Here is a 55,576-nt window from a genome sequence, read left to right on the forward strand (position 1 = left end):
ATGCGGTCGGTGCGGGCCTCGACCTCGGTCAAGGCATGGGACGACAGCAGGATCGCCGCGCCCTCGGCCGCCAGATCGTCCAGCAGCGCATAGAAATCGCGCCGCGACACCGGATCGAGCCCCGAGGTCGGCTCGTCCAGGATCAGAAGCTTCGGATGGCCCACCAGCGCCTGCGCCAGCCCGACGCGCTGGCGCATCCCCTTGGAATAGGTGCCGATGCGGCGCCGCGCCGCGCCATGCAGCCCGACCCGGTCGAGCAGGGCGCGCGCCTGTGCCGGGTCTTCGCCGCGCAGCGACAGGAACAGCCGGATCTGTTCCTCGCCGGTCAGCGCGGGGTGAAAGGCCACGTTTTCAGGCAGATAGGCGACCCCGGCGCGGGCCGTGGCCGAGCCCGGCGCCGCCCCCCCCACCGAGACCTGCCCGCCGTCAAAGGGGATCAGCCCCAGCACGATCTTCATCAGCGTGGATTTCCCCGCGCCGTTATGGCCCAAAAGCGCCACCCGCTCGCCGGGGGCAACCTCGAAGCTGACCGCGTTCAGCGCCGCCACCTCCTGATAATGCTTAGTGAGAGAGGTCAGTTTCAGCATCTTTCTCGGTCTCTGTTTGCCAGCGGTCCCCGACTTCGGCGGCGGCGGCGGCCAGCGCGGGCGGAAGGGCGATGTCGATCGGGCGCATCAGCGGGTGGCTGTCGAGGATGCCGCCGGGCAGGGTGGCGGGGAAGCTGGACTGGCTCCAGCGGATCAGCTGCACCGCGGGCGCGCCGATCAGCAGCCCGGCCGCGGGTTGCGACCACAGGATATGGTCCATCAGATCATTCGGCCGGAACGCCTGATCGGCGAAACCGTCGCCGTTCAGATCAAAGGCGGCCAGGTCCGACCAGTAATTGCCGCGCCCCTCCAGGCTCCATTCGATGGCGCGGGTGCCGACATATTTCACCTGGTTGCGGTTGCCGACGAAGGCGTTGCCGGTCACCGCATTGCGCGCCGATCCGGCCGAATAGTGGATGCCGATGTCGCAGCCCTGAAAGCGGTTGCCCGCGATCAGGTTCTTGTTGGCGTCATACATGAAGGTGCATTTCGCCGCCCCGATCACCAGATTGCCGATCACGTCGGCATCGTTGGTCGAATTCAGCATCACGCCATGGTCGCGGTCATGCAGCGAGATGTTCCCCGTCACCTGCACCCGGCGCGAATACATCATGGCAAAGCCAAGATGGTTGCCGATCGAGATATTCCCCTCGACCACGCTGTCGTTGGTATACATGTAGTGGATGGCAAAGCGCAGATCGCGAAAGGTGTTGCGCCGGTAGATGTCGCGTTTCGAGGTGTTGGAAAAGATCCCGTCACGGCCATAGCGGACGGTGTTGTCCTCGATCACCACGCCGGGCGCGTTCCAGACGTAAAAGCCGTTGCCGCGGGCGATCATATGGGCATCGCGCCGCCCGGTGATGTCGTTGTGGCGCGCCACCGCGTCGATGGCGCCGTGAAAGTCGATCCCGTGCATGTTGTCGATCAGCACGTTGCGCTCGATCCGCGTGCGGGCCACGCCCTTCACCACCTTGATCCCGGCGTCGATATCCTCGTTGCGGGGGCCCGAGCCCTGCACCCGCAGCCCGCGCAGGGTCACGTCATCGGCGCTGACGGTCAGCACGCTGCCCTTGCCGCCGCCGTCGATCACCGCCTGGCCCTGACCCTCGACGGTTACCGGCTTGTCGATGACGGCGGGGCCATAGGACCCCGCCGTCAGGCGCAACACGTCGCCCGGGCGTGCCGCCGCGATCGCGTTGCGCAGGGCCGCCTCGCCCGGAGAGACCATCACCGTTTCGGCCTGCAGGGGCGCCGCAGACAGGATCAGGACGAGAGAGAGACAAGGCAGCCGCATCGCTTACGCCTTCGGACGCACGAACATGCGGCCGCGCATTTCCATGTGCAGCGCGTGGCAGAACCACTGGCAGTAATACCAGTAGACCCCGGCCTTGGCGGCGACGAAGGTGACGGACGAGGTCGCCTGCGGTCCGATTTCCATCGCCACGCCATGCCCGCCCAGGGTGAAGCCATGCGTCAGGTCGTCGATGTCGTCGAGGTTGGTGACCACCAGCGTCACCTCGTCGCCCTCGTTCACCTCGAAGCTTTCCATCGCATAGTTCGGCGCCATCGCCGACATGTAGACGCGCACCTTGCCGGGGTCGGCCTTGTCGCGGATGACGAAGGTCTGTTCGTCGTCCAGATCGACCCCGTCGGCCTCGGCCTGTTTGCGCGTTTCGGCCCACATCGGGTCGTTGCGCTCCCAGATCGACTTGATGTTGGTCATCTTCGAGGCATGCACGGCAATCGCATCATGCGGTTCGGCAAAGTTCGGGCCGTCGTGGATGACCTTCATCTTGTCGCCCGAAATGTCGATCAGCTGGTCGTTTTCGGGCTTCAGGGGGCCGACGTTCAGGAACCGGTCCTTCGAGAATTTGCACAGGCAGACCAGCCACTTGCCATCGGCCTCCAATGTCTCGCCCATCGAGGTCTTGAGATGGCCCGGCTGATATTGCACGTCGCATTTGTCAAGGATCGGATCGACCTTTTCCCCGGCGTAAAGCCGCTTGGCCAGATCGATGTTCCATTTCACCACCTGGCTGTCGAGGAACAGCGAGGTATAGACATTGCCCTTGCCGTCAAAGGCATTGTGCAGCGGCCCAAGCCCCAGTTCCGGTTCGGCCACCACGACCGAGCGCGGGTCGATGTCGCTTTCGAACAGCGCATCCAGCTTCGTGACGTCGATCACCGTGACCGTGGGGCTCAGCTTGCCGCCGACGCACAGGTGCACCTTGTCGGGGGCCATGTTGCAGCCATGCGGGTTGTTCGGCACCGGGATGTAGCGGGTGTAGTTCTTGTTCTGGCCCTTGCGCCCGTCCAGAACCTTGACCCCGTTCAGCTCCTGATAATCGCCCGCGGCGATGCCCTTTTCGATTTCGGCGATGTTGAACACCACCACATGGTCCATGTCGGCCGCCGTCATGTCGGCGGTGTTCATGCCCATTTCGCTGTTGTAGCTGGTGGAAAACGCCCATTTGCCTTCGTAATCGGCGTCGCAATTGTCCAGGTTGCCCGAAACGATCACCTGCCAGGCCACATCCCATTTGTCGGCATCGACGGCGGTGAAGATGTTCACATAGCTCGACACGTCGTCCATCGTCGCGCCGTCGTTCACCAGCGGCGTCTCGTCCTCGCCGTTGCAGAAGACGTAATTCGAGCGCGGCCATTTCTGCGGCCGCAGCCCGTGGATGGCATGGGCGTTCGGAATCTCCAGGATCGCATCGCATTTCATCACGTCGCAGCGCACCCGGGCGACGCGGGTATTGGCCTTGTCGTTCATGAACAGGAAGCGGCCGTCATACTTGCCCTCGGTGAAGGACATGTGGACATGGTGCAAATCGCCGTTGTCGTGGATCTTCTTGCCATTCGCGGCCAGAAGCGTCTTTGTCTCCTCGGTCATCGAGCGCTGGTGGATGCGGATCGATTCATTCGTCTGCCCCCAGCCCGTGGCCGAGCAGCGGTTGAACACCGGCACCCGCATCAATTCGCGCATCGAGGGGATGCCCAGGATCCGCATCTCGCCGCACTGCCCCGAGGACCAGAAGCCGTAATATTCGTCGAGAAGCCCGGGGGCGACCTCGTAGCTGCCGCCGGTTTCGGCCCGGGCGTCCTCGCTGCCCGCAAGCGTCGCGCCCGCAAAGCCGCCGGTCAGCGCCAGACGGCCGCCCAGCGTGCCGGCAAGGGCGGCGCCCCCGGCGGTTGCGCCCAAGAGCATGCGCCGGCTGATCCCTTGCCTGGATTCCTCGGTCATGGTCGAACTCCTTCTTTCCGTTCAGTGAGGGGTATGAGGGTGGTTGCGCAGATCGCGCGGGGCCGAAGCGGGAGCCACGGCGGCGCGGCGTTTGTCCTGCCGGATCACGACGGGGCAGCGCGCGTGGCTTTGGTAAAGCACCTGGCAATGCAGGCAGGTGACGCATTCGTTCGGGTTGATCTCGCCGGTCGGGTGGATCGCCTGCACCGGGCAGTCATGGGCGCAGACCTGACAGGGGTTGCCGCAATCGTGGTAGCGCTTGAGCCAGTCGAACATCCGCAGCCGGGCCGGAATGGCGAGCGCCGCGCCGAGTGGGCAGAGATAGCGGCAATAGAACCGCTCCACAAAAAGCCCGGCCATCAGAAGCGCCGCGGCATAGGCGACAAAGGGCCAGACGCGCACGAATTTCAGGATGATCGCGGTCTTGAAGGGCTCGATTTCCGCCAGATGTTCCGCGTGTTCGATCGAGCCCAGCGAGACCCCGAAAAGCCCCAGGAAGATCATGTATTTGATCGGCCAGAGGCGTTCATTGAGGCCCCAGGGCAGGGTCCATTGCGGGACGCGAAGCGCCCGGGCGATGCGGTTGGTGATTTCCTGCAGCGCGCCAAAGGGGCAAAGCCAGCCGCAATAGGCGCCCCGGCCCCAGAAAAGCAGCGCGGCCGCGACGGCGAACCACAGGATGAAGGTCAGCGGATCCAGCAGGAAGGCCTGCCAGCTGAAGGATGTGGTCAGCGCACCGAAAAGCGCCATCAGATTGACCACCGACAGCTGCGCATTGGCGTAAAAGCCAAGGAAGACCAGCGTCACCGTCAGGAAGCTCATGCGGAACCAGAAGAACGCGCGGGCATTGCGCGTCACCGCGCTTTGGAAAAAGAAGACCAGCGTCAGCACGGTCAGCATCGCCCCGGTGACGGCGATCTCAAGGCGCTTGCCCGCCCAGATCGAACGCCACAGATCGGCCTGTGCGGCGGTTTCCTCGACCGGCGCGGCGGCGGGGGCGGGGGCAACCACGGGCTTGAGGTAGCCCGAGGGCAGCTGATAACCCAGATCGAAGGTGGTGAAGACCTTTTCCGTCGCGCCGACCGGGCGGTGCACCAGCAGTTGCAGCCGGAACGGTTTCGCAGGGTCGAAGCCCAGATCGGCGGGGATCTTGAACAGGTCGCTTTCGGCGAAGCCGGGGGCGCCCTTGGCGCCGATCGAGACCAGACGGCGATGCTCGCGGTCATGGAACCGCACCGTCACATCGTCTTGCACCAGCACGATGCGGTCGAAGATGCCGCCGCGCACATAGCCCGAGCCCTTGAAGGAATAAAGCCCGTTCGCCGCGATCGCCACCGCCGATTCGCCGGGCTTGAGCCAGGCTTGCAGGTTGGCCGCCTCGGCCTCGCCCAGCACCGCCCGGCCGATCGCGGGCACCGAGACCAGCGCCATGTGCAGATCGACGAAGGCGGTTTGCGGCGGCTCGGCCAGCGGTCTTTGTGCCGCCCGCGGATCGGAAAGCGCCGCAAAAGCCTCGTTGACCTGGCCGACATCCAGTGACAGCCGCCGCACCGTGCCATCGCCCAGCATCGAAAGCCAGCCCTCGGGGGCGGTTGCGGCGAGGTTGATTTCGGCTTTCGGGCCCTGCGCGACCTCGGCCGAGAGCCCGCCCAGACCCAGCGCCCGCGCCACCTTGATGCCGGAGCGCAGGATCGAATCGTCGATCACCATCACCGTGACGGTGGCGCCCGAAATGATCTGCAGATCATGCGCCGCATCCTTGTCGGCGGCGGCCTTCGGCAGGTCGACCCCGATATAAGAAGCCACGAGCGCCTGCACCTTGGCCTCGGGGATGCCAACCAGAACAATGGGTTCGGAATGTTTGAGCAGCCTGGCGCCGATCACCTTGCCCGCCGGGTCAAGCGCCACGATCACATGGATCGGCTTGCCCGAATAGCCCGTCGTGCCGACGAAATCCGTGGTGACGAAGGCCCAGCCAAGCGGCTTGTTCCCCGCCATCAGCGGGGCCACGGCCAGATCGTCGCGCAAAGGCCCGAAGCCGTCGGCGCCCGGCACCAGATCCGCCGCCGCGACCTGCGGCAGCAGCTTTTCCAGCACCGTTCCCTGCGCCAGGGCAGGGCCCGCAAGACCCAGCGCCAGGGCGACGACCAGTCCGCGCGACAACGAGAAGAGAGAGGAGAGAGAAAGCATCATGCGGTCATCCGGTCTTGGGCCGCGCCCGGGGGGCCGCGGGCAACGGGGGCGGGATCGGGCAGGGCGGGCAGGGTTGCGCGCGCGGTGATCCAGAGCGGGTCGGAAAGCCGTTCGGTGGCGGCAAAGGCGAAGACCGGGGCGGGCAGGGCCGCCCGTCCCGCCGCCGCCAGACAGACGGGGCAGCTCTCGCAATCGGTGGCGTCGGAGGTCGGCACCGCATGTCCCGCGCCGTCCAGCAGCACCACCTCGGTGCCGCCGGTGCTGGAACAGATCACCATCTCGGTCAGCCCGGTCCGCGCCGCGCAGCTTGCCGCGCTCCAGGCGCCGACCAGCACCAGCGCCAGAAACAGGCTCAGGTGCAGGGCCATCCGGGCCACGGGCGACAGGCGCCGAAGAAGGGGCGGGTTGCGGGTCATGATCCCTTCCTAGGCGGGCGTTCCGGATCGGACCTTGATTTAAGTCATGTGAAATATCCTTTTTTGAGGGACTTCGAACCGCCGCGGTTCTGCGTTAAGCAGGGATGACATATTCGGGGATCGCAATGCGTCTGACCACTTTCACCGACTACGCCTTGCGATTGTTGATCTATGCGGCGGGCAAACCCGGGACGCGGGTGACCATCGACGAGGTCTCGGACTGGTTCGGCATCTCGCGGGCGCATGTGAAAAAGGTGGTGCTGCAGCTGGCGCGGGCGGGATTTCTGGCCTCGAGCAAGGGGCGCCATGGCGGTTTCACCCTGGCGCGGCCACCCGAACAGATCAATCTGGCCAAGGTGATAAGTGCCACCGAACCCGATTTCGGCCTGTTCGAATGCTATCTGAGCGGCAATGAATGCCGGATTTCGCGGCCCTGTCGGCTGCCCAATGTCGCCAACGAGGCGCTGGCGGCCTTTTTTGACGTGCTGGGCAAATACACGCTGGCCGATGCGATGGTGCGGCCGAGCTATTTCCTGACCGCGGTCGCGGGGCCGCAACCCCTGCGCGGGCCAAGGCCCGGCCCGGCGCGGGATTGCGCCGGACCGGAGGCGGGGCCGGATGGGGCGGGGCCAGACGGGACGGGGACGGACGGGGCCAGCGCCCCGGGCTGAGCGCCGCCACCACCCGACCGCAGCGCTGCGCTGCGGCGGGAGAATCCCTTTGACATCGCGTCCATTCCATCTGACGATTTCCACATCCGGAAGGCGACTGAAGATCCTGCGACTCTCCCTTTCGGGGCGGCGCCCGGGTCGGCACGTCCTCCGTCCTGTCGCTCCGGGCAGGCAAGAGAGATCCGCGATCACCACGGCCAGACGGGGGAGGGGCCAGCGATGACAGCGCATCAGACCGCGACACAGGCCGGAGGGGCGTCGCCGCCGCGCCGCAGGGGCTCGCGATGAGGGGGGTCTTTCCAGAGCTTCTGGCCGATGTCGAGGCCGGGCTTGAGGGGCGCGCGCCGCTGCCGGGGCTGGACCGGCTGCTTGCCATGGCCGAGGAAGTGCTGGTCACCTGGTTGATTTTACAGGGGGAAGCGGTCGAAAGCGACGTGGTCGAGGGGCATTGGCTTTTGGGTCTGCACCGTCAGGGCGTCCGGGCAAACCCCGGCCTTGGGGCCTGCCGCGACACCTGCCGCGAGATCCTGTTCCGGCGCAATATCGCCCGGCTTTACCCCGAAGAGGCCGCCCAGGCGCATCGGCTGATGGCGCTGAGGGTGAAACATCTGGCGCAGTTCATCGGCGGCAAGCTTGACCCGTCGGGGCTGGGCGATTTCTGCCATGCGCCTCTGCGGCTGGACAGGCTGGACATGGTCTGAGCCGGGGCTGCCCGGCTCAGCGGATCAGCACCACCGGCACCTTGCAGGCGCGCATCGTCGCGGTGGTGGTCGAGCCGATGATCAGGCTGCGAATGCGCGAATGGCCATAGGCGCCCATCACCAGCAGGTCGAATTTCTCTTCCTCGGCCAGCTTGCGCAGCGCCGCCTCGGGCTGACCGGCCAGCACCACGGTTTCCGCCGCAATCCCCGCCGCGGCCAGCATCGCCTGCGCGGCATCGAGCCCCTTTTTCACCTCGGGCGTGGCCTGCCCCACCGCGGCGATCTGCACCGAGAGCCCCGGAAAAAGCGTGCTGCGCGACAGGTGATCGACCGCCTTCATCGCCGAAACGCCGCCGTCATAGGCGACCAGAACCCGCTCGATCGGCTTGAAGGCGCGCGAGGCGACAAAGACCGGCCGCGCACAGGAGCGCACGATCCGTTCCAGATTGGCGCCCAGATGATCCATCGCCTGATCGGCATCCTCGCCGCGCTTGCCAAGCAGGATCACCCGCGCCTCGGCCTCGAAAGCCTGCACCGTGGCCAGAAGATCGCCCTGCCGCAGCTCGGCCGAGATTTCGGCGACGCCCGCCTTTTCCAGCAGCACCCGCGCATCCTCGATCAGCGCGCGGCCATGCGCCGCCATCAGCCGCGCCCGCTGCGCATCGAGCGCCGCCAGTTCCTCCATCACGCCGCTGCGCGCGCCCAAAGGCGCCGGATCGGCCGGATCGACCAGCGCCGGGGCCCCGCCGGGGCGCAGCACATGGACCAGCTGCACCGGCGCGCCGGTGCGTTTCGAAATCCAGGCCGCATGGTCGCACACGCTTGTGGCGTAGATCGAGCCATCGACGAATGCGACGATCTTCCCGGTCATCTGTCCTCCTGAGGGCGGCGGGCGCGACTCTCGCGCGGGTGGGCCGCGCCGCCGGATACACGGCTTTCGGGCCAAATCCAAGCTGCGACGGGGTCCTGCGACAGGTTTTGCGCAATCATGCTTGGCCCGGCGCGGGGCTGCGCCTATAAAGCGCGCTGTTCTGGCGCAAGGAGCCCGCGATGACCGATACCGCCCCGAAGACCGAGCCGCGTCTGACTTCGCTCTCGCATGGCGGCGGCTGCGGCTGCAAGATCGCGCCCGGGGTGCTGGAACGTATCCTTTCCGACACCATCGTGCCGCTGGTGCCCAAGGAATTGATGGTCGGCATCGCCACCGCCGACGATGCCGCGGTCTGGCGGTTGAATGACAGCCAAGCCCTTGTGGCGACGACCGATTTCTTCATGCCCATTGTCGATGATGCGCGCGATTTCGGCCGCATCGCCGCGACGAATGCGCTCTCCGATGTCTACGCCATGGGCGGGCGGCCGATCCTTGCGCTGGCCATCGTGGGGATGCCGATCAAGGTTTTGTCGGAAGCCACCATCGGCGCGATCCTGAAGGGCGGGGCCGAGGTCTGCGCCGCGGCGGGGATTCCCGTGGCGGGCGGGCATACGATCGATTCCGTCGAGCCGATCTATGGGCTGGTGGCGCTGGGGCTGGTGCATCCCGACCGGGTCAAGACCAATGCCGGGGCGCGGCCGGGCGATGTGCTGGTGCTGGGCAAGCGGCTGGGCGTCGGCATCCTCTCGGGCGCGCTGAAAAAGGGCCAGCTGCCGCCCTCGGCCGAGGCCGAGCTGATCGCCTCGGTCACGCAGCTGAACACGCCCGGCGCCGATCTCGGCGAGATGGCGGCGGTGCATGCGATGACCGATGTGACGGGCTTCGGCCTTGGCGGCCATGGTCTTGAAATGGCGCGCGGATCGGGCTGCGACATCGAGATTTCCTGGGCCGCGGTGCCGCGCCTGCCCGGGGTGATGGAGGCCGCGGCCGAGGGCCATGTGACCGGCGCTTCGGGGCGCAACTGGGCCAGCTACGGCGCGGGGATCGACCTGCCCGCGGATCTGGGCGATCTCGACCGCGGGTTGCTCACCGACCCGCAGACCTCGGGCGGGTTGCTCGTCGCCTGCGCGCCGGACGCGGTCGAGGCGGTGCTTTCGACATTCCGCCGTCACGGCTTCGATCATGCCGCCCCGGTGGGCCGGGTGCTGGACGAAAGCGCCACGCCGCGGCTGCGCATCGTCTGAGATCACAGGCTGGGGGCGTTCTGTTCGACCACCGCCTCCATCGCGACATAGCTGGAGGTTGCCGCCACATGGGGGAGCGCCGACAGCTTCTCCCCCATGATCTTGCGATATTCCGCAATGTCATGGCTGCGCACCTTCAGCAGGTAATCGAAGCCCCCGGCGATCATGTAGCATTCCTCGACCTCGGGGATTTCGCGCACGGCGGCGTTGAACTGTTCCAGCGCCTTTTGGCGCGTGTCGTTCAGCTTCACCTCGACATAGGTGACATGGATCAGCCCCAGCCGGATCGGCGAGAGCATCGCCCGGTAACCGGTGATCAGGCCCATCTCCTCCATCGCGCGGATGCGCGCCGCGACCGGGGTTTTCGACAGCCCGACCTTGCGGGCAAGCTCGGTGACCGGAATCCGGGCATTCGCGCAAAGCTCATGCAGGATGCGCCGGTCGGTGGCGTCGATCAGGTCGGTCATGTTCTTGGCCATGTTTTTGGTCGGATCGCCTGTCATAATGGCCTTGAATGGTCACATCGTCCAGAGCCGAGGTGATAGGATCGGGGAAACGCCCAAGGAGTGCCCCCGATCATGACCGACCTTTCCGCCCTTGGCCCAGAGTCCAAATTCGCCCCCGAGGCCAAGGTTCTGGAGGCGCTCGTCGCGCAGGCGGCGTTCTCGCAGCCGCAACTCGACCGGATCGCGGCGCGCGGCGCCGATCTGGTCGCGCGGATCCGGGCCGAGGCGAAGCCGAGCCTGATGGAGCATTTCCTGGCGCAATACGGGCTGTCGACGCGCGAGGGCGTGGCGCTGATGTGTCTGGCCGAGGCGATGCTGCGCGTGCCCGACACGGCCACGATCGACGCGCTGATCGAGGACAAGATCGCCCCTTCCGACTGGGGCAAGCATCTGGGCACGGCGGCCTCCTCGCTGGTCAATGCCTCGACCTGGGCCTTGATGCTGACGGGCAAGGTGCTGGATGATGGCGCGGGCGGCCTTGCCGGAACCCTGCGGGGCGCGGTGCGGCGGCTGGGCGAACCCGTCATCCGCGCTGCCGTGGGGCAGGCGATGCGCGAGATGGGCCGACAGTTCGTTCTGGGCGAAACCATTGAAAAGGCTTTGGAACGGGCGCAAAAGCGCGAGGCCGAGGGCTATACCTTCAGCTATGACATGCTGGGCGAGGCGGCGCTGACGGCGGCCGATGCCGAACGCTACCGGCTGGCCTATGCGCAGGCGATCGCGGCAATCGGCACGGCGGCGACCCGGGGCTCGATCGCGGCCAATCCGGGGATTTCGATCAAGCTTTCCGCGCTGCATCCGCGCTACGAGGTGGCACAGGAGGCCCGGGTGATGGCGGAACTGGTGCCGGTCGTGCGCGATCTGGCGCGGGCGGCCGCCGCGGCGGGGATCGCGCTGCACATCGACGCCGAGGAACAGGACCGGCTGGCGCTGTCCTTGCGCGTGATGGCGGCGGTGATCGCCGATCCCGAGACCGCGGGCTGGCAAGGCTTTGGCGCCGTCGTGCAGGCCTATGGCAAACGCGCCGGGGCGGCGATTGACGCGCTGGCCGCGATGGCGCGGGCGGCCGGGCGGCGGATCAACATCCGGCTGGTGAAGGGCGCCTATTGGGACGCCGAGATGAAGCGCGCCCAGGTCGAGGGCCATCCGGGCTTTCCGCTTTTCACCTCGAAAACCGGGACCGATGTCGCCTATATCTGCCTTGCGGCGAAGCTTTTCGGGCTGAACGATTGCATCTATCCGCAATTTGCGACGCATAATGCGCATACCGTGGCGGCAGTGCTGGAGATGGCCGTGGGGCGTCCCTATGAATTCCAGCGCCTGCACGGGATGGGCGCGCGCCTGCATGATATCGTGCTGCGCGAAACCGGCGGACGCTGCCGGATCTACGCCCCGGTGGGGGCGCATCGCGACCTGCTCGCCTATCTGGTGCGGCGGCTGCTGGAGAACGGTGCGAATTCGTCTTTCGTCAATCAGATCGTCAATGAAAGCGTGCCGCCTGCCGAGGTCGCGGCCTGTCCCTTTGCGGCGCTGACCACGGCCCGGGCACCGCGCGGGCTTCTGGCGCCCGCGGCTTTGTTCGGGGCGGGACGGGTCAATTCGCGGGGCTTCGATCTGAGCGATCCCGCGGTTCTGGCGCGGATCGAGACGGCCCGGGATGTGACCCTGCCTGACGCCGCGCCGATCGTGGCGGGGCCGGTCTCGGGCCCGTCGCGCCCGGTGCGGAACCCGGCGACCGGGGCGGTGGTTGCGCAGGTGACCGAGGCCGATGCGGCCACTGTGGCGGTAGCGCTGGACGCGGCGCAGGTCTGGGCTGCGCCTGCCGCGGAGCGCGCGGCGGTGCTGATGCGCGCCGCCGATCTGTACGAGGAAAACTTCGGCCCGATCTTTGCGGCGCTTGCGCAGGAAGCGGGCAAGACGCTCGGCGATGCCGTATCGGAGCTGCGCGAGGCCGTTGATTTTCTGCGCTATTATGCGGCCGAAGGCGCAACGGACACGCGGGCCCCGCGCGGCCCCGTGGTGGCGATCAGCCCGTGGAACTTCCCGCTCGCGATCTTCACCGGGCAGATTGCGGCGGCTCTGATGGCGGGGAATGCGGTGCTGGCCAAGCCCGCCGAACAGACGCCGATCATCGCGGCGCTGGCGGTGCGGCTGCTGCATCAGGCCGGGGTTCCCACCGCGGCGCTGCAGCTTTTGCCCGGCGACGGCCCCACCGTCGGCGCCGCGCTGACCCGCGATCCGCGCATCAAATGCGTCGTTTTTACCGGCTCGACCGAGACCGCGCAGATCATCGCCCGCACGATGGCCGACCATCTGGCGCCCGGAACGCCGCTGATCGCGGAAACCGGCGGGCTGAATGCGATGGTCGTTGACAGCACCGCGCTGCCCGAACAGGCGGTGCGCGATGTGGTGGCCTCGGCCTTCCGCTCGGCCGGGCAACGCTGCTCGGCGCTGCGCTGTCTTTACGTGCAGGACGACATCGCCCCCCATCTGATCGAAATGCTGAAAGGCGCGATGGAGGAGCTGGTTCTGGGCGATCCGCGGCTGCTTTCGACCGATGTCGGGCCGGTGATCGACGCCGAGGCAAAGACCGGGATCGAGACCTATCTGGCGCAACATGCGGGCCGCATCCTGCATCGCACCGCCGCGCCTGAGGCGGGGCATTTCGTGGCCCCCGCGCTGCTGAAGGTCAGCGGCATTGCCGATCTTTCGCACGAAATCTTTGGCCCGGTGTTGCATCTTGCAACTTTCGCCGCCGAGGATCTGCCCGCGGTGATCGCGGCGATCAATGCGCGCGGCTATGGGCTGACCTTCGGGCTGCATTCGCGCATCGACGCCCGCGTGGAAACCGTGGCCGAGACGATCCGGGCGGGCAATATCTATGTGAACCGCAACCAGATCGGCGCGGTGGTGGGCAGTCAACCCTTTGGCGGCGAGGGGCTTTCGGGCACTGGGCCGAAGGCGGGCGGGCCGCTTTACCTCTCCCGGTTCTTCGCGCCGGACCCGGGGGTGGCGGCTGGGGACTGGACCCGGGCCGCGACGCCCGTCCTGCCCGAAGCGGTCGAAACGCTGCTGGGCGAGCTCTTCCTGCCCGGTCCGACGGGCGAGCTGAACCGGCTGACGCGGCATGTGCGGGGCCCGATCCTCTGCCTTGGGCCGGGGCGTGACGCCGCTGCGGCGCAGGCGGCGGCGGTCTCGGCTTTGGGCGGGCAGGCGGTTCAGGCGACCGGGGCTGTGCCTCCCAAAGCCTTGGAAACGCTGACACCTTTGGCGGGCGTGCTGTGGTGGGGCAAGGCCGAAACCGGCCGCGCCTATGCCCGCGCGCTGGCGGCCCGGACCGGGCCGCTGGTGCCGCTGATCACGGCAAGGCCCGATCTGGCCCATGTCGCGCACGAACGTCATCTGTGCGTCGATACCACCGCGGCAGGCGGCAATGCCGCGCTGCTGGCGGGGTAATCCATGCGCAAAAGACATATCCGCGGGTGAAAACGGCGGTCGATTTGGCCGCCGCCCCGGGCTAGGAAGATCGCAGCAGGGGAGGGTCCGATGTCCGATGCGCCGCTTACGGGGCTCAAGGTGGTGGAACTGGCGCGGATACTCGCCGGTCCGTGGATCGGTCAGGTTCTGGCCGATCTGGGCGCCGAAGTTGTAAAAGTGGAATCGCCCGAGGGCGATGACACCCGCCGCTGGGGCCCGCCCTTCATCGAACGGCAGCGGGAGGATGGCACTTTTGAAACCGTGGCGGCCTATTTTCAGGCCGCAAATCGAGGAAAAACCTCGGTCATATGTGACTTTTCGAACATCGACGATCTGGCGCGGCTGAAACGGTTGATCGCCGAGGCCGATGTGGTGATCGAGAATTTCAAACTGGGCGGGTTGAAAAAGTTCGGTTTGGACTATGAGAGCCTGGCCGCGGAAAACCCCGGTCTGGTCTATGTCTCGGTCACCGGCTTTGGGCAGACCGGGCCGCGGGCGGCGCAGCCGGGCTATGATTTTCTGGTGCAGGGCATGTGCGGGATCATGGACCTGACCGGGCCGAAGGGCGGCGAGCCGCAAAAGGTCGGCGTCGCCTGGATCGACATTTTCACCGGGCTTTATGGCGTCATCGGGGTGCAGGCGGCCTTGGCCGAGCGGGCGCGCTCGGGGCGCGGGCAGCAGGTGGACATGAGCCTGCTCGATTGCGGGGTGGGGGTGCTCGCCAATCAGGCGATGAACCATCTGCTGGGCGGGATGGTGCCGCATCGGCTGGGCAATGCGCATCCGAATATCGTTCCTTATCAGGTGTTTCCGGCGGCTGACGGGCATTTCATCATCGCTTGCGGCAATGACCGGCAGTTTCAGGCGCTCTGCGCGATGCTGGGTCTGAGCGCCGAGGCCGCGAACCCGGATTATGCGACGAATGCCGGGCGTGTCGCGCATCGGGACGCGCTGTGCGCGCGGATTGCCGAGGTGACCTCGGCGCGGCCGAAAGCCGATCTGATCGCGGCGATGGAGGCGGCGGGCGTGCCCGGCGGCCCGATCAATGACGTCTCCGAGGCGCTCGCCGAACCGCAGATCGCCGCGCGGGGGATGAAGATTGCCCCCGAGGGCGTGGCGGGGCTGCGCACGCCGATCGTCTTTTCACGCTCGGATCTGGCGCTGGACAAGGCCAGCCCGGCGCTGGGTGACGGTGCGTGGCGTTTTTCTGTCGGTTGAGGCATTGCCGCGCGGCAAAACCCCGCTTTATTGGGGCGAAGTGAGCGCGAGGGTAACGTGGCCAGCCTGAGTTTCGAATTCGACCGCGGTCCGGAGGGCCGGGCCGCGCGGTTTGCGCGGCCTTCCACGGTGATCCGGGCCGAGACCCCGGCCGAAATCGGCCCGGCCTTTGCCGCCATCGCCCGGGCGCGGGCGTCGGGGAAATGGCTGGCGGGGATGCTGAGCTACGAGCTGGGATATGCCTTTTCGGCGAAGCTCGTGCCCATTCTGCCCGAAAACCGCGCGGTGCCGCTGATGCTCTTCGGCGTCTATGACGCGCCCGAAGCACCGCTGCCGGAAGTGCCGCCCGCGGCTCTGGCGCCGCAGTTTGCCCCCGCCATCACGCAGGCTGATTACCTGAGCGCCTTTGCCCGGGTGCAGGACTATATCGCCGCAGGCGACGTCTATCAGATCAACCTGACCTTTCCGCTGCAGGCCCGCTGCGTCGCCGATCCGCGGGCGCTTTACGCCCGGCTGAAGGCGGTGCAGCCGGTGGGCCATGGCGTGCTGGTCGAGGCGGAGGAGTTTGCGGTGCTCTCGCGCTCGCCCGAGTTGTTTTTCGCCATCGACGCTGCGGGCCGGGCCACGGTGCGGCCGATGAAGGGGACGGTGGCGCGCGGCGCGACGCCCGCGGCGGATGCGCAGGCGGTGGACTGGCTGCGAGGCTCGGAAAAGAATCGCGCCGAAAACCTGATGATCGTCGATCTTCTGCGCAACGATCTGAGCCGGATTTCCGAGATCGGATCGGTCAAGGTGCCCGCGCTTTACGACATCGAGACCTATGCGACGGTGCATCAGATGACCTCGACCGTCACGGCGCAGATCCGGCAAGGCGTTGATTTCCATGAGATCTGTCAGGCACTTTTCCCCTGTGGCTCGATCACCGGGGCGCCAAAGATCCGCGCGATGCAGATCATTCGCGAGCTCGAACCCGGTCAACGCGGCGTTTATTGTGGTTCCATCGGCTGGCTTGCGCCGACGGGCGGTATGGAGTTCAACGTGGCCATCCGCAGCCTGACCTTGCGTCAGGGCGTGGCGGTGCTGAATGTCGGCGGCGGGGTGGTGCATGACAGCGAGGGGGCGGCGGAATGGGCGGAAGCACTGAGCAAGGCGGCCTTCGTGACGGCGCCCCCGCCGATGTGCGGCTGATCGAGACCATGCTTTGGGCCCCCCGCGAGGGGGTGGCGCTGATCCTGCATCACATGGCGCGGCTTGAGGCCGGGTGTCGCAAGCTGGGGATCGACTGCGACCTGTGGCGGGTCGAGCAAATGATCGAAACCGTCAGCGCCTCGGACCCGTTGCGGCTGCGGCTGACGGTGGGGCTGGATGGGGTGCCCGAGCTGACGACGGCGCCGCTGCCAAAGGCGAAATCGTTGTGGCGGGCGGGGCTGGCTGCGGGGCGGGTGGCCTCGGATGATCCGTGGCGGCAGGTGAAATCGACCGAGCGGCATTTGTATGACCGGGTCCGGGCAGAGCTGCCCGCGGCCTGGGACGAGGCGATTTTTCTGAATGAACGCAACGAGGTGGTCGAAGGCACGATCACCAATGTCTTCCTGTGGCGCGACAATCTTCTGTGGACGCCGCCGCTGGGGTGCGGCGCTTTGCCGGGCGTGTTGCGCGCGAAGCTGATTGCCACCGGCCGCGCGCGGGAAGCGGTTCTGCGCTGGTCCGATCTGACCGAGGGGCGGTTCTTTCTGGGCAATGCTTTGCGCGGGCTGGTTCCGGCGGAAGTGATCTGAGCGCGGGTCGAGAGGGATTCCAAATCGCCCCCCGCTGTGGCAGGGTCAGCGCTAACCGAAGGGGGCATCATGCGGAAAGTGGAACTGGGGCGCACCGGCGTCATGGTCAGTGAATTGTGTCTGGGCTCGATGACCTGGGGCACGCAGAACACCGAAGCCGAGGGTCATGCGCAGATTGATCTGGCGCTCGACCGCGGCGTGAATTTCATCGACACCGCAGAGGTTTACCCGGTCAACCCGATTTCCGCCGAAACCGTCGGCCGGACCGAGGAGATCATCGGGACCTGGTTTGCGAAGACCGGGCGGCGCAAGGATGTCGTGCTGGCGACGAAGGTTGCTGGCAACGCGATGAAGGCGGTGCGCGACGGCGGCCCGATCACCCCGGCGACGATCCGCACCGCGGTCGAGGGCTCGCTTCGGCGGCTGCAGACCGATCACATCGAGCTTTATCAGTTCCACTGGCCGAACCGGGGCGATTATCATTTCCGGCAGAACTGGAAGTTCAACGCGACGAAACAGCCGGGCAAGGCCGAGATCGAGGAGGATTTCTGCGCCTGTCTGGAGACGCTCGCCGTGCTGCGCGGCGAGGGCAAGATCGGGCACTTTGGCCTGTCGAATGACAGCGCCTGGGGCGTGATGACGGCGCTGCGGCTGGCCGAGGCGGGGCATGGGCCACGCGTTGCCAGCCTGCAGAACGAATATTCGCTGATGTGCCGGCTGTTCGACACCGATCTGGCCGAGGTGGCCGTGCACGAAGGCATCACGTTGCTGGCCTATTCGGCGCTGGCGACGGGGATGCTGAGCGGGAAATATTCGGGCGGCGCCGTGCCTGCGGGCTCGCGCCGGTCGATCAACCGCGAGTTGGGCGGGCGGTCCAATCCGCGCGCCTTTGAAATTGCCGATCTTTATGTGGGCCTTGCGCGCGAGGCGGGGCTGGATCCGGTGACGATGGCGATTGCCTGGGTGCTGCAGCGGCCCTTCCCGGTGGTGCCGATCATCGGCGCGACCTCGGTGGGGCAGCTGGAAAAGTCGCTCGATGCGGCGGGGATGGTGCTGGACAAGACCCTGCTTGGCGCGATCGAAAGGGTGCATCATGGCCATCCGATGCCGTTCTAGGGCGCTGGCGCTGGTGCTGGTGGCGGTTCTGGCCGCCTGCAAGCCCGGTGGCGGCGCGGCCGATTTGCAGGGCGGCGGGCCCGAGGCCGTGGCCGCCGCCCGGACCCTGTGCGAGGGCAAGGGCGGGCAATGGGCGCGCATGGGCAAGATGGAATATTGCATCACCCGCACCGGCGACGCGGGCCAGTCCTGCCGCGCGGGATCGGATTGCGCGGGGGAATGCCTGGCGCGGTCGCGGACCTGCGCCCCGGCAACGCCGCTTCTGGGCTGCAACGCGGTGCTGAATGATGCCGGGATCGAGGTGAACCAATGCGTCGAGTGATTTTGGCCGGGCTTCTGGCCCTGGCCGCCTGCGGGGGCAAGGCGCCCGCGCCCACGGCGCCGCTGCGCGATCCGAAGGGGATGATCACCTCGGCGGCGCTGTTCGATCCGGCGCGGTTCGGCGGCGACTGGCAGGTGGCGATGAGTGCGACGCCGCGCTGTGGCGGCGCGCAGCAAAGCTGGCGCTGGGACGGGCGTGGCGCCTATGCGCTGTCGGGGGTCGATTGCACGGGGGCGGTGCCCGCGGTGCTGCAAGGCCGGGCGGTGCTGACCGGCCCGGGCGGGCGGATGGCGCCCGACAAGGGCTATGGCCGCGAGCCGGTCTGGGTGCTGTGGGTCGATCAGGATTACCGCGTGGCGGCTTTGGGCACGCCTTCGGGCGCTTGGGCGGTCGTGTTGGTGCGTCCGGGCAAGGGGCGCGGCGATCTGCTGGCCGCCGCGCGCGAAGTGCTTGATTTCAATGGCTATGATCTGAGCCGCATCGGCGGCTGAGATCAGCCGAGCCGGGCAAAGGTCGCCCGCGGCCCGCGGTTGTCGAAAAACGGGATCGAGGCGGGCTCGGCCGTGTCGAAGGCAAGCCTTGCCTGCACCTCGGTCAGCACGACCTCTGTGATGAAGGGCAGCGCCAGCGCCCGCGCCTCGGTCAGGGGCACCCAATGCAGGTGGCTGAGTTCGTCGCAGGCGCGCGAGAAATCGTCAGGGTCCGAGGCGATTTCCGCCACATCGACCAGAAAGAACCGCGCATCGAAGCGGCGCGGGCGGCCGGGCGGGGTGATGGCGCGAAAGACGAAGCGCAGCCCCGCGGCCGAGGGGCGATGGCCGGTGGCGGCAAAGCCCTGCCAGTCTTCGGGCACCGGGTCGTTCCAGGCGCCCGGGGTGCCAAGGATCAGCCCGGTTTCCTCCCACAATTCCCGGATCGCGGCGACGGCGAGCGCCGGGCCGATCCCCGTGGGCGCATCCAGCGCCAGCCGTGCGGCATCGGACGCGGGCAGCGGCTGCGCAAGGGGCACGGCGGCATCGGCGGCATCCAGCGCGCCGCCCGGAAAGACATATTTCGACGGCATGAAAGCCGCCCCCGCGCCGCGCATCCCCATCAGCACGGCGGGGCCCGCGGGCAGGTCGCGGCGCAGCACGAGCACGGTGGCGGCGTCGCGCAGGGCTGTCTTGTCGGGGGCAGGTTTGGCGGGTTGGGCGTCGGGGGGGATCATCGGGCCTCGCAGGCGGTTTTGCCCAGTCTAGCCGCAGCCGCCGCGCCGGGGGAAGGGGTTTGCCGCCGCCGCGCCGGTTTCACGGCTTCGCGAGCCGCGACGGAAACCGCAGCGCGCGGCGTTTGGTGATCATCGGCGGCAGGGAACGGGGCCGCAACAAGGAGTGACGATGATGACGACGATCCTGAAAAAGACGATGATGGCGGTTCTGGCGACGAGCGTGGCGCTGGGCTCGGCGCTGCCGGTGGTGGCGCAGGAGGCTCCCGCCGAGCCGCCGGCGGGCATGGCGCCGATGATGGGGCCGGGCGCGATGGGCCCGGTTTGGCCGCAGTTCGATTTCAAGGCCTTCGACAAGGACGGCGACGGCAAGGTGACGATGGCCGAGGTGCAGGCCGGTCGGGCCGATCGGATCAAGGGGATCGACGCGAATGGCGACGGTCTTCTGAGCGCCGAAGAGCTGATCGCGGCGGACATGGCGCAGGAAAAGACCCGCGTCGAGGGGCGGGTTGCGGCGCGGATCGCGGCGCAGGATGCGGATGGCGACGGCAAGCTTTCGGCGGCCGAGATGATGGTTCCGCCCGGTGCGGCGCGGCTCTTCAACCGGGTCGATGCCGACAATGACGGCGCGGTGACCGAGGAAGAGCTGACCAAGGCGCGCGCCGCGATGCAGGCGAAGATGGCGCGGATGCAGGATCGCCGCGGCGGGCATGGCCCGAAGGATCACGGGCCGCGCGGTCAGGACGGTTGGGGCTGGGTCGCGCCGGGCCAGAACTGAGACGGCGAGGACGGCGGCCCCCCGAAGGCGGGGGCCGCGGTTGCCGCAGGGGCGGTTTGGCGCTAAGTCCTGGGACCGATGGAAATGGCATTCGACGAGACCCGCAGCCTGTCCGACGAAACCCTGCTGGTGCTTTACGGCAACGGCGACGGGGCGGCGGCGCGTGCGCTGGTGGAGCGGCTCGGGCCGCTCGCCTATCGGCTGGCGGTGCGGATGCTGGGCGACCGGACCGAGGCCGAGGATCTGGCGCAGGAAGCGCTGTTGCGGCTTTGGAAGATCGCCCCGGACTGGCGCACGGGCGAGGCCAAGGTCTCGACCTGGCTTTACCGGGTGGTGACCAATCTGGCGACGGACCGGCTGCGCCGCCGCCGCGGGGTCGGGCTGGACGAGGCGCCCGAACTGCCCGATGGCGCCGCCTCGGCGCTGGAAGGGATGATCGAGACCGACCGGGCGCAGGCGCTGGAGCTGGCGCTGGCGCAGCTGCCCGCGCGGCAGCGGCAAGCGGTGGTGCTGCGCCATCTCGAGGGGCTGACCAACCCCGAGATCGCGGCGGCGATGGAAATTGGCGTCGAGGCGGTGGAAAGCCTGACGGCGCGGGGAAAACGGACGCTGGCGCAGCTACTGGCGCCGCGGCGGGCGGAACTGGGGTATGGCCATGACTGACAGACATCACGACGAGGCTGCGGATCTGGAACGGTTCTTCCGCGCCGCCGCGCGCGCGGCGGTGCCCGAACCTTCGGCGGAATTTCTGACCCGGCTGACCGCGGCTGCCGCGGCCGCGCAGGCCCGGGCCGTCGCGGCGCCGCCACGGCCGCGCAGGCGGGGGGCTGGTCTCGGCGCTGGCGGCGGCTTTGGGCGGCTGGGCGGCGCTGGGCGGCTTTGCGGGCGGCATGGCGACGGCGACGGTGGCGGGGCTCTGGATCGGTCTGGCCGGGGCGCCGACGCTGGTGCAGGCGGTGGGGCTTGGCAGCACCTTTGGCACGGTCACGGCCGAGGCGGACAGCTATCTGCCCGATGCCGATGTGCTGGCGCTGGCGGTGACGGAATGACCGGGGGAGAGACGGCGATGACCAACGAGACGACGACACCGCCGCAAGATCCCGCGCCGCGGGCCGGGCTGCGGGGCTGGATGAAATGGGCGTTCATCGGCTCGGTGACGCTGAATTTTCTGGTGCTGGGGACGGTCGCGGGGGGGGTGATCGCGCATCGGCTGCAGCCGCCGCCGCCGCCCGCGCTGGAAAGGGGCGCGGATGCGCTGACCTTCGGGCCGCTTGGCGGCGCTTTCAACCGCGAGGACCGGCTGGCGATGCGGCAGGCGGCCGAGGGGCGGGGCGCGAATTTCCCGGCGATGCAGGCGCAGATGCGGTCGGATTTCACCCGGCTCGAAGCGGCGCTGACCGCCGAGCCCTTCGATGCGGCGGGGGTGCGGGCGGTGCTGGCCGACATGCGCGCCCGCACGCTCAAGCGCATGGACATCGGCGAGACGCTGATCCTGGAGCGGCTGGAAAAGATGACGCCGAAGCAGCGCCAGCGCTTTGTCGAGCGGCTGCGCAACGGGATCGAGCGCTTCGCGCATCGGCTGGAAGAACGCCGGTCCGAGCGCGACAAGCCGCCAAAAGACTGACCCCGATCAGGATGGACCCCGCCCCCGGCCGAAACGCCGGGGGTTTTGGTTTGCGCAGCTGGTGGCGTTCAGGCGGCGGGCAGCTTGAAGATCTTGACCTGATTGCGCCCCTCGGCCTTGGAGCCCATCAGCGCATGGTCGGCCTGGTTGATCACCTGATCCACCGTGCCGGTGGCCGCATGGCCGCCGCCGAGCGCCAGCCCGATCGAGACGGTGATGCGCAATTCATGCCCCTCGGCCAGTTCGAAGGGGGTTTCTTCCATCACCCGGCACAGCCGTTCCGCGGTGGCGCGCGCGGCATCAAGCGAGGTTTCGGGCATGGCGATCAGGAATTCCTCGCCGCCGACACGGGCGACCAGATCGACCTGGCGCAGGTTCGTCGTCAGCCGCCGCGCCACCTCGACCAGAACGCGGTCACCGGCGGCATGGCCATAGGTGTCGTTCACCGATTTGAAGCGGTCGATATCCAGCACCATCACCGCGAAATGCCGCCCGCTGTGGCGCGAGCGTTCGGCCAGCCGTGCCACATGCGGCATCGCATAGCGGCGGTTGTAAAGCCCGGTCAGCGGATCGACGAGGGCAAGGCGCAGCCCGTCGGCGACACGTTCGCGCTGCCGGTCATGGCGGCGCTTGCGGGTGATATGGGCGCGCAGACGCAGCGCCGCTTCCTCGGCAAAGGCGGGATCGGAGAGCTTCGCCGGCGTCAGATCCGAGGCGCCCAGATCCAGCGACACCGCCGAGGTTTCCCGCGCCCCTTCGCGCACCGCGATGCAGATCACCGCATGGCGCGACCCGGCCCGCGAGCGCAGTTCCGACATCAGCCGCAGCCCTTCGCCCGGCCGCGCCAGATCGGCCGAGATCACATAGGCATCGGGCGGCGGCATCTCGGCGGCGGCGGTCAGCGCCTCGTTGTAGTCAAGCACCCGCAGCGTGTCCTGCGGCAGGAAGCGCGACATCGCATTTTTCCAGCCGACGCAGGTTTCGCGGTCGGGGGCGACAAGGCAGATCACCGCCGGTTGCTCGGCCATCGGCATCGGCGGTTCGGTGAAGCCCAGCTCGTGGCAGGTGTTTTCGCGCAGCCGCAATTCCTCGTCGGTTTCGCGCATCCGCATCAGCGAGCGCAGCCGGGCCAGCAGCGTCAGTTCTTCGAAAGGTTTGACGATGAAATCATCGGCGCCCGCCCGCAGCGCCTCCAGCCGGGTCTCGGGCGAGGGGAAGGCGGTGACCATGATCACCGGCAGATTCCGGGTCAGCGGGCTTGATTTCAACCGGCGGCAGACTTCGATGCCGCTGATATCGGGCAATTGCACATCCAGCAGGACAAGATCGGGCAGCTCCAGCGTCACCAGACGCAGAGCTTCCTGTCCCGTGCCAGCCTGAACCGTTTCGTATCGGGCGCCCGAAAGCTTGACCTTCAATACGATCCGATTCGTGGCCACATCGTCCACGATCAGGATTTTCCCTGCCATGAACCGTCCCGCTCCTTTAACCTGCCGCCCGCGGAGCCTATCATGGCTACCCAAAGCTTAACAAACTCTTTCAATTTCGGGAGTGAAACAGATTGGAGCGGGATTTGGCACAAATTCTCGCGATCCGGGCGCTGGGCTGGATGGCGGGCGAGGAGGCGGTCTGGCTGGCCTTTCTGGGGGCAAGCGGGGCGGATGCGGCGCAGGTCCGGGCCGAGGCGGCGCAGCCGGCGATGCAGCGCGCGGTTCTGGCGCATCTGCTGCGCGAGGATGACTGGGTGCGGTCCTGCGCGGCGGCGCTGGGGCTGCGCCCCGAAGAGCTGGCGATGGCCGCGGCGGTGCTGGATGGCCAGGCCGGTCGGAACTGGACGTGAGGTCTTCAAGTGACTGATATTGAAGCGATCCTTTTTGACAAGGACGGCACGCTTTTCGACTTTGACGCGACCTGGGGGGCCTGGGCGCGGGGGGTGACTTTCGATCTGGCCGGGGGCGATGCGGCGCTGGCCGGGCGGCTGGCGGAGGCGATCGGCTATGACCTGGCGGCGGGGCGGTTCAGGCAGCATTCGCCGGTGATCGCGGGCACGGTGGCAGAGGTGGCGGCGCTGATCGCGCCGCACCTGCCCGGGCAGTCGATTGCGGCGCTGGTGCGCGATCTGGATGCGGCGGCATGTCGCGCCCCGCAGGTGGCGGCCGTCAATCTGGCGCGCTGTCTGGGCGGGCTTCGGGCGACCGGATTGCGGCTGGGCGTGGCGACGAATGACAGCGAATCCTCGGCGCGGGCACAACTGGAGCGCGAGGGCGTTTGCGGCTTTTTCGACTTCATCGCGGGCTATGACAGTGGTTTTGGGGGAAAACCCGAACCGGGCCAGCTTCTGGCCTTTGCCGCGCATCTGGGCGTCGCACCCGCGCAGGTTGCGATGGTGGGCGACAGCCTGCACGATCTGGCGGCGGCGCGGGCAGCGGGGATGCGGGCGGTGGCGGTGCTGACCGGCCCGGCCCCGCGCGCGACGCTGGCCCCGGCGGCGGATGTGGTCTTGCCGACGATCGACGATCTGGCGGGCTGGCTCGCGCTGTCATGACGGGCGCTCGCCAAGCGGGGCGGGGCGGACTAAGCTTGTGCAAACGGAGGGCACCATGAGCAGTCGGCTGCAGTTCATCCTGATCGGGCTTCTGGGCGGCGCGGCGTTCTGGGGGGTGTTCGAGGCCTATGAGCGGCTGGACATGTGGCGGCTTGCGGTGCCGGCGCTGGTGCTGACGGGGGCCTTCGTCTTCGGCGCGCTGGCGATGGTGGCGGATCTGGGGATGCGCCGGGCGGTCGGCTTTGCGGCGGGGATCGGCACCGTGGCGGCGGCGCTGGCGGCGCTCGAGCTGCACGAGTTCGGCTCTGGCAGTGCGATGCTGGGCAGCGGGCATGCGATGGCGGCGGTGGCGGTGCTGGCGATGATGCCGGTTCCCTTTGCCGTGGCCTTCGGGCTGGGCGGGCGCGCGGGGCTGACCGATTACCGGGTGCTGTTCACCGAAAGCTGGAACATCGTCGTGCGCTATGTCTCGGCGGGGCTGTTCGTGGCGCTGGCGCTTTTGGTGCTGTGGCTTCTGGGGGCGCTTTTGCAGCTGGTCGGCGTGACGGTCCTGCACGACGTGCTGAGCGACGATCTGGGGCTGTGGCTGATCACCGGGGCGACGCTGGGGCTGGGGCTGTCGGTGGTGACGGATCTGGCCGACACGGTCTCGCCCTTCCTGTTGCTGCGGCTGCTGCGGCTGCTGGCGCCGGTGGTGCTGGGGGTGGTGGCGATTTTCGTGGCGGCGGTGCCGCTGCGCGGTCCGGGGGCGCTGTTTGGCGAGGTCTCGGTCGCCGGGGCGCTGCTGGGCACGGCCCTGGCCGCGGTGGCGCTGATCTCGATCGTGGCGGACGAGGACGATGTCGAGGCCGCGCAGGGGCGGGTGCTGACGCTTTCGGCGCGCGGGCTGATGGCGCTTTTGCCGGTGCTGACCGGGCTCGCGATCTGGGCGCTGGCGCTGCGGGTGGGGCAATATGGCTGGACCCCGGGGCGCTGGGTGGCGGCGGCGCTGGCGGGGGTGACGGCGGGCTATGCGCTGGGCTATCTGGGGGCGCTGGCCATGGGGCGGCGCTGGCGCGCGACGCTGCGGCGGGTGAATGTGGCGATGGCGCTGGCGATCCTCGCGCTGGCGGCGCTGTGGCTGACCCCGCTCGTCTCGCCCGAGGCGATCGCGGTGCGCGCGCAGCTGGCGCGGTTCACGGCGGGGCAGAGCACGGTGGCACAATTGCCGCTGTGGGAGATGCGGCACGACTGGGGCCGGGCGGGGCAGCAGGGGCTGTTGGCGCTGCAGGCGCGGGCGGCGGCGGACCCCGACCTGGCGGCGCGGCTGCAGCGGCTTGAGGGCGCCGCGAGCCGGTGGGATTTCGACCATGCGGGCGCGGATCTGTCCCCCCGGCGCGCTGGACCGGCTGCGCGCAGAGGTGACGCTGCTGCCCGCCGGGGCCTCCTGGCCCGAGGGGCTCGACCGGGCGGTGGCGCAGGATCTGGGCCCGGCGCAGCTGGGCGATTGCGCGCCGCGCAGGCCCGCCGATGCGCCCGGCTGCGTGGTGGTTCTGGCCGATCTGCTGGCGCAGCCGACGGGCCCGGAGGCGGTGCTGCTGACCGCGCATCCGGCCCGCGACCCGGTCACGGTGTTCCGCCGTGACGGCCCCGGCGCCTGGCGGGCGGGGCGGGCGCTGGTGATCGGCGGGCCCGCCGCGGCCGGGGAAGGCTCTGCGGGCGATTCTCCGGGCGATTCGGGACGCGATTTCGGGGCGCAGGTGCGCGGCGCGGAGCTGATCGCGGCGCTGCGTCAGGGTGCGCCGGTGATCGCCCCGCTCACCTTGCAGGCGTTGCAGGCGGGGGCCTGGCAGATCACCTTGCAACCCTGAGAACAAACGCAGATTCGGGGTTTGTTAAGGCGCCTGCGCTATCGTCTGCGCCCGGAGGCCCCATGCTCGGTATCGTCAACAAATCCATTCAGGCTTTTTTGTGCAAGCACCACGGCGCCCCGGTCTGGCGCGAGGTGGCTGATCGTCTGCGCCTTGGCCCCGAGGGGTTCGAGGCGCTGCTGCGCTATGACGACGGGATGACCGAAACCCTGCTGACGCTGGCCGAGGGCCTGACCGGCAAAACCCGCGAGGCGCTGCTGGAAGATATCGGCGCCGAGGTGGCGCAGACCGAATCGCTGCGCCGGCTGCTGCGGTTCGGGGGCCCGGATTATCTGGAATTCCTGTTTTCGCTCGACGATCTGCAGGGCCGGGCGCAAATGGCCCTGCCCGAACTGGAACTGCCGGAACTGACCCTGCAGACCGAGGCGCAGGGGCGGTTCACCCTTCTGGTGCGCGGCCGGTTTCCGGGCTGGGGCGCGGTGATGGCGGGGCTGATGCGGGCGATGGCCGATGATTACGGGGCGCTGGTGCTGATCGACCTGCTCGACCCGCGCGACGGGGTGGAACGGGTGCAGGTCGAGCTGCATTTCACCACCTATTACGTCGCGCGCCAGTTCGACCTTGCGCCCCCTGAACCGGGAGAGGTGCAATGACCCGGATCGACCCGATCGAGCCCGCGGCGCCCGAGCCGACCGTGGCGCTGAGCAGCGAGATGCTGGGGCGGCTGATGCCGATGTTCCTGTGGCTGGATGCGCGCGGGCAGATCCGCGGCATGGGGCCGACGCTGGCGCGGATCGTTGGCGCGGCGGCGCTTGGCGGCAGTTTCGCGCGCCATTTCACCTTGCGCCGCGCCCGCGGCATGGAACAGGGGCGCGAGGCCGCGCTGACCGGGCGGCGGCTTGATCTGACGCTGGTGCGCTATCCGATGTTCAACCTGCGCGGCCTTGCGGTGACGCTGGGCCCGGGGGATCAGACCGATGTGCTGGTCAACCTGTCCTTCGGCATCCAGCTGTCCGAGGCGGTGCGCTATTTCGGCCTGACCGAGGCGGATTTCGCCGCCTCGGATCTGGCGATGGAATTCCTGTTCCTGGCCGAGGCGAAGGCCGCCGTGCTGGGGGAGCTGACGGCGCTGACCGGGCGGCTGCAGGTCGCCCGGCGCGAGGCCGAGACCGAGGCGCTGCTTGACCCGCTGACCGGTCTGGCGAACCGGCGGGCCTTCGACACGGCGCTGGGCCATGCGATCAAATCGGCGGCCAGCGGGCGGCGGAACTTTGCGCTTTTGCATCTCGATCTGGATTTCTTCAAGCAGGTCAACGACACGCTCGGCCATGCCGCGGGCGATGCGGTGCTGGTGCGGGCGGCGCATGTGCTGCGCGACCAGGTCCGGCGCGGCGATCTGGTGGCGCGGCTGGGCGGCGATGAATTCATCATCCTGCTGCGCGGTCCGGTCGAACGGGCGATGATCGATTCCCTGTCCGAGCGGCTGATCGCCCGGATCGAGGAGCCGATCACCCTGGATGGCGTCGGCTGCCGGATCTCGGCCTCGATCGGGGTGTCGATCGCGCTCGAATGCCGCCCGATCATCGCCGAGGAATTGCTGGCCGAAGCCGATGCCGCGCTTTACCAGTCGAAACGCAGCGGGCGCGGGCGCTGGACGATCGCGCCTTTGCGCTTTGGTCCGGGGCCTTTGGCCTGAGCCTGCCGCCCGAAGGGGGCCGCCGTTACCGGCCTGTCACAAGCCGGTGGCGCAGCCCGGAGCGATCGGATAGGGCAGGGGCATGAGACAGGGGTTTCCGATCGCCACGCGCGGCCAGGTCATCGGCCTTCTGGGCGGGTCCTTTGACCCGGCCCATGCCGGTCACGCCCATATCACCCGCGAGGCGCTGCGCCGGTTCGGGCTCGACCGGGTCTGGTGGCTGGTCAGCCCGGGCAATCCGCTGAAGACCCGCGGCCCGGCGCCGCTGGCGCGCCGCATCGCCCAGGCGCGGCGGGTGATGCAGGACCCGAAGGTGGTGGTGACCGGGCTCGAAGCGGGGCTGGGCACGCGCTACACGGCGCAGACGCTGGCGCGGCTTACGGCGCTTTATCCGGGGGTGCGCTTCGTCTGGCTGATGGGGGCCGACAATCTGGCGCAGTTCCACCTGTGGGAGGATTGGCGCGCGATCCTGGCGCGGGTGCCGGTGGGGGTGCTGGCGCGGCCGGGGCATCGGATGGTGACGCGGCAGGCACGGGCGGCACAAATCTTCGCGCGCGCACGGCTTCGGGCCGATGCGGCGCGGCTTCTGGCTTGCGCCGACTTGCCTGCCTGGTGTTTCGTGCAGATGCCGATGTCGGACCTGTCCTCTTCCGCGATCCGCGCCGGGGGCGGCTGGCGCGGCGCAGCCGAAGGGAGACGGGAATGGACGTGACGCGGCGGGGCGTTCTGGGCGGGGTTCTGGCGGCGGGGGCGGTGCTGGCGGCGCCTGCGGTGCTGCGCGCCGAGGGGGCGGCGCTGCGGATGCTCTCGGGCGAGGAGCTGATCGCGGCGGCGCGGCTGGGGGGCGATGTCGGCTATGTCGTGGCCGATGCCCGCACCGGGCTGGTGCTCGAATCGCGCGATGGCGGCAAGCCGATGGCGCCCGCCTCGACCGCCAAGACGATCACCACGCTTTATGCGCTGGATACGCTTGGGCCGCGGTTCCGCTTTCAGACCCGGCTGCTGGCGACGGGGCCGGTTTCGGGCGGACGGGTGCAGGGCGATCTGATCCTGGCGGGCGGCGGCGATCCGACGCTGAGCACCGACGGGCTGGCCGATCTGGCGGCGGATCTGGCGCAAAAGGGCGTCCGCGGCGTGACCGGGCGGTTTCTGGTCTGGGGCGGCGCGCTGCCCTATGCCGAGGTGATCGCCGCCGATCAGCCGGTGCATGTGGGCTACAACCCGTCGATTTCCGGGCTGATCCTGAATTACAACCGCGTCCATTTCGAATGGAAACGCGGCAAGAACGGCTATGCGCTGGGCATGGATGCGCGGTCCGAACGCCATGTGCCCAGGGTCTATACCGCCGATGTGGCGGCGGTGTCGCGTCAGGCGCCGCTCTTCGACTATCGCCAGTCGGGCGGCAAGGAGCACTGGACGGTGGCGGCGGGGGCGCTGGGCAAGGCGGGCAGCCGCTGGCTGCCGGTGCGCCTGCCCGAGGCCTATGCGGGCGATGTGTTCCAGACGCTGGCGCGGGCGCAGGGGATCGACCTGCCCACCCCCGAGCCGGTGCGCGGCCTGCCCGGCGGGGCGCAGCTGCTGGCGGCCCGCGCCTCCGAGGATCTGCCGAAGATCCTGCGGGCGATGATGAAATATTCGACCAACATCACCGCCGAGGCGGTGGGGATGACGGCCTCGGCGGCGCGGGGGGCGAATGCGGCGCGCGGGGCCTCGGGCGCGGCGATGAGCGACTGGCTGGCGGCGAAGCTGGGCGGCGCGCGGGCGCGGCTGGTCGATCATTCGGGCCTGGGCGCCGAGGGCCGGATCGCCCCGATCGAGATGGTCAAGGCGGTGACGCTGCTGGGCCCCGGGGTCGGGCTGCGGGGCTTGATGAAGCCGTTCAACCTGCGCGACGAGGCGGGCGGCAAGGTCAAGGGCCAGACGATCCGCGTCGATGCCAAGACCGGGACGCTGAATTTCGTCTCGACGCTGACGGGCTACATCACCGCGCCCGACGGCACCGAACTGACCTTTGCGATCTTCACCGGCGATCTGGCGCGGCGGGCGCGCAGCCGGGACGCCGAAGAGGTCGAGGGCTCGCGCGGCTGGGTCGGGCGCTCGAAGCTCTTGCAAAGCCAGCTGATCACCCGCTGGGCGACGCTTTACGGCTGACCCGCCTCGCGCGCGGGACGGCCGCTGGGCGGGGGCGGCCGGTCCCTCAGGTCCGGGCGGCGTCGAACAGCGCCGCGCAGGCGTCGTAAAACCGCGCCCGCATCTGCGGGCCTTCCATCATCACCTCGTGCTCGGCGCCGTCGAAAAGCGCCAGCTGCCCGCGCGGCCAACCGGCCATCCGCGCCCGGATCGGCGCTTGCGGCACGATGCGTTCTTGCGTGCCAAGCGCGCAATAGCAGGGCAGATCGGGCGCGGGCAGGGCGGCCAGCGCCTTGCATTCCAGCACCGCTTCCGCCACCCAATGCAGGGACGCCCCGGCAATCGCCAGTTCGGGCGCCTTGGCCACCTGCCGCACCAGCATCCCCCACATGTCGGGATCGGAGGTCAGGAAATTGTCGTGAAACCCCGCGCGATGCACGAAGCTGACCGGTCCCCAGCCCGGCGCATAGGCCAGCGCGAAGGGGCTCGATCCGGTCATCCGCGACAGAAGCGGCCCGAAGGGGGCAATCAGCCGGGGCAGGCCCACGCCCCACATCGGCGCGGAAAAGGCAACGGCGTCAAACGGATGCGTCCCCATCAGCCGGCGCAGCGCGATCGTGCCGCCCATCGAATGCGCCAGCACCACCCAGGGCCGCGGCAGATCCAGCCGCGCCGCCGCCGCCAGCATCGCATCGACATCGCGCTGATAATCGCTGAACTTGCCGACATGGCCCTTGACCGGATCGGCGATCAGCCGGTCCGAGAGCCCCTGTCCGCGCCAGTCGATCACCAGCGTGCCAAAGCCCCGCGCCGCCAGATCGACTGCCGCGGGACCATATTTCTCGGCATATTCGGCCCGGCCCGCAAACAGGAACACCGTGCCCTTCGCCCCCGCGCCCCACTGCGTCAGCCGCAGCCGAACCCCGTCGGAGGCATGCAGCCACCAGGCCCGCCCCCCCGCGGGTCCCGCGGCCAGATCGTGAAACAGCGGGGCCCCCTCGATCACGAGAGCGCCGAGCCCAGCTGCATGGCCAGCCCCATCGCGCCGTCGATCTTCAGCTTGCCGGTCATGAAGGCCATCGTCGGGTTGACCGTGCCTTCCAGCATGCCGCGGAAGGTGTCGACATCCGAGGTCAGCGTGACATCGGCCGCATCGTCGCCCGCCCGCACGCCATCGGGGTCGCAGATGATCGCGCCTTCGCCGGTGATGACGAATTTCGCGGTGGACGAAAAGCCGTTCGGCAGTTTGGCTGCCAGCTGTTCGACGGCTTTTTCGATGACTTTGCTCATGGAACCTCCGATTGTGAACGCCGCCCCCTCGATTTTTGCGGCGTATGGGTTAGACTTGCCTTATGCGGGCGCTTTCGGTCAGAGACAAATGTATCGTTGCGGCAGTTGCCGTATTCGTCAACCTCGGTTTTTCCGCCGGGGCCGAAACCGCGGGGCTGGAGCGGCAATTCGCAGAGCTGGCCGATCCTTCCTATCCGGGCTGGGAGGTGGCCGAATCGGACATCCGCCGGGCCTGGTCGCGGTCGGGTTCGGCGGCGATGGATCTGCTTCTCAAACGGGGCGAAGAGGCGCTGGATGCGGGCGATCTGCCCGCCGCGATCGCGCATCTGACCGCGCTGACCGATCACGCCCCCGATTTTCCCGAAGGTTGGAATGCCCGCGCGAGCGCCTATTACATGGCGGGCCAGCTTGGCCCCGCGATGGCCGATATCGCCCAGGTTCTGCGGCTGGAGCCGCGTCATTGGGGCGCACTGGCCGGGCTGGGCATGATCCTGGCCGACATGGGCGACAAGGCGCGGGCGCTTTCGGCCTTTCGCGCCTCTTTCGCCTTGAACCCGCATCAGCAGGATGTGAAGGATTCGATCACGCGGCTGGAAAAGGAGCTTGCGGGCATCACCTTGTGAGCCTGCAGGGGGAATGCGAGGACGGGCAGGCGATGACGGGGCGGATCACCGCGGTCCTTGGGCCGACGAACACCGGCAAGACCCATTATGCGATCGAGCGGATGCTCTCGCATCGCACCGGGGTGATCGGCCTGCCGCTGCGGCTGCTGGCGCGCGAGGTCTATGACCGCATCGTCAAGGCGCGGGGCCCCTCGGTCGTGGCGCTGGTCACGGGCGAAGAGCGGATCGTTCCCGAGCGCGCGCAATACTGGGTCTGCACCACCGAGGCGATGCCCGAAGTGGGCGCCGATTTCGTCGCCATCGACGAGATCCAGCTTTGCGCCGATCCCGAACGCGGCCATGTCTTCACCGAGCGGCTGCTCTACATGCGCGGGTTGCACGAGACGCTGTTTCTGGGCTCGGATGCGATGAAGGGTGCCATCGCGGCGCTGGTTCCAAAAGTGCAATTCGCCCGGCGCGAGCGTTTGTCCAAACTTTCGTGGGCAGGTTCGAAAAAGATAAGCCGGATGAAGCCGCGGGCGGCAATTGTCGGCTTTTCGGTTGAAAATGTGTATGCGATCGCAGAATTGATCCGCCGTCAGAAGGGCGGCGCGGCGGTGGTGATGGGGGCGCTTTCGCCGCGCACCCGCAACGCGCAGGTGGCGATGTATCAAAACGGCGATGTCGATTATCTGGTCGCCACCGATGCGATCGGGATGGGGCTGAACCTTGACATCGAACATGTCGCTTTCTCCGCCACGGCCAAATTCGACGGGCGGCGGATGCGGCATCTGTTCCCGCATGAGCTGGGCCAGATCGCGGGCCGGGCCGGGCGGCACACGACGGACGGCACGTTCGGGATCACCGGCGAGGCGCATCCCCTGCCCGAGGAGGTGATCGAAGCGATCGAGGAGCACCGCTTTGCGCCGATCCAGCGGCTGCAATGGCGCAATCCGCGGCTCGAATTCGGCACCGTCGCGCGGCTGATCCAGTCGCTTGAGGAGGCGCCCCAGAACGAATGGCTCAGCCGCGGGCGCGAGGCCGATGACCTGCGCGCGCTCAAAAGCCTGTCCGAGATGCCCGAGATCCGCGACCGCGTGCGCGTGCCCGCGGATGTGCGGCTTTTGTGGGACACCTGCCGCATCCCCGATTTCCGCTCGATTTCCGAGACCGAACATGCCACGCTTCTGGCGCGCATCTTCGGCTTTCTGCAGACGGGCAAGGGCGTGCCTTCGGACTGGCTGAAATCCCAGATCGAACGCATCGACCGGACCTCGGGCGATATCGACACTTTGTCGAAACGTCTCGCCTTCATCCGCACTTGGACCTATGTTGCGCAACGCAAAGGCTGGGTGGATGACGAAACCCATTGGCGCGAAGAGACGCGCGCTGTAGAAGACCGCCTGTCGGATGCGCTGCATGGCGCGCTGACCCAACGATTTGTGGACCGGCGCACCAGTGTTCTGCTGCGGCGGCTCAAGCAGAAGGAGACCCTCGTGGCCGAGGTGAACGACAAGGGCGAAGTGATGGTCGAAGGCGAATTCGCCGGCCGTCTTGAGGGCTTCCGCTTCCGGCAGGACACCACGTCCTCGCCCGACGAGGCGAAGATGCTGGCGAAGGCCGCCTATGAGGCGCTGAAGCCCGAATTCAGCCTGCGGTCCGACCGCTTCTACAATGCCCCCGACACCGAGATGGATTTCACCGAGCAAGGTGGCCTGATGTGGGGCACGCTGGCGGTGGGCAAGCTCGTCAAGGGCGCCGATCCGCTGAAACCCTCGGTCGAGGCGTTCGTGGACGAGGAAGCCGGTCCCGAGGTTGCCGAAAAGGTGCGTCGCCGTCTGCAGCATTTCATCGACCGCAAGATTGCCGCGCTCTTCGAGCCGCTTCTGGCGATGAGCCGGGACGAGGCGCTGACGGGTCTGGCCCGCGGTTTCGCCTTCCGTCTGGTCGAGCATATGGGCATCCTGCCGCGCGACGGCGTCGCGGCCGAGGTCAAGGAGCTGGATCAGGAGGCCCGCGGCGCGCTGCGCAAGCATGGCGTGCGCTTTGGCCAATACACGATCTTCCAGCAGCTGCTGCTGAAACCCGCGCCGACGCGGCTGCGGCTGGTGCTGGCCTCGCTTTGGGAGGGGCTCGCCGAGTTTCCCGAAAGCCCGCCGCCCGGTCTGGTGACGATCCCCTATATCGCGGAAGTGCCGGTTTCGGCCTATACGCGCTCGGGCTATCGTCCGGCGGGGGTGCGGGCGATCCGCATCGACATGCTGGAGCGTCTGGCCGACATGCTGCGCACGCAAGACAGCAAGGCGGGGTTTGAGGCCACGCCCGACATGCTGTCGATCACCGGGATGACGCTGGAACAATTCGCCGATCTGATGGGCGGGCTTGGCTATCGCGCCGAAAAGGGCGAACGCGAAAAGGCGAAGCCCGTGGTCGAGGTGAAGGCGCCCGAGGCGGGCTCGGACAATCCGATCCCCGAGGAGGCCTCGCCGCTCGCCGAGGCCGAAGCCGTGGTCGAGGCGGCGCCGGTCGAGATGGAAACCTTTTACACCTTCGCCTGGGCGCCGCGTCCGCGCCCCGAGCGCGGCCCGCGTCGGGAACCGCGCGAGGGGGGCGAGGGGCATCGCGGCCCGCGCGAGCATCGCGGTGGCGAGGCCAAGGGCGGGGACCGTCCGCACAAAGGTGGCGATCACAAGGGCGGCGAGAAGCGCCATGAGGGCGGCAAGCCGCGTCATCGCGACGAGGACGGCCCGCGCGGCGAGCGCAAGTTCGGCGGCGAGGGTGGCAAGGGCGGTCCCAAGGGCGGCAAGCCCTGGGGCAAGGGCAAGCCGCAAGACGACCGCGGCCGCGGTTTCGAGGCCCACCCGCCGAAGAAAGACAAGCCGATCGACCCCGACAACCCCTTTGCCGCGGCGCTGATGGGGCTCAAGGGCAAGCTTTGATCCTTGGCTGAGGGCGATCGCATCCGCATCGACAAATGGCTTTGGCAGGCGCGGTTCGCAAAGAGCCGCGCCTTGGCCGTTGATCTGGTCACCGCGGGCCGGGTGCGGGTGAACGGGCAGCGGCTTGAAAAGCCCGGCCGTGCGGTGGGTCCGGGCGACGTGCTGACGCTGGTTCTGGGCGCCGAGGTGCGGGTGCTGCGCATTCTGGCCTGCGGCACGCGCCGCGGCCCCGCGCCGGAAGCCGCGACGCTTTACGACCTGATCGGGGCGGCGGAGGAAGGCTGACCGATTTGCCGTGACCGAGGCCATTGCCGAGGTCATGCGGGACATCGGCCCCATGACCGCCGGGGCGCCAAAGCGTCCCGGCCAGCGCCCGCCCCGCCCATGGCGGGCGCTTCTCGCCCGCCGGGGCAGGCGCTGGCCTCTGTCACGCCCGGGGATGCGGCCTTGCCGACAACCGCGCGATGCGGGCGGGGAAAGGCCGTGCCTTTCCTGTTCCGCCCGATCCGACCCGCCCCGGCCCCCCGGCACTTCGCCGCACCCGGTTTTTGTATATCTCCTGCTCTTGATTGATCGCCCCCGGGGGGCTAGGAAAACCCTGCGCCAAAGATTGGGGTTCCAAGAATGACCTATGTCGTCACCGACAACTGCATCGCCTGCAAATACACCGACTGCGTGGAAGTCTGCCCGGTGGACTGCTTCTACGAGGGCGAGAACACGCTGGTGATCCATCCCGATGAATGCATCGATTGCGGGGTTTGCGAACCGGAATGCCCGGCCGATGCGATCCGTCCGGACACCGAACCGGGCATGGAGGACTGGGTCGAGTTCAACCGCACCTATGCGAGCCAATGGCCGGTGATCACGATCAAGAAGGACCCGATGCCGGACCACAAGAAATACGACGGCGAGACCGGCAAGCGCGAGAAATACTTCTCGCCGAATCCCGGCACCGGCGACTGATCCGGGCCGTCCCCGGTCCCCCGCGTCGCCGCTGAGTCGCCGCGCGACGCCTCTGCCCCTTTGCGAGGGCCCGTCCCGGGCCTTCGGTCGCCCCTGCGCCGATTCGTCGCTGCGGCGGGGCTCACGACATTAAGGCAAAACTCCGTTTCCTTCGCGAAATTCGGTCGCTCACGCGCATGTTCCCCCGCGCGAGCCTATGAATCGGCTGATTTTTGTGCTATAAGATTGTTACAAAGGAGAACGCCCCGCCCCCGCGCAGAACTGCTCGTCTGCCGGGGTTTCTTACGCCAGAAACCCGACAACGCGGCATCTTCCGTGCCGTGGGTGTTTTCTGGTCTGTAACGGGGCCGTCACCGGGTGCAAGGAAGCGACTGAATGACCAAAATGAAGAAGACCGAATTCCGTCCGGACGATTTCGTTGTGTATCCGGCTCATGGCGTCGGCAAGATCATCTCGATCGAGGAACAGGAAATCGCCGGGCTGCGGCTGGAACTGTTCGTGATCTCGTTCGAGAAGGACAAGATGACGCTCCGCGTTCCGACCCACAAGGCGGTGGATATCGGCATGCGCGGTCTTTCGAGCCCCGACGTGGTGACCAAGGCGCTGGAAACCCTGAAGGGCAAGGCCAAGGTCAAGCGGGCGATGTGGTCGCGTCGGGCCCAGGAATACGAACAGAAGATCAATTCGGGCGACCTGCTGTCGATCGCCGAAGTGGTGCGCGACCTGCACCGCGCCGATGATCAGCGCGAACAATCCTATTCGGAACGTCAGCTTTACGAAGCCGCGCTGGAGCGGCTGACCCGCGAAGTCGCAGCCGTGTCGGGCACCGACGAGGCCGGGGCCGCGAAGAAGGTCGACGAGGTTCTGGTCGGCCGCGCCGCCTGATTGCCGGATTTGCAGACAGGAAATGGGCCCCCGCCGGGGCCCGTTTTCGTTTCCGCGGACGGGGGCGGGGCCTCAGCCCTCCTCGATCACGTCGCGATCCTGCGGCGCCTTGCCCTGCGCATCGGACTGCCGCCGCCGCTCGGTGAAATGGGCGAGCATCTGCGCCTCGAACTCGGTGTTCAGCGCCTTGATCCGCTCGACATATTCGGCGTTCTTTTCGGCCTCGACGCCGGGTTTCCAGACCTCGGCCAGATCGCGCACCGCGGCGCGGTCAAGCTTCCAGAACAGCCGTTCCAGCTCATGCGCCTCGAAGTCGCTCAGGCCCACATTTTCCAGCACATAGCGCGCCGCCCGGCAGGAGCTGTCGAACATCTCGCGCACGATGTCATCGGCGCCCGCGGCGTAAAGATCGTAGACGTGATAGCGGTCGCGGGCGCGGGCGATGATATGCAGTTCGGGCCGCTCCTTGCGGGCATAGGCCACCAGCCGGTTCGTCGCCTCCTTGTCATCCAGCGCCGCCACCAGCACGCGCGCGCGGCTCAGCCCCGCCGCGGCCAGAAGTTGCGGCTGCGTGGGGTCGCCATACCAGGCCTTGAAGCCAAAGGTGCGCAGGGTCTGCACCGTCTTCAGATCGGCATCAAGAACCGTGGTGCGAAAGCCCGACATCGTCACCATCCGGTTCACCACCTGGCCAAAGCGCCCGGCGCCCGCGATGATGATCGGCTGTTCCTCGTCGATCTGGTCGGGGGCGGGGCGGGCGGTGGCGGGCTTTGTCCGTCGGGCCAGCCGCTCATGCAGCAAAAACAGCATCGGCGACAGCAGCATGGACAGCGCGATCACCAGAAGCGCCTTTTCCGCCACGGGCGGCGGCAGGATCCGCTGCATCGTGGCAAAGGACACCAGCACCAGCGAAAATTCCCCCGCCTGCGCCAGACCAAAGGTGAAGAGCCAGCGATCCGTGCCGGTCAGCGCGAACAGCCGCGCCAGCCCGTAAAGCACCGCCGCCTTCAGCGCCACCAGCGCCAGCACCAGCGCGGCGATCTTCAGCGGCCCGGCGTACAGCACGTCGAGGTCGATGCCCGCGCCCACGGCGATGAAGAACAGCCCCATCAACAGGCCCTTGAACGGCTCAAGGCTGCTTTCCAGCTCATGCTTGAATTCGGAATCGGCCAGCACCACGCCCGCCAGAAAGGTCCCCAGCGCCGGGGACAGCCCGACCAGATTCATCAGCGAGGCGATGCCGACGACCAGCATCAGCGCCACGGCCGTATGGATCTCGCGCAGCTTCGAGCCCTGCACGAAGCGAAACAGCGGATGCACCAGAAAATGCCCGATGCCGACCACCAGCACCACCGCGGCCAGGGTGACGAGGGTCATCCCCCAGGCGGGCAGCACATCCAGAAAGGCCGCCGCGCCATGGCCCGAGGCCTCGGCCCGGGCCAGTTCCCGCGCCCCGGGCAGGGCCAGCAGCGGCAGAAGCGCCAGCATCGGAATGACCGCGATATCCTGCGTGAGCAGCACCGCAAAGGCCGACCGCCCCCCCGCCGTCTGCATCAGCCGCTTTTCGGTCAGCATCTGCACCACGATCGCGGTCGAGGACAGCGACAGGATCGCCCCCAGCGCAATCGCCGCCCGGGGCGGTTGCCCCACCGCCAGCGCCGCCAGCGCCACCGCCGTGGTGGTGATCAGCACCTGCAGACCGCCAAGGCCCACCAGCTTGTCGCGCATCGACCACAGCGCCCGCGGGTCGAGTTCGAGCCCGATCAGGAACAGCATCATCACCACGCCGAATTCGGCGAAATGCTGCAGGTCATGCGCCTCGCCCTGCGCCAGCCCCAGCACCGGACCGATGCAGACCCCGGCGATCAGATAGCCCAGCACAGAGCCCAGCCCCGCCCGCGTCGCCAGCGGCACCGCCACGACCATGGCGACAAGATACAGCGTGGCCTGCAGCAGGAAGCTTTCCATGAAATCTCGTTCAAACAAGGGCGCCCGGCTGCGGGGCAGCGGCGGCAGGCGTCACGCGCGGGGGATGGGCCAAACCTAACGACAAAGGGCTTTTGCGCCAAGCGCAAAAGCCCGAGGTTTCAGCCCTGTTACCGGATGTGAACGGCTCAGCCGCCCTTGAGCAGCTTGAGCGTGATCGGCCGGTTGCCCTTTTGATAGGTCATCTGGCTTTCGCCGATCGCGGTGACCTGGCCGCCGTCGATCCGGTCGCCGACCTGCAGCTTGAAGAAGCGCCCGTTCGGCATCCGCACCAGGGCGCGGCGGCTGCTGGGCGTGCCATAAAGCCCGATCAGCGAGATCTTGCTGAGATCAAGCGCATTCTTCTGCGTCGCTTCGCGCGCGACCGAGGCGGCGGTGGGGCCGCGCGTCGTCACCGGGGCGGATTCGACCTCGCCGGTCTCGACATCGGGGCTGGAGACCACGGTCGGTTCGGGCGGCGGCGAGGGTTTGGCGCGGACCGGTTTGGGCGGGGCAGGGGCGGCCACCGGCTGCGGCGCCGCGGCGGCGGCCACGCGGGCGGGCGGAGCCGGTTCGGCGGCGATGGCGGCGGCCAGCGCCGATTGCACCGCGGCGTCGAAATTGCGCGGCCGCGCCATCGGACGGCGCGAGGCGACAAGGCCCGGCTCGGGGACGGCGGCGGCAGCGAGCCGTTCGGCCTCGGCTTGGGCTTCGGCTTCGGCGGCCTGCGCCGCGGCCAGGGCGGCGGCAGCGTCCTTTTCGACCGAGCCCGGGCGCGCTTTCGGTTGCGCCCGGCTCAACACCGCGGCCAGATCGGGCGAGAGACCCGGAGCCAGCAGCGCGCCATCGTCCGGGTTTGCGGCCGGGCCGGCTGCGGGGGCCGTTTCGGCGGGGGCGGCCGGAACCGGCGGGGCGGCGGCGGCTTTCGCGGCGGCTTCGACGACCGATGCGGGCCGGGCCTTCGGGCGGGCCTTTGCCAGCGCCGGATCGACGGCCGGATTTTGCGCGGCTTCGGCCGCGGCGGCCGCTTCGGCGGCGGCTTTCTCGGCGGCGCGGCTGACCGAGGCCGGGCGCGGTTTCGAGGTTGCGGGCGGCTTGCCCGAGAACAAGGTGAAGCCGCCCGGTGCCAGCGTGCCGCCCGGGGTCGGCGTGACAACGGGCGCCGCGACCGGCGGCACCGGCGCGGCCGGTTGCGGCGGGCTGGCCTGCTGCGCCGGTGCCGCTGTCGGAGCCGCCGCCGGGAGGCTGGGCGGCTGCGGCGGCAGCGTCGGCAAGGCGGGCAACACCAGCTGCGAGGACGAGACCGTCGCTTCCGGCGCAGGGGTGGGCGTTGCCGCGGGCGCGGTTGGATCCGGTGCCGCCGGGGCAGGCGTCGCGGGGGCGCCCGTCTCGGCCTGTGGCTTCGTCTCGGCCTGTGCCTTCGCCTCGGCCTCGGCCAGGCTCATCGCGGGGCTGTCTTGCAGCGCCGCAAGCGGCGGCGGGGCGGTGCTGGCGGCGGGGGCGAGGCTGTCGGAGGCCGGAGCCGGGTCTTCCGGCCCGATCAGGAAGCTTGACCAGAGCGCGGCGATCACAAGGAAGGCGACCAGCCCGGCCAGAAGCGTCACGCCCATGTATTTCGGTTTGCCGCCGATCCTGTCGGCCTTGCGGGCGCCGAAGACGGTCTTGCCCTGCGCCGTCGCGGGCTGGGCGTCAGAGGCCGCGGTCTCGGGGCTGACGGGCGCGATCCCGGCTTTCGGGCGCAGGTCGCGCGCCTTGGCCATCGCCTTGCCCGCGGTCGCACCCAGCGCCGCCGTGCCCAGAGCCGCCAGCCTGCGGCCATCCTCGGCGACCTGGCGCAGCCGTTCGGCCGCGCCGGGCGCCTCCGGTTGCGCGCTGTCCCTGGCCGTGAGCATCGGTTCGGGGGGAATTGCGGACCGGGCGGCCTCGCGCCCGGGATCGGCCGGGGTCGGCCGTTCGGCGCCCGCGATCAGCGGCTTGCGCTGACCCGGCCGCGGACCGCCCGGACCCGGACGTGGCCCACCCGCACCCGCACCCGCACGCGGTCCCTGACCGCCGCCCTGACCGCCCGCGGCACGGGGGCCGTTCGGGCCGCCCGCGCGGGCCTTGCCCGGTCCCCCGGGGCGGGCCGCGCCCGGCAGCGGTTTGCGGGCCGCCGCGCCGGGCCGCACGGGCGCCTCGGCCTCGGCGACCGTCGCCGCCCCGGTTTCGGTATCTGTCTCGGTCTCGGCCTTTGCGGCGTCAGCCTTCGGTTCGGCCTCGGGCATCTCGATCTTCAGCGGCGCGATATCGTCAAAGCCGGTCAGCCGGACATCGTCGAGCGAGGCCAGCACATCCAAGCTTTCGCGCGCCGCCGGTTCCGGCAACCGTTCCGGTTCCGGTTCCGGTTCCGGCAACGGTTCTGGTTCGGGTTCCGGCTGCGGTTCCAGTTCGGGTTCCGCGGCGACGGGCGGCGCGGCTTCCGGTTCGGGCGCTGCGACCGCTTCGGCTTCGACGGCGGGCGGCGGCACGAGGTCGTCCAGCGGCGGCGCTTCCTCGGGCACCTCGGCGCTCTCTGCAATCGGGGCGGGCTCTGCCACGGGCTCCAGTTCCGGCATGGCCTCTGCCACCGTCTCCAGCTCAGTCTCCGGCTCCGGCGCGGCGACCGGGGCGGGCGTTTGCAGCAGCCCGGCCGGCAGCGCGTCCTGATCGCGTTCGATCCGCGCCCCCTGCGGCAGATGCGCCGGGGCGATGGTGGTGATGCCGAACCAGGGCTCGCCCGCGAATTGCCCCGGATCGGGCGCGGCGACGAAGGAGACCGGGCAGAAGCCGCAATCCTCGGCAAAGGCCTCGGCCTCGGTCAGGGTCTCGCGCGCGACGACGGCGACCTGCACCACAGCGCCCGTGCCCGACCAGTCAAAGACCAGATCGGAGACCGCATAGGGCGTCATACCCTCCAGCGCATCGGCGATCTGCCGACGCCGCACGGCGGATTGCGGGCCCGGTGCCTCGATCTCGGTGTAAAGGATCTGCGAGGCGGGAACGACGATCTTCGTGGTCACCCCCTCGGGCGCGCGCGATTTCGCCGCCCGGCGCAGCGCCGTCAGCCGCTCGCCGAAATCGGGGGCGTCCAGCGCCACCTCTCCCACCCGCTCCCAGCCGCCTTTGGTGCGGTGAAGCAGTCCGATACCGTCATGCGAGAGATTGAGGGCGAAGTTCGGTTTCATGCCTTGGCTTCAACACAGGGGCGGGGCGCCCGTCACGGCGCCGCAGCATTAACACAGGGATAGGGGCGCCGATACCGGCACCGCAGCACTGAAATCTAGGTAAAGCAGAAAACCGCGCATGAAAAGCCGCCCACCGGAATGTGAGGGCGGCTTTTCGCTGCACCCGCTCAGGCGGTGGCGGCGGCCAGAGCCTGATCGAGATCGGCGATCAGATCGGCGGCATTCTCGATCCCGATCGAGAGCCGCACCACATTCGGCGCCGCGCCCGCCTTCACCTGTTGCTCTTCGGTCAGTTGCCGATGCGTGGTCGAGGCCGAATGAATGATCAGCGAGCGCGCATCGCCCAGGTTCGCCACATGGCTGAAGAGCTTGAGATTGTTGACCAATTTCACGCAGGCCTCATAGCCGCCCTTGACCGCGACGGTAAAGAGCGCCCCCGCCCCCCGCGGGTAAAGCCGGTTGGCGCGTTCGTGCCAGGGCGAGGAGGGCAGCCCGGCCCAGGTGACGAAGTCGATGCGCGGATCGGCCGCCAGCCATTCCGCCACCGCCTTGGCATTGGCGACATGCTTTTCCATGCGCAGGCTGAGCGTCTCGATCCCCATCAGCGTGTAATGCGCGCCCTGCGGGTTCATCGTCATGCCCAGATCGCGCAGGCCGATGGCGATCGAATGGAAGGTGAAGGCCATCGGGCCCAGCGCCTCGTGGAACTTCAGCCCGTGATAGGCGGGTTCGGGCGCCGAAAGGCTGGGGAACTTGCCGCTGGCCGACCAGTCGAACTTGCCCGAATCGACGATCACGCCGCCGGTCACCGTGCCGTTGCCGGTCAGGTATTTCGTGGCGGAATGCACCACCAGCGTCGCGCCATGTTCGATCGGGCGGCACAGATAGGGCGAGGCCAGCGTGTTGTCGACAATCAGCGGCAGGCCGACCTTGTTCGCCACGGCCGCGACCGCGGGCAGGTCGGTGATGTAGCCGCCCGGGTTCGAGATCGATTCGCAGAAGATCGCCCGGGTGTTGTCATCGACCGCGGCTTCGAGCGCCGCCAGATCGTCGAAATCGACGAAGGTGCAGGACCAGCCGAAGCGTTTGATCGTCTGGCTGAACTGGGTGATCGTGCCGCCGTAAAGCCGGGTCGAGGCGACGATGTTCAGCCCCGGCCCCATCAGCGGGAAAAGCGCCATGATCTGCGCAGCATGGCCCGAGGAACAGCAGACCGCCCCCGCGCCCCCTTCCAGCGCCGCGACCCGCGCGGCCAGCGCCGAAACGGTCGGGTTGGTCAGGCGGGAATAGATGTAGCCCACTTCCTGCAGGTTGAAGAGCCGCGCCGCGTGATCGGCGTCTTTGAAGACATAAGCCGTGGTCTGGTAGATCGGCACCTGCCGCGCCCCGGTCGCGGGATCGGGCTCGGCCCCGGCGTGGATCTGCAGCGTGTCAAAGGAAAAGTCGGTCATCGGGGTCTCCGTCATGGGTCGGGGCGAGCCTAACGGCCCGCCCCGATGCCTTCAAACACATTCATCTTCGCCGATGTGGACCGCTCAGATCAGCACGATATCGGCCGCCGTCAGCGTCGCCCCCGCCTGCAGATCGGCCACCAGCACCGCCGCACCCGCACCCGCGCCGTCGGCGTCGAACCACAGCGTCGCATCGGTGGTGCGGAAGATGAAGCGGTCGCTGGCATCTTGCGCCAGATTGTCGGCCCGGGCGCAGAAATCCGCCCTGGCCAGGGCCCCCGCCGCAAGCCCGCCGCCAAAGGCGTCGGCGTCGATCTGGAAGCGGTCGTTGTCGCCCGTGAGATTGTGGAAATCGGTGATCACGTCGCCGCACTCGCCCAGCGACAGGAAGCGGAAGCTGTCATTGCCCAGCCCGCCGGTCAGCTGGTCGATCCCGGCCCCGCCGGTCAGGGCGTCATTCTCTGCCGCGCCGTCCAGACTGTCGCGCCCGTCACCGCCCAGCAAGGCATTGGCCGAAGCATCGCCGCGGATCATGTCATCCTGCGCCGAGCCGGTGACGCGCTCGAACCCGGTGTAACTGTCCCCCCGCGCCGCCCCCGCCGCCTCGAAGCTGCCATCAAGCGCCAGGGTCACCGCGCCGTCGAAACGGAAATCGAGCAGGTCGCTGCCCGCGCCGCCGTCGAAGACATCGACCCGCGCGGCATTGCCGATGAAGCGGTCGTCGCCCTCGTCCCCGAAGACGGTGCCCAGCACGGCGCCGGACCGGCCATGGTAAAAGTCATTGCCCGTCCCCAGCGCCAGGTCGCCCTCGAGCGTGCCGCCGACATTGAGCAGCTGGTCCGCGCCATCGTAAAGCGACACATTGCCCGCAAGCATGCCGCTGTTGCGGATCAGATCGGCGTTTACGCTGCCCCCGATCGCGCCTGCCCCGCCGCTGATCGTGCCGCGGTTGAGGATCGTGATCGGCTCGGCGCCCGCGGTGACCATGGCCATCAGGACGCCATACCCGCCCAGGCTGAAGATCTCGCCGCGGTTGTCGATCACGCTGCGCCCGGCCTCTCCGCCGAAGACGATGGCCCCCCTGTCGGCAGAGGTGGTCGCCGAGATGATCCGGCCCCCGGCCAGATTGGTGATCGTCATGCAGCTGGCTTCGCTGGTCGGGCTGCGCCCCCACACATCCAGCGCATTGGCATGCAACGAGGTGATCGTGCCGCCATTGACGACGCTGTTGAGCCCGCCGCCATAGGATCGGATGCCGCTGCCCTGCCCCGAATTGGCGCTGCTTGACAGGATATCGCCCATGTTGACGATCCGGTTGCCGATGCCCGCCTCCAGCACGATGCCGGAAGAATCCCCCGAGATCAGCGCCGTGCTGCCCAGATAGATGGAGTTGTTGTTGCAGTTGGGTCCCGCCGCCACCTGCGTGTAAAGGTCGATGCCGAAATTCGTCACCACGATCTGGCCGAAAATCCGGAACCCGATGTCCCGGATGATGCCAGCCTCATCGCCGACGGAGATGCGCAGGCCCTGAAACCCGCCGGTGCCGGTGCAGGACACGCCCTGCAGCAGATAGACCTGATCCCCGGCGCCGAGGGTGGTCAGGGAGGTTCTGTCCGTGGTGATGACGGTGACTGTCATGAAAATTCCCGTGTTCTGGAGTGGCCCCCGCCCGGCTGGGCGGTTGCGCATCTGATGTCTGGATCAAGAGAGGGTCGGCCGGGGCACGATGCCCGCCTTGCCGCAGGGGCGGGACGTGCGGTCAGCCTGTCGCGGCTCACGATGTCTCCCGGAATGGCAAGGGTGATCGCGGGCATGTTTCTGCCGCGCGGCCCGGTTCGGCAAGTATGGGAAACTGCCGTGCGACACTCTGGCACGCGACCGCCCGCGGCGGTCAGCGCAGCCAGAGCTTCTCGCGCCGGATCGCGTTGCGCAGCATGGATTCCCGCCGCGGCAGCGCATTCCGGTCGATTTTCGCGCGCAGTTTCAGCCCCTTGCGCTGATAGATCAGCTTGCGCGCGGGTTCGTGCAGCCGCAGGATGCGCTTGATCTGCTGCGGCGCGCAGATCGCTTCGAGCCGCGCCACCACGGCATCGCTTTCACGCGCGTAAAGCAGCGGCAGGGCGCGGTAATGGCAGCTCACATCGCCATCGAGCCCGGCCAGTTCGGGCCCCGGCCGCCCGCCGCCGAAACTGTGGATGACAAGCGGCAGCGCCACCTGATCCAGCCAGGGGTCAAGCGACTGGCTGGCCAAGGCGTCGGGCGTATCCCAGCGGATCGCATGGGCATAGTGCAGGAAGCGCTTGCCGAAGGCCTGGGCATCGGCGCCAAAGAACCAGCCCGCGTTGAAGTAAAGATAGCGCTGCCAGTAGTTTTCATACTGGCTGTGATCAAGCGAGCTGTCGAAATCCAGCCCGAACTTGTCGTAAAGGCTTTTCCAGATCGTCGTGTAATCGGCGCCGTAAAGCTGCGGCTCGGGCCAGCTGCCCTCGCGCCGCATCGAGGCCGAGGGGCGGTTGAAATCGAACCCCACCGTTGACAGCGGCCCCAGAAACAGCGTGTCGGTGTCGAAAAAGACAAAGGGCCCCTCGGGCAGGACGGCCATCGCCTCGATCTTGTTGCCGTGCGGGTAGCTTTCGCCGAAATGCCTGTTGTCGAAGCGCAGGATTTCGACGCCGTGATCCAGCAGGAAGCGCCGCACCGGGTCCGAGATCGCGACGGGCGTGGACCAGTTCACCCCCGAGGGCTCGGCGGCGATCAGGCGGCCGCGGAACTCGGGATTGGCCGCGCGAAACGAGGCGACGAAGATCAGCGCCTCATATTCCAGACGTCCGGCCTGCACGACAAAGAAGACGTTGGGGCATGGACCGGTGCCTGATCGTTGGGTCATACTGAAATCCGGCTGTTGGCGCGGCATCCGCGCGTTCGATGACGTCATAGGGCTTTTCGGGGCAGCGGAAAAGCCGTGCAAGGAGGGAAAGATGCGAAAGCGCGTTTCGTCGGCCCTGTGCGCGGGGCTTTGTCTGACCGGTGCGGCCGCCCCGGCCAGCCCCTTCACCACCGCCGCCGAGGTCAGGCCGATCTTGCAGGCGACGCAGGCGCAATGGCTGGCCGTGCGCGAATACGACGGGCAGGATCTGGTCTATTTCAGCCAGTTGCTCAGCTGGCGCTGCGGGCTGACGCAGATCCGGTACGGGCTGAACGATGCCCCGCCCGAGATCGTCTTTCCGATGGAGCCCTGCCACGAGGACAGCGCCGCCCCGAATGCGGTGACCGGCGATATGGTCTATCTGCGCGCGCCGCTGGGGTCGGTCCGCTCGATCCGGGTGCTGCTGATCTATGATGACGGCATGACCGAGGAGGCGCGCTTCGAGCGCGCGCAAATCCTGATGCCCTGAGCGAAATGCAAAACGGGGCGTTTCCGCCCCGTTTGTGCCACCCTTCCCGGGGGAAGTGGTGGGTGACCCTGGAATCGAACCAGGCGTGGGTCTCCCCGGCGGAGTTACAGTCCGCTGCCGCACCTTGCAGCTCGTCACCCGACGGGGGCGATGTAGCGAAGGGGGCAGGGGGCGTCAAGCAGCATTTTTGCGCCCCCTTGCCAAAGCGGGCCCCGCAGCGCACAGAGACCACATGAGAGGTGCAAGATGAAGAAACCGGAGTGGGTGATCGAGAAGGAACGCGCCAAGCGGGCGGCGGCGTCGGAAACGCTGTGGCTGTTCGGTCTGCATGCGGTGCGCGACGCGCTGGTGAACCCCGATCGGGTCAAGCTGCGGCTGGTCCTGACGAAGAATGCCGCCGACAAGCTGGGCGAAGCGATCGCGGCGGGCGGTCTGGCGCCCGAGATCGTCGATCCGCGCAAGTTCGATGCCCATGTGCCGCTCGGCCCCGATCAGGTGCATCAGGGCGCGGCTTTGGAGGTGAAGCCGCTCGACTGGGGCAAGCTCGCCGATGTGGCGCTGACGGGGGCGGGGCTGCCGCTGGTCGTGCTGCTCGATCGCGTTACCGATCCGCATAACGTCGGCGCGATCCTGCGCTCGGCCGAGGTCTTTGGCGCCCGCGCCGTGGTGGCGCCCGCGCGCCATTCCGCGCCCGAAACCGGGGCTCTGGCCAAGACCGCCTCGGGGGCGCTGGAACGCCAGCCCTATCTGCGCGTCACCAATCTGGCCGAGGCGATGGAGACCCTGCGCGACATGGGCTACGTGCTGATCGGTCTGGCGGGCGAGGCCGGGCTGACGCTCGCCGAGGGGCTGGCGCGGGCCGGGTCGCGGCCGGTGGCGCTGGTGCTGGGCGCCGAGGGGCCGGGGCTGCGCGAAAAGACCCGGGCCACCTGCGATCATCTGGTGCGCGTGCCCTTTGCCGGGGCCTTCGGCTCGCTCAATGTGTCGAACGCGGCGGCGGTGGCGCTTTATGCCGCGACCAGCGCCCGCGGGGATGGCTGACGGCGTCGGCTGAGATGGGGCGGCCGAGATCACGAAAGGGCGATTTTTCGGGAATCTTTCTCTGCGACCCTTTAACGCGGCTTTCACATCCCTATGTCTCAGTGGTGAGGCGCGGGCCTGGAACTTCCGCGTCGACTGTCACTGTCCCTCGTTCCACACTTTCGCGCCCGGTGCCCCCTGTGGTCCGGGCGTTTTTTCCTGACCGGAGGCACCGATGACGGATGCAGAGCTGCGGGAGATCCTTGCCACCCCCCGCACGATCGCCCTTCCGGGTTTTTCCGCCAGTCCCGACCGCCCCTCGCACGAGGTGGCGGCCTTTCTGCAGGCGCGCGGCCACCGGGTGATTCCGGTCAATCCGGGGCTCGCCGGGCAGGTGATGCTGGGCGAAACGGTCTATCCTGATCTGGCGGCGATCCCGCGGGACATCGTCCTCGACATGGTCGATGTCTTCCGCGCCCCTGCGGCCGTGCCCGGGATCGTCGAACAGATGCTGACCCATCGCCCCGAGGCGCGGGTGCTCTGGCTGCAACTTGGCGTGATCCACCCCGAGGCGGCGGCGCGGGCCCGGGCCGCGGGCAAGCTGGTGGTGATGGACCGCTGCCCGAAACTCGAGATCGCGCGTCTGGGGCTGTAGAAGGGGGGGCGCTGCCCCCTCTTTGCGCTGACGCGCAAATTCACCCCCGGGATATTTGCACCAAGGTGAAAGCCGCGCCCGCGTTTCGTTTCACCTTGGCTCAAATATCCCGGGGGGTGAATGCGCAGCAGAGGGGGGCAGCGCCCCCCCCTTCTTGCCTCAGCCTTTCACCGCCGCGGCGGCTTCGACGATGGCGGAGGCGATGAAATCAAGCTCGGGGCGGGTGAGCCGCGCGGGCAGGCGGGTGTCGCAGGCGCGCATCAGCATCGCCCGGGTTTTCGGCAGATCGGGCTGTTCGCCCAGGAATTGCCAGTTCCAGAAGGCGCGGGCATTGTCGGGGGAAAGGCCGAAGACCTGCACGCCGACACCGCGGGCTTTCGCCTCGTCCTGCAGCCGGATCGCCTCGGCATCGGTCCAGTCGCCCACCAGATTGAACTGCAGGCTGTCCGGCGCGCGGGTTTCCGGGGCAAGCGGCGGCGGTACGTCAAGCCAGGGGCTTTCGTTCAGCTTTTCCGCGACATGGTCATGGTTCGCCAGCCCGGCAGAGACGCGCCGATCCAGCTCGGGCAGTTGCGGGCGGATCACCGCGGCCGACAGGTTCTGCATCCGCGTGTTGTAAAGCGGCAGCTTGTTTTGCCAATGCACGAAGCTGTTCTGCAGGCCCGGGTGTTTCTTCCAGTTCTGTTCATAGGCGCCCGACATGATGATCGCCCGCGCCGCCAGTTCCGGATCGTCCGTCACCAGCACGCCGCCTTCGCCCGCGTTCACCATCTTGTAGCTCTGGAAGCTGAAGCAGCCGATCTTGCCGATCGTGCCGATCTTGCGCCCGTGCCAGAGCGTGCCAAGCGAATGCGCCGCATCCTCGATCACCGGCACGCCCCGGGCCTCGGCCAGTTCCATGATCGCATCCATGTCCGAGGTATGGCCGCGCATGTGGCTGATCATCACCGCCGCGATCGTGTCGTCGAATTTGGCGCGGAAATCCTCCAGATCAATGCGGAAGTTTGCGCCGACCTCGACCAGCACCGGTTCGCAATCGGCATGGACAATCGCCGAGGGCACGGCGGCGAAGGTGAAGGCAGGCACCAGCACGCGCGCGCCGCGCGGCAGATCAAGCGCCTTCAGCGACAGGAAGAGCGCGGCGGAACAGGAGGCGACACAGACCGCGTAGCGCACCCCCATCAATTCGGCGAATTCGGCTTCGAGCTGCGCCACCGGCGCATTCTCGGAGGTGTAGCGGAACAGATCCCCGGTGGCGAGCAGCCGTTCGATCTCGGCGCGGGCGGCCTCGGGGATCGGTTCGGCATCGTAGCAATTCGGAGGGGTCTGACCGTCGCGGGGCATGTTCAGCTTTCCTGAATGTGACATTCAGAAACGCTTTAGACCCGTGCCCCGCGCCCGCCAAGTGAAAGTTTCGCGACGCGGCCAAGCGCCGCCTAGAGCCCCAGCCGATCGCGCAGCGAAAACCACGTCATCCCCGCCAGAAGCAGCGGAAACCGCAGCGCCACCCCGCCCGGAAAAGCCGGTTGCGGCAGGCTGGCCATCACGTCGAAACCATCGTCCGTCGCCGTGATCGCCTCGGCCATCAGTTTGCCCGCATGGATCGCCAGCGCCACCCCATGGCCGGAATAGCCCGAGGCCGAGAGGCAATTCGGCGCGGGGCGGCGGAAACAGGGCATCCGGTTCACGGTAATCGCCAGCGTGCCGCCCCAGGCATGGGTGAAGCGCACGCCTTTCAACTGCGGATAGACCTCTTCCAGCGGTTTGCGCACCTTCGCGGCAATGTCGGCGGGGAAGCGGTAACTGACCGTCTCGCCGCCGCCGAAGATCAGCCGATCTTCGTGCAGGCGCCAGTAATTGACCACGAATTTCAGATCATGGGCGGCGATGTCGCGCGTCAGCACCTCGCGCACGCGGTCCCCAAGGGGTTCGGTCGCGACGATGTAATTGTTGATCGGCATCACCCGCGCGGCGATTTGCGGTTCCAGCCGGTCAAGGTAGCCGTTCGCCCCCAGCACCAGATGATCCGCGATCACAGCGCCCGCGTCGGTCTCGATCCGGCTTTTCGCCCCCGCCGCTTCGCCGTGGCTGATCCGCGTCACCGCCGAGCGTTCAAAGATCACCGCGCCCGCCGCCTCGGCCAATCGCGCCAGACCCAGACACAGGTTCAGGGGATGCACATGGCCCGCTCCGTGATCCAGATCGCCGCCCGTATAGACGGGCGAGGGCACAAGCGCCTGCGCCGCGGCCTTGTCGAGCGTCTCGATCTGGTCATAGCCGTAATGGCTGGCCAGATGTTCGGCTTCGTCCTGCAGCCAAGCCACTTCCGCGCGCTTGCGGCCCAGATGCGCAATGCCGCGCCGCGTGGGCACGCCCGCCTGATCGGCCAAGGCATAGGTCAGGGCCTTCGCCTCCTCGGCCATGTCCCACAGCCTGCGCGTCGTTTCCTTGCCCACCAGCTTTTCCAGCGTGCCGACATCGAGCCGCTGCCCTGAGCCGATCTGCCCGCCATTGCGGCCCGAGGCGCCAAAGCCCGCCCGATGCGCTTCCAGCACGACGACCTTGCGGCCCGCCCGCGCCAGATGGAGCGCAGCGGAAAGCCCGGTATAGCCGCCGCCCACGACGCAGACATCGGCGCGCATCTCGCCCCGCAATGCGGGCCGGTCGGGGGAAGGGTCACGGGTGGATGCGTAGAAGCTGGCGGGGTATTCCCCCGCCCGGTCATTCACATGCAACAGATCCATGCGTCACACGTTCAACAGAAGGTGTTCGCGCTCCCACGGGCTGATGACCTGCAGGAATTCCTTGTATTCGTTGCGCTTGACCGCCTCGTATACCGTGCAGAACTCGACCCCGAGCGCCTCGCGCACCGGGCCGCTGTCGGCAAACAGATCCAGCGCATCGCCCAGATTGAACGGCAGGTCGGTCTCGCCCATATAGGCGTCGCCCTGACATTCCGCGCGCGGCATCTTTTTCTCTTTCAGCCCCAGATAGCCGCAGACCATCGAGGCCGCGAGGCCGAGATAGGGGTTGCAATCCATCCCCGCGAGCCGGTTTTCCAGCCGCCGCCCGGACGGGTCCGAGATCGGCACGCGCAGCCCCGTCGTGCGGTTGTCGCGGCCCCATTCGATGTTGATCGGCGCCGCGAAATCCGGGACATAGCGGCGATAGCTGTTCACATAGGGTGCCAGCAGCGCCACCACCGCGGGAAGATGCGTCTGCATGCCGGCGATGAAATGCAAAAACTGCTCGCTTTCGCCGCCATCGGGGTTCGAAAAGATGTTCCGCCCGGTCTTGGCGTCGATCACCGACTGGTGGATGTGCATGGCAGACCCGGGTTCGCCCTCGATCGGTTTCGCCATGAAGGTGGCGAAGCAATCGTGGCGCAACGCCGCCTCGCGGATCAGCCGCTTGAAATAAAAGATCTGATCGGCAAGCGCGACCGGATCGCCATGCGCCAGGTTGATCTCGACTTGCCCCGCGCCGCCCTCTTGCAAGATGCCGTCGATCTCGAAGCCCTGCGCCTCGGCGAAGTCGTAAATGTCGTCGATCACCTTGCCATATTCATCGACCGCCGACATCGAATAGGCCTGTTTCGCCGCCGCCCGCCGCCCCGAGCGCCCCATCGGCGGGATGATCGGCTGGTTCGGGTCAAGGTTGCGCGCCACCAGAAAGAATTCCATTTCCGGGGCGACGATCGGCTTCCAGCCCTCGGCCTCGTAAAGCGCGACGACGCGCTTGAGAACGTTTCTGGGCGCCACCGGCATCGGATTGCCCTGCTGGTCGAAGACGTCGTGGATCACCTGAAGCGTGATGTCGGCGGTCCAGGGCGCGGCCGAGGTGGTGGACCAGTCGGGCGTCAGCACCATGTCGGGCTCGGTAAAGGCGCCCATCGGGTTGTCGGCCCATTCGCCGGTGATCGTCTGCAGAAAGATCGAATTCGGCAGGTAGAAGCGGTCCTGATAGGCGAATTTCGAGGCGGGCATGGCCTTGCCGCGGGCGACGCCCGCGATGTCGGCAACGATGCATTCCACCTCGTCAAGGCGGTGCCCGGCGATGTAGTCGCGGGCGGCTTTGGGAATAAGGGCGGTCCAGTCCGGAGATTTGCGTGACATGTCTTTCGCTTTCCAATGGGTTGAGGGAAGTCGGACAGTCACGCGGCAGGGTCGGGCATCAGGCGGGCCAGCGGCACGCCTTCGGAAAAGAATTCAGGATCGGCACAGCCGGTCAGGATCGGCTTGCGATGCGCCGCCGCCGCGCGCCGCCCTTCCATCGCCGCGGGCGCGGTGAAGGGGGAGACGCAGGGCATCGGCGCGGGGGCCATGATCAGCCCCGCTTCAGGAAGAAATCGGCGATCTGATCCGCCACGCGGGCGGCATCGGTGCCGCGCCCCGTGGCCATCCTTGCCCGCGCCTCGGTCATCAGCGGATCGGGGACAAGACCCGGGCCGCGCGTTGCCATCAGCCCCTCGACAAAGGCATCGCGGAATTCGGGATGGGCCTGAATCGTCAGCGCGGTGTCGCCATAAACAAGCGCCGCGTTTTCGCAAAAGTCGTTGCAGGCGATGACCTTGGCCGTGTCGGGCCGCACCGTCACCTGATCGCGGTGCCAGGCGTTCAGCACCACGGGATCGCCGCCGAAATCATAGGTTTGCGGCCCCACCGCCCAGCCGCCGGGGAAACGCTCGACCTTGCCGCCCATCGCCTGGGCGATGATCTGATGGCCAAAACAGATGCCGACCAGCGGCACCCTTTCGACAATTGCCTTGCGGATGAACTCTTCCAGCGGCGGAATGAAGGCATGGCTTTCATAGGCGCCATGCCGCGAGCCGGTGATCAGCCAGCCCGCGCAGGCCCGCACGTCGGCGGGAAACGCCATCGCCTCGACATTGAAGGTCTGAAACGTCAGCCCGTGATCCGCCAGAAGCGCCACGAACATGTCGGGATAATCGCCCGCTTCCCCCCGCAGAATGTCGGGGGACTGGCCTGTTTGCAGGATGCCGATACGCATGGGTGTCTCGTGATTGGATGGCCAAGCCTAGCCCCGCCGCCCGGCCCGGGCAAGGGGGGGCGACCTCTGCCCCGGTCCGCCCGCGGATATTTGATCAAAAGCGGGGCAGGCTGCCCGAAACCGCGCCGCCCGCCGTCAGACCCCTTTCGGATCGCGGCCCGGATCGCCCGTCCCGATCCAGGCGGTGACCGGCGCGGGGCGGCCGAAATGGTAGCCCTGCAGGAAATCGGCGCCGCTGCGCCGCAGCAGCACGGCATCGGTCTCGGTCTCGATGCCCTCGGCGACGATGTCGAGTTCCATCGCCCGGGCCAGCCCGATGATCGACTTCACCATCCGCATGCCCTGTTGCCCCTCCTCGATCGAGCGCACGAAGGAACGGTCGATCTTCAGCTCGTCAAAGGGCATCCGCGTCAGATAGCCGATCGAGGCGAAACCGGTGCCGAAATCGTCCAGCGCCAGCCGGAAGCCGCTGTCGCTGAGCGCGATCAGCTCCTGGGCGATCGTCACGTCGTCGCGCATGACGACCTGTTCGGTCACCTCCACCACGATCCGTTCGGGCGCGATCCCGTGCGACACCACGACCTGATGGAACCGTTTCGCAAAGCCGCGGCTCATCAGCTGCGCGGGCGAGACGTTGATGCCGACCCCGACCCCCTGCAGCTGGCGCATGTCGGCACAGATCAGATCGAGCAAGAGCCAGCCCAGCGGCATGATCAGCCCGCTGGCCTCGGCGACCTTGATGAAGCGGTCGGGGGCGACCGGCCCCAGTTCGGGCGAGGTCCAGCGAGCCAGCGCCTCATAGCGCACCGGCCGCGCGCCGGGGATGACCGGAACGATCGGCTGATAATGGATCGCGAAGCCCTCGCCCGCGGCAAGGGCGCGGCGCAATTCCCGCTCGACCCGCTTGTGGTCGATATCCTCGGTTTCCATCCGCTTGTCGTAGCGCACCACCTCGAGCGTCTCGCGCAGCTTGGCGGAATACATCGCCCGGTCGGCGCGGCGCAAAAGCTCGTCATGGTCCATGCCGCGATGATCCTCGAAGACAAGGCCCTTGGAGGACAGAACATCGAAGCTGACCCCGCCGCACTGGATCGGCACCTCGGACAGGGCGCTGATCTGACGGCATTTTTCCTCGACGATCCGGTCCAGATCGGCGCTGGCGGAGAAGACCACGAAGAATTCGTCGCCGCCGTAGCGCGCCACGAAGGCGGTGTCGTCGGCAATCGTCCGCAACCGGGCGCCGAATTCCACCAGAAAGGCATCGCCGCCCAGATGGCCGACGGTGTCGTTGATCAGCTTGAAGCGCACCAGATCAATGACCAGAACCGCGCAATCGACATCGGGCCTGGTGCGCAGTCGCCCCAGATGTTCGCGCATCGCAAAGCGGTTCGGCAGGCCCGTCAGCGCGTCGATGCGGGCGCGGTCGAAAGAGATCGCCTCGCGCTCGATCAGACCCGCCGCCTTGGAGCGCAGAAGCATCGCGGCGGACCAGGAAATCACCACGAACAGCCCGCTGATCCCCGCCATGATCGGGAACATCTTCCAGAACAGCTGGGTTCCGGGCTGCGGCGGCGTCCAGCGCAGCCAGGCCACCGGCGTGCCATCGACGCCGGGCAGGGCCGCGCGGATGTCGGTTTGCGGCGCGACCGTGGTCACCGCCAGCCCGGCGATGGCGAATTCCCGTTCCATGTCCTGCAGACGCTCCGGCTGCAGGATCTTGCCGATCGCGGCGATCGGGGCGCTGCCGGGAACGACCCCGGCCAGCAGATCGGGGTCTTCGGGCAGAAGATAGGAGCCGCTGAACATCACCGGCTGACCGTCGCGCAACTCGAAGAAATCATGGCTCTGGCGCCGCTTCGGGTCGAGACCGGGCGCGATCTTGCGCAGGGCCGCCCGTGTCGGCTCGGACAGCAAGCCCGATTGCGGCGCCAGCCCCGCCCCCGCGCGCCAGGACAGCGGCGCCGCAAAGGGGCCGTCGAAGATCTCGGCATATTGGAAGACCTCGCCGCGATGGGCGGAAATGC

The 55,576-nt window shown here is 68.0% G+C and carries 52 protein-coding genes and 1 tRNA gene (2 of these 53 only partly in view); 30 read left to right on the forward strand and 23 right to left on the reverse strand.

What is annotated here, in order from left to right; translation table 11 throughout:
- The 5 genes in view from ACTTAG_RS04040 to ACTTAG_RS04060 are tightly spaced (at most 21 nt apart) and all read right to left on the reverse strand, a layout consistent with a single transcriptional unit that may run on beyond the window.
- A protein-coding gene (locus ACTTAG_RS04040; RefSeq protein ID WP_444464277.1) for an ABC transporter ATP-binding protein crosses the window boundary here: on the reverse strand, positions 1–587 show its 5' portion. It extends 301 nt beyond the left edge of the window; 587 of the gene's 888 nt are visible here — the first part of the coding sequence; it begins with the start codon at positions 585–587; its stop codon lies beyond the left edge, outside the window.
- Positions 562–1,881 carry a nitrous oxide reductase family maturation protein NosD gene (locus ACTTAG_RS04045; protein ID WP_444464278.1) on the reverse strand — a complete coding sequence of 440 codons (1,320 nt, stop codon included), beginning with the start codon at positions 1,879–1,881 and terminating at the stop codon, positions 562–564. The genes ACTTAG_RS04040 and ACTTAG_RS04045 overlap by 26 nt, the downstream gene beginning before the upstream one ends.
- Positions 1,882–1,884: 3 nt before the next feature.
- Positions 1,885–3,834, reverse strand: coding sequence for a TAT-dependent nitrous-oxide reductase (gene nosZ / locus ACTTAG_RS04050; RefSeq protein ID WP_444464279.1), 1,950 nt, complete (start codon positions 3,832–3,834; stop codon positions 1,885–1,887).
- Between the two features lie 21 nt (positions 3,835–3,855).
- Positions 3,856–6,027 (reverse strand): 4Fe-4S binding protein, encoded by a 2,172-nt coding sequence (locus tag ACTTAG_RS04055; protein WP_444464280.1) that lies wholly within the window; start codon positions 6,025–6,027, stop codon positions 3,856–3,858.
- Positions 6,024–6,443, reverse strand: a complete 420-nt coding sequence (locus ACTTAG_RS04060) for a DUF2946 family protein (RefSeq protein WP_444464281.1) — start codon at positions 6,441–6,443, stop codon at positions 6,024–6,026. Before ACTTAG_RS04060 ends, ACTTAG_RS04055 begins: the two co-directional genes overlap by 4 nt.
- Before the next feature lie 125 nt (positions 6,444–6,568).
- On the opposite strand from ACTTAG_RS04060, the gene ACTTAG_RS04065 reads away from it, so the two are divergent.
- Both ACTTAG_RS04065 and ACTTAG_RS04070 read left to right on the forward strand, forming a co-directional pair.
- Complete coding sequence (locus ACTTAG_RS04065; RefSeq protein WP_444464282.1) at positions 6,569–7,114, forward strand: RrF2 family transcriptional regulator; 546 nt, start codon at positions 6,569–6,571, stop codon at positions 7,112–7,114.
- A gap of 284 nt (positions 7,115–7,398) precedes the next feature.
- Entirely contained in the window at positions 7,399–7,815 is a 417-nt protein-coding gene (locus ACTTAG_RS04070) for a hypothetical protein (RefSeq protein ID WP_444464283.1), read from the forward strand.
- 16 nt (positions 7,816–7,831) lie between these two features.
- Here ACTTAG_RS04070 and ACTTAG_RS04075 read toward each other — a convergent pair whose 3' ends face one another.
- Positions 7,832–8,686 carry a universal stress protein gene (locus tag ACTTAG_RS04075; RefSeq protein WP_444464284.1) on the reverse strand — a complete coding sequence of 285 codons (855 nt, stop codon included), beginning with the start codon at positions 8,684–8,686 and terminating at the stop codon, positions 7,832–7,834.
- A gap of 179 nt (positions 8,687–8,865) precedes the next feature.
- On the opposite strand from ACTTAG_RS04075, the gene selD reads away from it, so the two are divergent.
- Positions 8,866–9,930 carry a selenide, water dikinase SelD gene (gene selD / locus ACTTAG_RS04080; protein ID WP_444464285.1) on the forward strand — a complete coding sequence of 355 codons (1,065 nt, stop codon included), beginning with the start codon at positions 8,866–8,868 and terminating at the stop codon, positions 9,928–9,930.
- A 2-nt stretch (positions 9,931–9,932) separates the two neighbouring features.
- Here the strand turns inward: selD and ACTTAG_RS04085 are convergent, their stop codons facing one another.
- On the reverse strand, positions 9,933–10,397 hold the full coding sequence (locus tag ACTTAG_RS04085; protein WP_444465194.1) for an Lrp/AsnC family transcriptional regulator: 465 nt from the start codon (positions 10,395–10,397) through the stop codon (positions 9,933–9,935).
- A 111-nt stretch (positions 10,398–10,508) separates the two neighbouring features.
- Here ACTTAG_RS04085 and putA point away from each other — a divergent pair, with 111 nt between their 5' ends.
- The 7 genes from putA (at position 10,509) to ACTTAG_RS04120 (ending at position 18,838) form a co-directional block, all read left to right on the forward strand.
- Positions 10,509–13,892, forward strand: coding sequence for a bifunctional proline dehydrogenase/L-glutamate gamma-semialdehyde dehydrogenase PutA (putA, locus tag ACTTAG_RS04090; protein WP_444464286.1), 3,384 nt, complete (start codon positions 10,509–10,511; stop codon positions 13,890–13,892).
- A 90-nt stretch (positions 13,893–13,982) separates the two neighbouring features.
- Positions 13,983–15,131, forward strand: coding sequence for a CaiB/BaiF CoA transferase family protein (locus ACTTAG_RS04095; RefSeq protein ID WP_444464287.1), 1,149 nt, complete (start codon positions 13,983–13,985; stop codon positions 15,129–15,131).
- 57 nt (positions 15,132–15,188) lie between these two features.
- The gene (locus tag ACTTAG_RS04100) at positions 15,189–16,319 is read left to right on the forward strand and encodes an aminodeoxychorismate synthase component I (RefSeq protein ID WP_444464288.1); all 1,131 of its coding nucleotides are present in this window, start codon (positions 15,189–15,191) and stop codon (positions 16,317–16,319) included.
- Positions 16,259–16,909 carry an aminotransferase class IV gene (locus tag ACTTAG_RS04105; RefSeq protein ID WP_444464289.1) on the forward strand — a complete coding sequence of 217 codons (651 nt, stop codon included), beginning with the start codon at positions 16,259–16,261 and terminating at the stop codon, positions 16,907–16,909. The genes ACTTAG_RS04100 and ACTTAG_RS04105 overlap by 61 nt, the downstream gene beginning before the upstream one ends.
- A gap of 69 nt (positions 16,910–16,978) precedes the next feature.
- Entirely contained in the window at positions 16,979–18,025 is a 1,047-nt protein-coding gene (locus ACTTAG_RS04110; protein ID WP_444464290.1) for an aldo/keto reductase, read from the forward strand.
- Positions 18,003–18,347, forward strand: coding sequence for a hypothetical protein (locus ACTTAG_RS04115; protein ID WP_444464291.1), 345 nt, complete (start codon positions 18,003–18,005; stop codon positions 18,345–18,347). Before ACTTAG_RS04110 ends, ACTTAG_RS04115 begins: the two co-directional genes overlap by 23 nt.
- On the forward strand, positions 18,335–18,838 hold the full coding sequence (locus tag ACTTAG_RS04120; RefSeq protein WP_444464292.1) for a lipocalin family protein: 504 nt from the start codon (positions 18,335–18,337) through the stop codon (positions 18,836–18,838). Before ACTTAG_RS04115 ends, ACTTAG_RS04120 begins: the two co-directional genes overlap by 13 nt.
- Positions 18,839–18,840: 2 nt before the next feature.
- Here the strand turns inward: ACTTAG_RS04120 and ACTTAG_RS04125 are convergent, their stop codons facing one another.
- The gene (locus tag ACTTAG_RS04125; protein WP_444464293.1) at positions 18,841–19,554 is read right to left on the reverse strand and encodes an NUDIX domain-containing protein; all 714 of its coding nucleotides are present in this window, start codon (positions 19,552–19,554) and stop codon (positions 18,841–18,843) included.
- Positions 19,555–19,723: 169 nt separating this feature from the next.
- Between ACTTAG_RS04125 and ACTTAG_RS04130 the strand changes: the two genes are divergently transcribed.
- The 4 genes from ACTTAG_RS04130 (at position 19,724) to ACTTAG_RS04145 (ending at position 21,953) form a co-directional block, all read left to right on the forward strand.
- On the forward strand, positions 19,724–20,329 hold the full coding sequence (locus tag ACTTAG_RS04130) for an EF-hand domain-containing protein (protein WP_444464294.1): 606 nt from the start codon (positions 19,724–19,726) through the stop codon (positions 20,327–20,329).
- 78 nt (positions 20,330–20,407) lie between these two features.
- Complete coding sequence (locus ACTTAG_RS04135; RefSeq protein ID WP_444464295.1) at positions 20,408–20,992, forward strand: RNA polymerase sigma factor; 585 nt, start codon at positions 20,408–20,410, stop codon at positions 20,990–20,992.
- 188 nt (positions 20,993–21,180) lie between these two features.
- Positions 21,181–21,378 (forward strand): hypothetical protein, encoded by a 198-nt coding sequence (locus ACTTAG_RS04140; RefSeq protein ID WP_444464296.1) that lies wholly within the window; start codon positions 21,181–21,183, stop codon positions 21,376–21,378.
- Between the two features lie 17 nt (positions 21,379–21,395).
- Positions 21,396–21,953 (forward strand): periplasmic heavy metal sensor, encoded by a 558-nt coding sequence (locus tag ACTTAG_RS04145; protein ID WP_444464297.1) that lies wholly within the window; start codon positions 21,396–21,398, stop codon positions 21,951–21,953.
- 68 nt (positions 21,954–22,021) lie between these two features.
- On the opposite strand, the gene ACTTAG_RS04150 is transcribed toward ACTTAG_RS04145, so the two are convergent.
- Positions 22,022–23,422, reverse strand: coding sequence for a diguanylate cyclase (locus tag ACTTAG_RS04150; RefSeq protein WP_444464298.1), 1,401 nt, complete (start codon positions 23,420–23,422; stop codon positions 22,022–22,024).
- Between the two features lie 104 nt (positions 23,423–23,526).
- Between ACTTAG_RS04150 and ACTTAG_RS04155 the strand changes: the two genes are divergently transcribed.
- The 8 genes from ACTTAG_RS04155 to dacB all read left to right on the forward strand — a co-directional run bounded on the left by ACTTAG_RS04155 (position 23,527) and on the right by dacB (position 30,195).
- On the forward strand, positions 23,527–23,793 hold the full coding sequence (locus tag ACTTAG_RS04155) for a DUF3572 domain-containing protein (RefSeq protein WP_444464299.1): 267 nt from the start codon (positions 23,527–23,529) through the stop codon (positions 23,791–23,793).
- A gap of 9 nt (positions 23,794–23,802) precedes the next feature.
- On the forward strand, positions 23,803–24,498 hold the full coding sequence (locus ACTTAG_RS04160; RefSeq protein ID WP_444464300.1) for an HAD family hydrolase: 696 nt from the start codon (positions 23,803–23,805) through the stop codon (positions 24,496–24,498).
- 55 nt (positions 24,499–24,553) lie between these two features.
- Positions 24,554–26,122, forward strand: a complete 1,569-nt coding sequence (locus ACTTAG_RS04165) for a hypothetical protein (protein ID WP_444464301.1) — start codon at positions 24,554–24,556, stop codon at positions 26,120–26,122.
- Positions 26,070–26,348 (forward strand): hypothetical protein, encoded by a 279-nt coding sequence (locus ACTTAG_RS04170; RefSeq protein ID WP_444464302.1) that lies wholly within the window; start codon positions 26,070–26,072, stop codon positions 26,346–26,348. Before ACTTAG_RS04165 ends, ACTTAG_RS04170 begins: the two co-directional genes overlap by 53 nt.
- 62 nt (positions 26,349–26,410) lie before the next feature.
- Complete coding sequence (locus ACTTAG_RS04175) at positions 26,411–27,001, forward strand: heme NO-binding domain-containing protein (protein ID WP_444464303.1); 591 nt, start codon at positions 26,411–26,413, stop codon at positions 26,999–27,001.
- The gene (locus ACTTAG_RS04180; protein WP_444464304.1) at positions 26,998–28,044 is read left to right on the forward strand and encodes a diguanylate cyclase domain-containing protein; all 1,047 of its coding nucleotides are present in this window, start codon (positions 26,998–27,000) and stop codon (positions 28,042–28,044) included. Before ACTTAG_RS04175 ends, ACTTAG_RS04180 begins: the two co-directional genes overlap by 4 nt.
- 82 nt (positions 28,045–28,126) lie before the next feature.
- Positions 28,127–28,756, forward strand: coding sequence for a nicotinate-nucleotide adenylyltransferase (locus tag ACTTAG_RS04185; RefSeq protein ID WP_444464305.1), 630 nt, complete (start codon positions 28,127–28,129; stop codon positions 28,754–28,756).
- A complete protein-coding gene (dacB, locus tag ACTTAG_RS04190; RefSeq protein ID WP_444464306.1) occupies positions 28,747–30,195 on the forward strand; it encodes a D-alanyl-D-alanine carboxypeptidase/D-alanyl-D-alanine endopeptidase in 1,449 nt (482 codons plus the stop codon). The genes ACTTAG_RS04185 and dacB overlap by 10 nt, the downstream gene beginning before the upstream one ends.
- A 46-nt stretch (positions 30,196–30,241) precedes the next feature.
- Here the strand turns inward: dacB and ACTTAG_RS04195 are convergent, their stop codons facing one another.
- Positions 30,242–31,180, reverse strand: a complete 939-nt coding sequence (locus ACTTAG_RS04195; protein ID WP_444464307.1) for an alpha/beta fold hydrolase — start codon at positions 31,178–31,180, stop codon at positions 30,242–30,244.
- Positions 31,177–31,464 carry an SCP2 sterol-binding domain-containing protein gene (locus ACTTAG_RS04200; RefSeq protein WP_444464308.1) on the reverse strand — a complete coding sequence of 96 codons (288 nt, stop codon included), beginning with the start codon at positions 31,462–31,464 and terminating at the stop codon, positions 31,177–31,179. Before ACTTAG_RS04200 ends, ACTTAG_RS04195 begins: the two co-directional genes overlap by 4 nt.
- A 62-nt stretch (positions 31,465–31,526) precedes the next feature.
- Between ACTTAG_RS04200 and ACTTAG_RS04205 the strand changes: the two genes are divergently transcribed.
- The 5 genes from ACTTAG_RS04205 to ACTTAG_RS04225 all read left to right on the forward strand — a co-directional run bounded on the left by ACTTAG_RS04205 (position 31,527) and on the right by ACTTAG_RS04225 (position 36,853).
- Complete coding sequence (locus ACTTAG_RS04205; RefSeq protein ID WP_444464309.1) at positions 31,527–32,087, forward strand: tetratricopeptide repeat protein; 561 nt, start codon at positions 31,527–31,529, stop codon at positions 32,085–32,087.
- 32 nt (positions 32,088–32,119) lie between these two features.
- Positions 32,120–35,005, forward strand: a complete 2,886-nt coding sequence (locus tag ACTTAG_RS04210) for a helicase-related protein (RefSeq protein ID WP_444465195.1) — start codon at positions 32,120–32,122, stop codon at positions 35,003–35,005.
- 3 nt (positions 35,006–35,008) lie between these two features.
- Positions 35,009–35,290 (forward strand): RNA-binding S4 domain-containing protein, encoded by a 282-nt coding sequence (locus ACTTAG_RS04215; protein ID WP_444464310.1) that lies wholly within the window; start codon positions 35,009–35,011, stop codon positions 35,288–35,290.
- Positions 35,291–35,629: 339 nt separating this feature from the next.
- Positions 35,630–35,968 carry a ferredoxin FdxA gene (gene fdxA, locus ACTTAG_RS04220; RefSeq protein ID WP_013068498.1) on the forward strand — a complete coding sequence of 113 codons (339 nt, stop codon included), beginning with the start codon at positions 35,630–35,632 and terminating at the stop codon, positions 35,966–35,968.
- Between the two features lie 375 nt (positions 35,969–36,343).
- Positions 36,344–36,853 carry a CarD family transcriptional regulator gene (locus ACTTAG_RS04225; protein WP_013068497.1) on the forward strand — a complete coding sequence of 170 codons (510 nt, stop codon included), beginning with the start codon at positions 36,344–36,346 and terminating at the stop codon, positions 36,851–36,853.
- A gap of 72 nt (positions 36,854–36,925) precedes the next feature.
- On the opposite strand, the gene ACTTAG_RS04230 is transcribed toward ACTTAG_RS04225, so the two are convergent.
- The 5 genes from ACTTAG_RS04230 to ACTTAG_RS04250 all read right to left on the reverse strand — a co-directional run bounded on the left by ACTTAG_RS04230 (position 36,926) and on the right by ACTTAG_RS04250 (position 46,359).
- On the reverse strand, positions 36,926–38,821 hold the full coding sequence (locus tag ACTTAG_RS04230) for a cation:proton antiporter domain-containing protein (RefSeq protein ID WP_444464311.1): 1,896 nt from the start codon (positions 38,819–38,821) through the stop codon (positions 36,926–36,928).
- Between the two features lie 146 nt (positions 38,822–38,967).
- Positions 38,968–42,021, reverse strand: a complete 3,054-nt coding sequence (locus ACTTAG_RS04235) for a hypothetical protein (RefSeq protein ID WP_444464312.1) — start codon at positions 42,019–42,021, stop codon at positions 38,968–38,970.
- Between the two features lie 167 nt (positions 42,022–42,188).
- Positions 42,189–43,472 carry an O-acetylhomoserine aminocarboxypropyltransferase/cysteine synthase family protein gene (locus tag ACTTAG_RS04240; RefSeq protein WP_444464313.1) on the reverse strand — a complete coding sequence of 428 codons (1,284 nt, stop codon included), beginning with the start codon at positions 43,470–43,472 and terminating at the stop codon, positions 42,189–42,191.
- Positions 43,473–43,556: 84 nt separating this feature from the next.
- The gene (locus tag ACTTAG_RS04245; protein ID WP_444464314.1) at positions 43,557–45,110 is read right to left on the reverse strand and encodes a hypothetical protein; all 1,554 of its coding nucleotides are present in this window, start codon (positions 45,108–45,110) and stop codon (positions 43,557–43,559) included.
- Between the two features lie 253 nt (positions 45,111–45,363).
- The gene (locus ACTTAG_RS04250; protein ID WP_444464315.1) at positions 45,364–46,359 is read right to left on the reverse strand and encodes a hypothetical protein; all 996 of its coding nucleotides are present in this window, start codon (positions 46,357–46,359) and stop codon (positions 45,364–45,366) included.
- 91 nt (positions 46,360–46,450) lie between these two features.
- Between ACTTAG_RS04250 and ACTTAG_RS04255 the strand changes: the two genes are divergently transcribed.
- On the forward strand, positions 46,451–46,867 hold the full coding sequence (locus tag ACTTAG_RS04255; protein ID WP_444464316.1) for a hypothetical protein: 417 nt from the start codon (positions 46,451–46,453) through the stop codon (positions 46,865–46,867).
- A 56-nt stretch (positions 46,868–46,923) separates the two neighbouring features.
- On the opposite strand, the gene ACTTAG_RS04260 is transcribed toward ACTTAG_RS04255, so the two are convergent.
- Positions 46,924–47,007, reverse strand: a tRNA-Tyr gene (locus tag ACTTAG_RS04260).
- Positions 47,008–47,113: 106 nt separating this feature from the next.
- Here ACTTAG_RS04260 and rlmB point away from each other — a divergent pair.
- Both rlmB and ACTTAG_RS04270 read left to right on the forward strand, forming a co-directional pair.
- Positions 47,114–47,908, forward strand: coding sequence for a 23S rRNA (guanosine(2251)-2'-O)-methyltransferase RlmB (rlmB, locus tag ACTTAG_RS04265; protein ID WP_444464317.1), 795 nt, complete (start codon positions 47,114–47,116; stop codon positions 47,906–47,908).
- A gap of 214 nt (positions 47,909–48,122) precedes the next feature.
- A complete protein-coding gene (locus ACTTAG_RS04270) occupies positions 48,123–48,542 on the forward strand; it encodes a CoA-binding protein (protein WP_444464318.1) in 420 nt (139 codons plus the stop codon).
- A 159-nt stretch (positions 48,543–48,701) separates the two neighbouring features.
- Here ACTTAG_RS04270 and ACTTAG_RS04275 read toward each other — a convergent pair whose 3' ends face one another.
- The 6 genes from ACTTAG_RS04275 to ACTTAG_RS04300 all read right to left on the reverse strand — a co-directional run.
- Entirely contained in the window at positions 48,702–49,886 is a 1,185-nt protein-coding gene (locus ACTTAG_RS04275; protein WP_444464319.1) for a DegT/DnrJ/EryC1/StrS family aminotransferase, read from the reverse strand.
- A 92-nt stretch (positions 49,887–49,978) separates the two neighbouring features.
- Positions 49,979–51,286, reverse strand: coding sequence for an NAD(P)/FAD-dependent oxidoreductase (locus tag ACTTAG_RS04280; protein WP_444464320.1), 1,308 nt, complete (start codon positions 51,284–51,286; stop codon positions 49,979–49,981).
- A 3-nt stretch (positions 51,287–51,289) separates the two neighbouring features.
- The gene (locus ACTTAG_RS04285) at positions 51,290–52,657 is read right to left on the reverse strand and encodes a glutamine synthetase family protein (protein WP_444464321.1); all 1,368 of its coding nucleotides are present in this window, start codon (positions 52,655–52,657) and stop codon (positions 51,290–51,292) included.
- A 38-nt stretch (positions 52,658–52,695) separates the two neighbouring features.
- Positions 52,696–52,866 carry a hypothetical protein gene (locus ACTTAG_RS04290; RefSeq protein WP_444464322.1) on the reverse strand — a complete coding sequence of 57 codons (171 nt, stop codon included), beginning with the start codon at positions 52,864–52,866 and terminating at the stop codon, positions 52,696–52,698.
- A 2-nt stretch (positions 52,867–52,868) separates the two neighbouring features.
- Positions 52,869–53,552, reverse strand: a complete 684-nt coding sequence (locus ACTTAG_RS04295; protein WP_444464323.1) for a type 1 glutamine amidotransferase — start codon at positions 53,550–53,552, stop codon at positions 52,869–52,871.
- A 135-nt stretch (positions 53,553–53,687) separates the two neighbouring features.
- Positions 53,688–55,576: the 3' portion of a putative bifunctional diguanylate cyclase/phosphodiesterase gene (locus ACTTAG_RS04300; protein WP_444464324.1), read on the reverse strand. It continues 265 nt past the right edge of the window; only the last 1,889 of its 2,154 coding nucleotides appear in the window; its start codon lies off the right edge, out of view; it ends in the stop codon at positions 53,688–53,690.

The sequence above is a fragment of the Rhodobacter capsulatus genome, from assembly GCF_052363185.1.
Taxonomy (GTDB): domain Bacteria; phylum Pseudomonadota; class Alphaproteobacteria; order Rhodobacterales; family Rhodobacteraceae; genus Rhodobacter; species Rhodobacter capsulatus_E.

Excerpts from the sequence above, each read along its gene's own strand:
- ACTTAG_RS04045 (WP_444464278.1), bottom strand. The coding sequence starts at position 1,881 with ATGCGGCTGCCTTGTCTCTCTCTCGTCCTGATCCTGTCTGCGGCGCCC.
- nosZ (WP_444464279.1), bottom strand. The coding sequence starts at position 3,834 with ATGACCGAGGAATCCAGGCAAGGGATCAGCCGGCGCATGCTCTTGGGC.
- ACTTAG_RS04055 (WP_444464280.1), bottom strand. The coding sequence starts at position 6,027 with ATGATGCTTTCTCTCTCCTCTCTCTTCTCGTTGTCGCGCGGACTGGTC.
- ACTTAG_RS04060 (WP_444464281.1), bottom strand. The coding sequence starts at position 6,443 with ATGACCCGCAACCCGCCCCTTCTTCGGCGCCTGTCGCCCGTGGCCCGG.
- ACTTAG_RS04065 (WP_444464282.1), top strand. The coding sequence starts at position 6,569 with ATGCGTCTGACCACTTTCACCGACTACGCCTTGCGATTGTTGATCTAT.
- ACTTAG_RS04070 (WP_444464283.1), top strand. The coding sequence starts at position 7,399 with ATGAGGGGGGTCTTTCCAGAGCTTCTGGCCGATGTCGAGGCCGGGCTT.
- ACTTAG_RS04075 (WP_444464284.1), bottom strand. The coding sequence starts at position 8,686 with ATGACCGGGAAGATCGTCGCATTCGTCGATGGCTCGATCTACGCCACA.
- selD (WP_444464285.1), top strand. The coding sequence starts at position 8,866 with ATGACCGATACCGCCCCGAAGACCGAGCCGCGTCTGACTTCGCTCTCG.
- ACTTAG_RS04085 (WP_444465194.1), bottom strand. The coding sequence starts at position 10,397 with ATGACCGACCTGATCGACGCCACCGACCGGCGCATCCTGCATGAGCTT.
- putA (WP_444464286.1), top strand. The coding sequence starts at position 10,509 with ATGACCGACCTTTCCGCCCTTGGCCCAGAGTCCAAATTCGCCCCCGAG.
- ACTTAG_RS04095 (WP_444464287.1), top strand. The coding sequence starts at position 13,983 with ATGTCCGATGCGCCGCTTACGGGGCTCAAGGTGGTGGAACTGGCGCGG.
- ACTTAG_RS04105 (WP_444464289.1), top strand. The coding sequence starts at position 16,259 with ATGGGCGGAAGCACTGAGCAAGGCGGCCTTCGTGACGGCGCCCCCGCC.
- ACTTAG_RS04110 (WP_444464290.1), top strand. The coding sequence starts at position 16,979 with ATGCGGAAAGTGGAACTGGGGCGCACCGGCGTCATGGTCAGTGAATTG.
- ACTTAG_RS04115 (WP_444464291.1), top strand. The coding sequence starts at position 18,003 with ATGGCCATCCGATGCCGTTCTAGGGCGCTGGCGCTGGTGCTGGTGGCG.
- ACTTAG_RS04120 (WP_444464292.1), top strand. The coding sequence starts at position 18,335 with ATGCGTCGAGTGATTTTGGCCGGGCTTCTGGCCCTGGCCGCCTGCGGG.
- ACTTAG_RS04125 (WP_444464293.1), bottom strand. The coding sequence starts at position 19,554 with ATGATCCCCCCCGACGCCCAACCCGCCAAACCTGCCCCCGACAAGACA.
- ACTTAG_RS04130 (WP_444464294.1), top strand. The coding sequence starts at position 19,724 with ATGATGACGACGATCCTGAAAAAGACGATGATGGCGGTTCTGGCGACG.
- ACTTAG_RS04135 (WP_444464295.1), top strand. The coding sequence starts at position 20,408 with ATGGAAATGGCATTCGACGAGACCCGCAGCCTGTCCGACGAAACCCTG.
- ACTTAG_RS04145 (WP_444464297.1), top strand. The coding sequence starts at position 21,396 with ATGACCAACGAGACGACGACACCGCCGCAAGATCCCGCGCCGCGGGCC.
- ACTTAG_RS04150 (WP_444464298.1), bottom strand. The coding sequence starts at position 23,422 with ATGGCAGGGAAAATCCTGATCGTGGACGATGTGGCCACGAATCGGATC.
- ACTTAG_RS04165 (WP_444464301.1), top strand. The coding sequence starts at position 24,554 with ATGAGCAGTCGGCTGCAGTTCATCCTGATCGGGCTTCTGGGCGGCGCG.
- ACTTAG_RS04175 (WP_444464303.1), top strand. The coding sequence starts at position 26,411 with ATGCTCGGTATCGTCAACAAATCCATTCAGGCTTTTTTGTGCAAGCAC.
- ACTTAG_RS04180 (WP_444464304.1), top strand. The coding sequence starts at position 26,998 with ATGACCCGGATCGACCCGATCGAGCCCGCGGCGCCCGAGCCGACCGTG.
- ACTTAG_RS04185 (WP_444464305.1), top strand. The coding sequence starts at position 28,127 with ATGAGACAGGGGTTTCCGATCGCCACGCGCGGCCAGGTCATCGGCCTT.
- dacB (WP_444464306.1), top strand. The coding sequence starts at position 28,747 with ATGGACGTGACGCGGCGGGGCGTTCTGGGCGGGGTTCTGGCGGCGGGG.
- ACTTAG_RS04200 (WP_444464308.1), bottom strand. The coding sequence starts at position 31,464 with ATGAGCAAAGTCATCGAAAAAGCCGTCGAACAGCTGGCAGCCAAACTG.
- ACTTAG_RS04205 (WP_444464309.1), top strand. The coding sequence starts at position 31,527 with ATGCGGGCGCTTTCGGTCAGAGACAAATGTATCGTTGCGGCAGTTGCC.
- ACTTAG_RS04210 (WP_444465195.1), top strand. The coding sequence starts at position 32,120 with ATGACGGGGCGGATCACCGCGGTCCTTGGGCCGACGAACACCGGCAAG.
- fdxA (WP_013068498.1), top strand. The coding sequence starts at position 35,630 with ATGACCTATGTCGTCACCGACAACTGCATCGCCTGCAAATACACCGAC.
- ACTTAG_RS04225 (WP_013068497.1), top strand. The coding sequence starts at position 36,344 with ATGACCAAAATGAAGAAGACCGAATTCCGTCCGGACGATTTCGTTGTG.
- ACTTAG_RS04230 (WP_444464311.1), bottom strand. The coding sequence starts at position 38,821 with ATGGAAAGCTTCCTGCTGCAGGCCACGCTGTATCTTGTCGCCATGGTC.
- ACTTAG_RS04235 (WP_444464312.1), bottom strand. The coding sequence starts at position 42,021 with ATGAAACCGAACTTCGCCCTCAATCTCTCGCATGACGGTATCGGACTG.
- ACTTAG_RS04240 (WP_444464313.1), bottom strand. The coding sequence starts at position 43,472 with ATGACCGACTTTTCCTTTGACACGCTGCAGATCCACGCCGGGGCCGAG.
- ACTTAG_RS04245 (WP_444464314.1), bottom strand. The coding sequence starts at position 45,110 with ATGACAGTCACCGTCATCACCACGGACAGAACCTCCCTGACCACCCTC.
- ACTTAG_RS04250 (WP_444464315.1), bottom strand. The coding sequence starts at position 46,359 with ATGACCCAACGATCAGGCACCGGTCCATGCCCCAACGTCTTCTTTGTC.
- ACTTAG_RS04255 (WP_444464316.1), top strand. The coding sequence starts at position 46,451 with ATGCGAAAGCGCGTTTCGTCGGCCCTGTGCGCGGGGCTTTGTCTGACC.
- rlmB (WP_444464317.1), top strand. The coding sequence starts at position 47,114 with ATGAAGAAACCGGAGTGGGTGATCGAGAAGGAACGCGCCAAGCGGGCG.
- ACTTAG_RS04270 (WP_444464318.1), top strand. The coding sequence starts at position 48,123 with ATGACGGATGCAGAGCTGCGGGAGATCCTTGCCACCCCCCGCACGATC.
- ACTTAG_RS04275 (WP_444464319.1), bottom strand. The coding sequence starts at position 49,886 with ATGCCCCGCGACGGTCAGACCCCTCCGAATTGCTACGATGCCGAACCG.
- ACTTAG_RS04280 (WP_444464320.1), bottom strand. The coding sequence starts at position 51,286 with ATGGATCTGTTGCATGTGAATGACCGGGCGGGGGAATACCCCGCCAGC.
- ACTTAG_RS04285 (WP_444464321.1), bottom strand. The coding sequence starts at position 52,657 with ATGTCACGCAAATCTCCGGACTGGACCGCCCTTATTCCCAAAGCCGCC.
- ACTTAG_RS04290 (WP_444464322.1), bottom strand. The coding sequence starts at position 52,866 with ATGGCCCCCGCGCCGATGCCCTGCGTCTCCCCCTTCACCGCGCCCGCG.
- ACTTAG_RS04295 (WP_444464323.1), bottom strand. The coding sequence starts at position 53,552 with ATGCGTATCGGCATCCTGCAAACAGGCCAGTCCCCCGACATTCTGCGG.